Origin of the sequence: Pantoea sp. Cr_R13 (genome assembly GCF_029222565.1) — a bacterium.
GTDB classification, from domain to species: Bacteria; Pseudomonadota; Gammaproteobacteria; order Enterobacterales; family Enterobacteriaceae; genus Pantoea; species Pantoea eucalypti.
The window spans coordinates 689519-747189 of the sequence record NZ_JARHXL010000013.1 but is presented as its reverse complement, the minus strand read 5'-3'; the positions used below and the strand labels follow the sequence as shown (position 1 = coordinate 747189).

The 57671-nt window shown below is 53.5% G+C and carries 55 protein-coding genes and 1 pseudogene (2 of these 56 running past the window's edge); 28 read left to right on the top strand and 28 right to left on the bottom strand.

Annotation, left to right across the window (positions count from 1 at the left end):
• Positions 1–375: the 3' portion of a disulfide bond formation protein DsbB gene (dsbB, locus tag P2R09_RS11200; protein ID WP_033762785.1), read on the top strand. The gene continues 156 nt to the left of window position 1, outside the view; only the last 375 of its 531 coding nucleotides appear in the window; its start codon lies beyond the left edge, outside the window; the stop codon is at positions 373–375.
• 57 nt (positions 376–432) lie between these two features.
• Here dsbB and P2R09_RS11195 read toward each other — a convergent pair whose 3' ends face one another.
• From P2R09_RS11195 to P2R09_RS11185, 3 genes are all read right to left on the bottom strand, one after another.
• Positions 433–879 (bottom strand): YcgN family cysteine cluster protein, encoded by a 447-nt coding sequence (locus P2R09_RS11195; protein ID WP_275769709.1) that lies wholly within the window; start codon positions 877–879, stop codon positions 433–435.
• A 65-nt stretch (positions 880–944) separates the two neighbouring features.
• The gene (locus tag P2R09_RS11190) at positions 945–1604 is read right to left on the bottom strand and encodes a fumarylacetoacetate hydrolase family protein (protein WP_003852721.1); all 660 of its coding nucleotides are present in this window, start codon (positions 1602–1604) and stop codon (positions 945–947) included.
• Positions 1605–1929: 325 nt separating this feature from the next.
• Complete coding sequence (locus P2R09_RS11185; protein ID WP_003852719.1) at positions 1930–2205, bottom strand: YcgL domain-containing protein; 276 nt, start codon at positions 2203–2205, stop codon at positions 1930–1932.
• 155 nt (positions 2206–2360) lie between these two features.
• Here P2R09_RS11185 and minC point away from each other — a divergent pair, with 155 nt between their 5' ends.
• Genes minC through minE form a run of 3 tightly spaced genes read left to right on the top strand, consistent with a single transcriptional unit; the run spans position 2361 to position 4193 of the window.
• Positions 2361–3074, top strand: coding sequence for a septum site-determining protein MinC (gene minC, locus P2R09_RS11180; protein ID WP_275769702.1), 714 nt, complete (start codon positions 2361–2363; stop codon positions 3072–3074).
• Positions 3075–3107: 33 nt separating this feature from the next.
• Entirely contained in the window at positions 3108–3920 is an 813-nt protein-coding gene (gene minD, locus P2R09_RS11175) for a septum site-determining protein MinD (protein WP_003852716.1), read from the top strand.
• 3 nt (positions 3921–3923) lie between these two features.
• Positions 3924–4193, top strand: coding sequence for a cell division topological specificity factor MinE (minE, locus tag P2R09_RS11170; RefSeq protein WP_008925314.1), 270 nt, complete (start codon positions 3924–3926; stop codon positions 4191–4193).
• A gap of 53 nt (positions 4194–4246) precedes the next feature.
• Here the strand turns inward: minE and rnd are convergent, their stop codons facing one another.
• From rnd to P2R09_RS11140, 6 genes are all read right to left on the bottom strand, one after another.
• Positions 4247–5368 carry a ribonuclease D gene (gene rnd / locus P2R09_RS11165; RefSeq protein ID WP_154926329.1) on the bottom strand — a complete coding sequence of 374 codons (1122 nt, stop codon included), beginning with the start codon at positions 5366–5368 and terminating at the stop codon, positions 4247–4249.
• Between the two features lie 97 nt (positions 5369–5465).
• Positions 5466–7142, bottom strand: a complete 1677-nt coding sequence (gene fadD, locus P2R09_RS11160) for a long-chain-fatty-acid--CoA ligase FadD (RefSeq protein WP_275769688.1) — start codon at positions 7140–7142, stop codon at positions 5466–5468.
• A gap of 207 nt (positions 7143–7349) precedes the next feature.
• The gene (locus P2R09_RS11155; RefSeq protein WP_003852709.1) at positions 7350–7946 is read right to left on the bottom strand and encodes a Slp family lipoprotein; all 597 of its coding nucleotides are present in this window, start codon (positions 7944–7946) and stop codon (positions 7350–7352) included.
• Between the two features lie 60 nt (positions 7947–8006).
• On the bottom strand, positions 8007–8705 hold the full coding sequence (gene tsaB, locus P2R09_RS11150; RefSeq protein WP_275769685.1) for a tRNA (adenosine(37)-N6)-threonylcarbamoyltransferase complex dimerization subunit type 1 TsaB: 699 nt from the start codon (positions 8703–8705) through the stop codon (positions 8007–8009).
• A 44-nt stretch (positions 8706–8749) separates the two neighbouring features.
• The gene (locus P2R09_RS11145) at positions 8750–10666 is read right to left on the bottom strand and encodes an ATP-dependent DNA helicase (RefSeq protein ID WP_008925318.1); all 1917 of its coding nucleotides are present in this window, start codon (positions 10664–10666) and stop codon (positions 8750–8752) included.
• A 781-nt stretch (positions 10667–11447) separates the two neighbouring features.
• The gene (locus P2R09_RS11140) at positions 11448–11615 is read right to left on the bottom strand and encodes a hypothetical protein (protein ID WP_003852701.1); all 168 of its coding nucleotides are present in this window, start codon (positions 11613–11615) and stop codon (positions 11448–11450) included.
• 341 nt (positions 11616–11956) lie between these two features.
• Between P2R09_RS11140 and P2R09_RS11135 the strand changes: the two genes are divergently transcribed.
• Together P2R09_RS11135 and P2R09_RS11130 are read left to right on the top strand one after the other, a co-directional pair.
• Positions 11957–12316 (top strand): hypothetical protein, encoded by a 360-nt coding sequence (locus tag P2R09_RS11135; RefSeq protein WP_003852700.1) that lies wholly within the window; start codon positions 11957–11959, stop codon positions 12314–12316.
• 67 nt (positions 12317–12383) lie between these two features.
• Positions 12384–12728: a RidA family protein gene (locus P2R09_RS11130; protein ID WP_275769681.1), complete on the top strand. Its 345-nt coding sequence runs from the start codon at positions 12384–12386 to the stop codon at positions 12726–12728.
• Positions 12729–12740: 12 nt separating this feature from the next.
• Here P2R09_RS11130 and P2R09_RS11125 read toward each other — a convergent pair whose 3' ends face one another.
• Entirely contained in the window at positions 12741–12935 is a 195-nt protein-coding gene (locus P2R09_RS11125) for a YoaH family protein (protein WP_003852697.1), read from the bottom strand.
• 110 nt (positions 12936–13045) lie between these two features.
• Here P2R09_RS11125 and pabB point away from each other — a divergent pair, with 110 nt between their 5' ends.
• The 4 genes from pabB (at position 13046) to P2R09_RS11105 (ending at position 18310) form a co-directional block, all read left to right on the top strand.
• The gene (pabB, locus tag P2R09_RS11120; RefSeq protein ID WP_275769677.1) at positions 13046–14425 is read left to right on the top strand and encodes an aminodeoxychorismate synthase component 1; all 1380 of its coding nucleotides are present in this window, start codon (positions 13046–13048) and stop codon (positions 14423–14425) included.
• Positions 14409–14972: a CoA pyrophosphatase gene (locus P2R09_RS11115; protein ID WP_275769675.1), complete on the top strand. Its 564-nt coding sequence runs from the start codon at positions 14409–14411 to the stop codon at positions 14970–14972. Before pabB ends, P2R09_RS11115 begins: the two co-directional genes overlap by 17 nt.
• 185 nt (positions 14973–15157) lie before the next feature.
• Positions 15158–16522: an L-serine ammonia-lyase gene (locus P2R09_RS11110; protein ID WP_003852693.1), complete on the top strand. Its 1365-nt coding sequence runs from the start codon at positions 15158–15160 to the stop codon at positions 16520–16522.
• A gap of 225 nt (positions 16523–16747) precedes the next feature.
• Entirely contained in the window at positions 16748–18310 is a 1563-nt protein-coding gene (locus tag P2R09_RS11105) for a cyclic diguanylate phosphodiesterase (protein ID WP_275769673.1), read from the top strand.
• Positions 18311–18450: 140 nt separating this feature from the next.
• Here the strand turns inward: P2R09_RS11105 and P2R09_RS11100 are convergent, their stop codons facing one another.
• On the bottom strand, positions 18451–20031 hold the full coding sequence (locus P2R09_RS11100) for a TerC family protein (protein ID WP_275769671.1): 1581 nt from the start codon (positions 20029–20031) through the stop codon (positions 18451–18453).
• A gap of 510 nt (positions 20032–20541) precedes the next feature.
• Here P2R09_RS11100 and manX point away from each other — a divergent pair.
• The 4 genes from manX to P2R09_RS11080 all read left to right on the top strand — a co-directional run bounded on the left by manX (position 20542) and on the right by P2R09_RS11080 (position 23780).
• Complete coding sequence (gene manX, locus P2R09_RS11095) at positions 20542–21504, top strand: PTS mannose transporter subunit IIAB (protein ID WP_275769669.1); 963 nt, start codon at positions 20542–20544, stop codon at positions 21502–21504.
• 63 nt (positions 21505–21567) lie between these two features.
• Complete coding sequence (locus tag P2R09_RS11090) at positions 21568–22368, top strand: PTS mannose/fructose/sorbose transporter subunit IIC (protein ID WP_033743088.1); 801 nt, start codon at positions 21568–21570, stop codon at positions 22366–22368.
• Positions 22369–22383: 15 nt separating this feature from the next.
• The gene (locus P2R09_RS11085) at positions 22384–23229 is read left to right on the top strand and encodes a PTS mannose transporter subunit IID (protein WP_003852687.1); all 846 of its coding nucleotides are present in this window, start codon (positions 22384–22386) and stop codon (positions 23227–23229) included.
• A gap of 92 nt (positions 23230–23321) precedes the next feature.
• Positions 23322–23780: a DUF986 family protein gene (locus P2R09_RS11080; RefSeq protein WP_275769665.1), complete on the top strand. Its 459-nt coding sequence runs from the start codon at positions 23322–23324 to the stop codon at positions 23778–23780.
• On the opposite strand, the gene rlmA is transcribed toward P2R09_RS11080, so the two are convergent.
• The 4 genes from rlmA to P2R09_RS11060 form a co-directional block, all read right to left on the bottom strand.
• Complete coding sequence (gene rlmA / locus P2R09_RS11075; RefSeq protein WP_275769663.1) at positions 23777–24586, bottom strand: 23S rRNA (guanine(745)-N(1))-methyltransferase; 810 nt, start codon at positions 24584–24586, stop codon at positions 23777–23779. The genes P2R09_RS11080 and rlmA overlap by 4 nt on opposite strands.
• 137 nt (positions 24587–24723) lie before the next feature.
• Positions 24724–24933, bottom strand: a complete 210-nt coding sequence (cspE, locus tag P2R09_RS11070) for a transcription antiterminator/RNA stability regulator CspE (RefSeq protein ID WP_003852684.1) — start codon at positions 24931–24933, stop codon at positions 24724–24726.
• Positions 24934–25573: 640 nt separating this feature from the next.
• Positions 25574–26584 carry an MBL fold metallo-hydrolase gene (locus P2R09_RS11065; RefSeq protein WP_275769649.1) on the bottom strand — a complete coding sequence of 337 codons (1011 nt, stop codon included), beginning with the start codon at positions 26582–26584 and terminating at the stop codon, positions 25574–25576.
• Between the two features lie 18 nt (positions 26585–26602).
• On the bottom strand, positions 26603–26875 hold the full coding sequence (locus P2R09_RS11060) for a YebO family protein (protein ID WP_008925326.1): 273 nt from the start codon (positions 26873–26875) through the stop codon (positions 26603–26605).
• Between the two features lie 202 nt (positions 26876–27077).
• Between P2R09_RS11060 and P2R09_RS11055 the strand changes: the two genes are divergently transcribed.
• Positions 27078–27314 carry a YobH family protein gene (locus tag P2R09_RS11055; RefSeq protein ID WP_003852681.1) on the top strand — a complete coding sequence of 79 codons (237 nt, stop codon included), beginning with the start codon at positions 27078–27080 and terminating at the stop codon, positions 27312–27314.
• A gap of 30 nt (positions 27315–27344) precedes the next feature.
• Here the strand turns inward: P2R09_RS11055 and kdgR are convergent, their stop codons facing one another.
• Positions 27345–28136, bottom strand: a complete 792-nt coding sequence (gene kdgR / locus P2R09_RS11050; protein WP_275769645.1) for a DNA-binding transcriptional regulator KdgR — start codon at positions 28134–28136, stop codon at positions 27345–27347.
• 187 nt (positions 28137–28323) lie between these two features.
• Here kdgR and P2R09_RS11045 point away from each other — a divergent pair, with 187 nt between their 5' ends.
• Positions 28324–29694 carry an MFS transporter gene (locus P2R09_RS11045; protein ID WP_275769642.1) on the top strand — a complete coding sequence of 457 codons (1371 nt, stop codon included), beginning with the start codon at positions 28324–28326 and terminating at the stop codon, positions 29692–29694.
• Positions 29695–30031: 337 nt separating this feature from the next.
• Here the strand turns inward: P2R09_RS11045 and htpX are convergent, their stop codons facing one another.
• From htpX to P2R09_RS11025, 4 genes are all read right to left on the bottom strand, one after another.
• A complete protein-coding gene (gene htpX, locus P2R09_RS11040; RefSeq protein WP_003852678.1) occupies positions 30032–30913 on the bottom strand; it encodes a protease HtpX in 882 nt (293 codons plus the stop codon).
• Positions 30914–31157: 244 nt separating this feature from the next.
• The gene (gene prc, locus P2R09_RS11035) at positions 31158–33197 is read right to left on the bottom strand and encodes a carboxy terminal-processing peptidase (RefSeq protein WP_275769629.1); all 2040 of its coding nucleotides are present in this window, start codon (positions 33195–33197) and stop codon (positions 31158–31160) included.
• Positions 33198–33216: 19 nt separating this feature from the next.
• Positions 33217–33921 (bottom strand): RNA chaperone ProQ, encoded by a 705-nt coding sequence (gene proQ / locus P2R09_RS11030; RefSeq protein WP_003852676.1) that lies wholly within the window; start codon positions 33919–33921, stop codon positions 33217–33219.
• A 96-nt stretch (positions 33922–34017) separates the two neighbouring features.
• Positions 34018–34518, bottom strand: a complete 501-nt coding sequence (locus tag P2R09_RS11025; RefSeq protein ID WP_003852675.1) for a GAF domain-containing protein — start codon at positions 34516–34518, stop codon at positions 34018–34020.
• A gap of 213 nt (positions 34519–34731) precedes the next feature.
• Between P2R09_RS11025 and yebS the strand changes: the two genes are divergently transcribed.
• From yebS to rsmF, 3 genes are all read left to right on the top strand, one after another.
• The gene (gene yebS, locus P2R09_RS11020; protein WP_275769625.1) at positions 34732–35976 is read left to right on the top strand and encodes a membrane integrity lipid transport subunit YebS; all 1245 of its coding nucleotides are present in this window, start codon (positions 34732–34734) and stop codon (positions 35974–35976) included.
• On the top strand, positions 35945–38578 hold the full coding sequence (locus P2R09_RS11015) for a PqiB family protein (RefSeq protein ID WP_275769623.1): 2634 nt from the start codon (positions 35945–35947) through the stop codon (positions 38576–38578). Before yebS ends, P2R09_RS11015 begins: the two co-directional genes overlap by 32 nt.
• A gap of 238 nt (positions 38579–38816) precedes the next feature.
• Positions 38817–40244, top strand: coding sequence for a 16S rRNA (cytosine(1407)-C(5))-methyltransferase RsmF (gene rsmF / locus P2R09_RS11010; protein ID WP_275769621.1), 1428 nt, complete (start codon positions 38817–38819; stop codon positions 40242–40244).
• Between the two features lies 1 nt (position 40245).
• Here the strand turns inward: rsmF and P2R09_RS11005 are convergent, their stop codons facing one another.
• The 4 genes from P2R09_RS11005 to P2R09_RS10990 all read right to left on the bottom strand — a co-directional run bounded on the left by P2R09_RS11005 (position 40246) and on the right by P2R09_RS10990 (position 45053).
• Positions 40246–40893 (bottom strand): metallophosphoesterase, encoded by a 648-nt coding sequence (locus tag P2R09_RS11005; protein ID WP_275769620.1) that lies wholly within the window; start codon positions 40891–40893, stop codon positions 40246–40248.
• A 280-nt stretch (positions 40894–41173) separates the two neighbouring features.
• Entirely contained in the window at positions 41174–41386 is a 213-nt protein-coding gene (locus P2R09_RS11000) for a DUF1272 domain-containing protein (protein WP_275769618.1), read from the bottom strand.
• Between the two features lie 145 nt (positions 41387–41531).
• Positions 41532–42881, bottom strand: a complete 1350-nt coding sequence (locus tag P2R09_RS10995; protein ID WP_275770678.1) for an MFS transporter — start codon at positions 42879–42881, stop codon at positions 41532–41534.
• 141 nt (positions 42882–43022) lie between these two features.
• Positions 43023–45053 (bottom strand): choline transporter, encoded by a 2031-nt coding sequence (locus P2R09_RS10990; RefSeq protein WP_078804474.1) that lies wholly within the window; start codon positions 45051–45053, stop codon positions 43023–43025.
• A 255-nt stretch (positions 45054–45308) separates the two neighbouring features.
• On the opposite strand from P2R09_RS10990, the gene betI reads away from it, so the two are divergent.
• The 7 genes from betI (at position 45309) to P2R09_RS10955 (ending at position 51955) form a co-directional block, all read left to right on the top strand.
• The gene (betI, locus tag P2R09_RS10985) at positions 45309–45902 is read left to right on the top strand and encodes a transcriptional regulator BetI (RefSeq protein WP_275769615.1); all 594 of its coding nucleotides are present in this window, start codon (positions 45309–45311) and stop codon (positions 45900–45902) included.
• A gap of 14 nt (positions 45903–45916) precedes the next feature.
• Complete coding sequence (gene betB, locus P2R09_RS10980; protein WP_003852666.1) at positions 45917–47389, top strand: betaine-aldehyde dehydrogenase; 1473 nt, start codon at positions 45917–45919, stop codon at positions 47387–47389.
• 23 nt (positions 47390–47412) lie between these two features.
• Positions 47413–49095, top strand: a complete 1683-nt coding sequence (betA, locus tag P2R09_RS10975) for a choline dehydrogenase (protein ID WP_275769613.1) — start codon at positions 47413–47415, stop codon at positions 49093–49095.
• 435 nt (positions 49096–49530) lie between these two features.
• A complete protein-coding gene (gene mdtJ / locus P2R09_RS10970) occupies positions 49531–49881 on the top strand; it encodes a multidrug/spermidine efflux SMR transporter subunit MdtJ (RefSeq protein WP_275769610.1) in 351 nt (116 codons plus the stop codon).
• Positions 49868–50197, top strand: a complete 330-nt coding sequence (gene mdtI, locus P2R09_RS10965) for a multidrug/spermidine efflux SMR transporter subunit MdtI (protein WP_275769608.1) — start codon at positions 49868–49870, stop codon at positions 50195–50197. The genes mdtJ and mdtI overlap by 14 nt, the downstream gene beginning before the upstream one ends.
• Before the next feature lie 199 nt (positions 50198–50396).
• Positions 50397–51539, top strand: a complete 1143-nt coding sequence (locus tag P2R09_RS10960; protein ID WP_275769605.1) for an acyltransferase — start codon at positions 50397–50399, stop codon at positions 51537–51539.
• A gap of 230 nt (positions 51540–51769) precedes the next feature.
• On the top strand, positions 51770–51955 hold the full coding sequence (locus tag P2R09_RS10955; RefSeq protein ID WP_275769602.1) for a hypothetical protein: 186 nt from the start codon (positions 51770–51772) through the stop codon (positions 51953–51955).
• A 426-nt stretch (positions 51956–52381) separates the two neighbouring features.
• On the opposite strand, the gene adhP is transcribed toward P2R09_RS10955, so the two are convergent.
• Positions 52382–53404 (bottom strand): alcohol dehydrogenase AdhP, encoded by a 1023-nt coding sequence (gene adhP / locus P2R09_RS10950; RefSeq protein WP_275769600.1) that lies wholly within the window; start codon positions 53402–53404, stop codon positions 52382–52384.
• A 1479-nt stretch (positions 53405–54883) separates the two neighbouring features.
• Here adhP and P2R09_RS10945 point away from each other — a divergent pair.
• Together P2R09_RS10945 and P2R09_RS10940 are read left to right on the top strand one after the other, a co-directional pair.
• Positions 54884–55231: pseudogene (locus P2R09_RS10945) on the top strand (phage baseplate assembly protein V); the annotation flags it as partial.
• Complete coding sequence (locus P2R09_RS10940; protein ID WP_003852658.1) at positions 55214–55609, top strand: tail fiber assembly protein; 396 nt, start codon at positions 55214–55216, stop codon at positions 55607–55609. The pseudogene P2R09_RS10945 and the gene P2R09_RS10940, both read left to right, overlap by 18 nt.
• A gap of 53 nt (positions 55610–55662) precedes the next feature.
• Here P2R09_RS10940 and P2R09_RS10935 read toward each other — a convergent pair whose 3' ends face one another.
• The 3 genes from P2R09_RS10935 to P2R09_RS10925 form a co-directional block, all read right to left on the bottom strand.
• A complete protein-coding gene (locus tag P2R09_RS10935; RefSeq protein WP_275769598.1) occupies positions 55663–56103 on the bottom strand; it encodes a hypothetical protein in 441 nt (146 codons plus the stop codon).
• 17 nt (positions 56104–56120) lie between these two features.
• On the bottom strand, positions 56121–56795 hold the full coding sequence (locus P2R09_RS10930) for a hypothetical protein (protein WP_225613739.1): 675 nt from the start codon (positions 56793–56795) through the stop codon (positions 56121–56123).
• A 615-nt stretch (positions 56796–57410) separates the two neighbouring features.
• A protein-coding gene (locus tag P2R09_RS10925; RefSeq protein ID WP_275769594.1) for an HNH endonuclease crosses the window boundary here: on the bottom strand, positions 57411–57671 show its 3' portion. 951 nt of this gene lie beyond the right edge of the window; only the last 261 of its 1212 coding nucleotides appear in the window; its start codon lies beyond the right edge, outside the window; its stop codon occupies positions 57411–57413.

Below are 57671 nucleotides of genomic sequence, written 5' to 3'. Positions count from 1 at the left end.
GGTGTGCTGGGTGCGGGTCTGGTGGGCGCAATTGCGCCTAAATCGCCGTTGCGTCTGGGCGCGCTGGCCTTGTGGATCTACAGTGCCTGGGAAGGACTGCGTCTCTCCTATGAACATACGATGATTCAGTTGCACCCTAACCCATTCACCACCTGTGATTTCGCCGCACGCTTCCCCAGCGGATTACCGCTGGATAAGTGGATGCCATCCGTTTTTCAGGCTACCGGTGATTGCGCTGATCGCAGCTGGACGTTCCTGACGCTCAGCATGCCACAGTGGATGATTGTGGTATTCGCCGGTTATCTGCTGGTTGCGGCGCTGGTACTGATTGCCCAGCCGCTAAAACCAAAACGTCGCGATCTCTTTAGTCGCTGAGATCAGGAAAGGCTGCCAGTGGCAGCCTTTTTTTACATCACGACCCACGCGACGCGTTTAGCCGTTGCGATCGGGGCGATCAATAATGTGATCTTCCCAATCCCGCACTTCACTCTCGCGCACGGCAATATACCTTACAGAAATACGCTTCGCGTGCATGGCGGTTTTAGAACCGGCTCGCAGCGGATGCCAGACGGGGAGATCTTTACCTTCACCCAGCAACCGGTATGCACAGGTACGCGGTAACCAGTTAAACGTGGTCAGATTTTCGCGCGTTAACTTGATGCAATCCTCTTCAAGTTCGAAGCGGCGCTCATAGTTGCGGCACTGGCAGGTTTTAATATTGAGCTGATTACAGGCGACATTGGTGAAGTAGATCTCATCGGTGTCTGCGTCCTGTAACTTGTTCAGGCAACACTGTCCACAACCATCACACAAGGATTCCCATTCCTCATCGCTCATTTGTGCCAGGCGTTTTTGTTGCCAGAAAGGGGTGTCTGTCATGATGATTTGTCCGGGTTGTGCCTAAACCGCACCTTATAAAGCCTATGCTGCGGTGATGCAAGTTTTTAGAGTACGCGCGTGCTGATGCCATGACCCGCCAGGGAGACTTCCAGCTGATCACCCGAGCGCATCGGGCCCACCCCTTCTGGCGTACCGGTCAGAATCACGTCACCGGCGCGCAGGGTAAAGTAGTGGCTCATGTGGGCAATCAGCGGCAGGATTTTATGAATCATATCTTCGGTGTTACCGTGCTGCCGCACTTCACCATTCACCACCAGTTTCAGTTCGACATTCTGCGGGTCGCCACTGAAATCTGACACCGGGATAAAACCGGAAACCGGACAGGCGTTATCGAAACCTTTGGATTTTTCCCAGGGCTGGCCTGCTTTTTTCAGCCCGGACTGCAGATCACGCAATGTCAGGTCCAGCGCCACGCCATAACCTGCAATCGCTTTAGCCACATGTGCCTCCGTCGCCTGCTTCAGCGTCCCGCCAATCAGCACGGCCAGTTCGACCTCGTGATGAACTTCGCCAAATGCGTCGGGAATAGAGAGCGGCTGGCGTAAATCACACAGCGCTGTTTCCGGCTTGATAAAGATCACCGGCTCAGTCGGGGTTGCGCTGCCCATTTCTTTAATGTGTTTTGCGTAATTACTGCCCACGCAAACCACTTTACTGACCGGAAAATCTAACAGAGCGCCTTGCCAGTTACGATGCTGATACATGCTCATCCCCTGTTCAGGTTAGGTGTGATGCCAGCGCTGCTGGCGGGTTGATGTTTGCTTTTGTGTTGATCGAAATGCCAACCTCATGGCGTGATAATAAGATCCTTTTAACGGTCCGGGGGATGGAATTTGTCAAAAAGCGTAAATGGCGGCGCTGGGGTGCTGAATAATCGTACAAATCAGGCAAAAAAAATGAGCAGGAAATTTAGGAACGGGTGAAAACGGGTGAAACAGATAAGCTGCGCCGTTAATTTTACGCAGCGTCGAGCAATATTATCCTGCCAGGATCACGCCGACAGGATTTATATTTACAGAAGAATCTGAGTTAAACTTTTTTATCAGCCTCTAAATGAATTTTTAGCAGACTTTCAATCGGCGGAGGAAGTTGCAAATAATAGCCCTGCTCACTCAATCCCTGCTTAACTTTATTGATATCTGCATTTGCCAGCCTGTCGCGGCCCGCCAGCTTTAGCACCATCGCCAACTGCGGCTTGCCAAACCCTTTCAGCAATTCTTCAGGAACGCGCGAGAAATCGTCCTTTTTTTCTACATAGAGATAAGTCTGGTCACGTAACGGGCTTCTGTAGATCACACAAAACATATTTTTTACTCGAATTAACCGGCGTTGAGGCTTGTCTGAATATAGCTGTAACTATAACATGCTTGCAGAACTTCGAATATTCACCGTTAGCGCTTCAGTGATGATTTTATCATCGCCTTGCTAACGGTAGTGAAAACAGGACTGAGTCGGGACAGATGTCGCAAACGCCAATCGAATTCAAAGGTAGCAGTTTCACCCTATCTGTCGTCCATTTGCACCACCATGACCCTGCGGTGATTCGTAAGGCACTTCAGGACAAGATTGATCAGGCTCCGGATTTCCTGAAAAACGCACCGGTTGTACTTAACGTCGCCACATTAAGTGCCGATGTCAACTGGAAACAGTTGCAGCAGGCGATTCTCGCCACCGGTTTACGTATTGTCGGCGTAAGCGGCTGCAAAAATGACGCACTGAAACGCATGATCTCCCGGGCAGGCCTGCCGGTTCTGGCAGAAGGCAAAGAGTCCAGACCGCGTGCAGAAGCGCCACCACCCGTGCCAGTTCCTGAACCGTTGCCGGTGGTCACCGAAACGGTGGCAACGAAAACGCGCATCGTGAACACGCCGGTGCGTTCAGGCCAGCAGATTTATGCGCGTGACGCTGATTTGATTATCACCAGCAGCGTCAGCGCCGGCGCCGAACTGGTCGCCGATGGCAACATTCATATTTACGGCATTATGCGCGGTCGCGCACTGGCGGGTGCCAGTGGTGACCGCAATTGCCAGATTTTTTGTACCAACCTGGCCGCCGAGCTGGTCTCGATTGCCGGAGAGTACTGGATCATGGATCAGATCCCGCAAGAATTTTTTGGTAAAGCCGCGCGTCTTTGCCTGCAGGATGGCGCGCTGACTATCCAGACACTTAATTAGGCCCCTTTTCTTTTGTTAAGGAAATCAACATTTATGGCACGCATTATTGTAGTTACATCCGGTAAAGGGGGCGTTGGTAAGACCACGTCAAGCGCGGCCATCGCCACCGGTTTAGCGCAGAAAGGCAAAAAGACGGTCGTGATCGACTTTGATATCGGTCTGCGTAATCTGGATTTGATCATGGGTTGTGAACGCCGCGTGGTTTATGACTTCGTCAACGTTATCCAGGGCGATGCCACGCTGAACCAGGCGCTGATTCGCGACAAACGCACTGAGCAACTCTACATTCTGCCCGCCTCGCAGACCCGTGATAAAGATGCGCTGACTCGCGAAGGTGTTGAAAAAGTTCTGAACGACCTGGCCGCTATGGAGTTCGATTTCATCGTCTGCGATTCACCGGCAGGGATTGAAACCGGTGCACTGATGGCGCTCTATTTTGCTGATGAAGCCATTATTACTACGAACCCGGAAGTCTCATCTGTGCGTGACTCCGACCGTATCCTCGGTATTATTTCGTCTAAATCGCGTCGTGCGGAAAACAGTCAGGATCCGGTGAAGGAGCATCTGCTGCTGACCCGCTATAACCCTGGCCGGGTTAACCGTGGCGATATGCTGAGCATGGAAGATGTGCTGGAGATTCTGCGCATTCCTCTGGTTGGCGTGATTCCTGAAGATCAATCGGTGTTACGTGCCTCTAACCAGGGTGAACCGGTGATTCTTGACGGCGAATCTGATGCTGGCAAAGCCTATGCCGATACCGTTGAACGGTTGCTCGGTGAAGTACGCCCCTTCCGCTTTATCGAAGAAGAGAAGAAGGGTTTCCTGAAACGCCTGTTCGGGGGATAAACCATGGCATTACTTGATTTCTTTTTATCCCGGAAGAAGAACACTGCCAACATAGCCAAGGAAAGGCTGCAGATTATCGTGGCAGAACGGAGAAGGGGCGACAGTGAGCCCCATTATCTTCCGCAACTTAAGCGCGACATTCTGGAAGTGATTTGCAGATATGTGAAGATCGATCCAGAAATGGTGACAGTGCAGCTCGATCAGAAAGGTGACGATATCTCGATTCTGGAGCTGAACGTAACGTTGCCGGAAACGGATGAAGTGACTAAATGACGCTGACGGTTTCCTGAATTTCCCCTGCGCTCTGGCAGGGGAAATTTTTACCGTTAACAACCCGCCAGAATCTCCTCAATGCCGGGTTTCAGCAGTTCGCCCCGCCATCCGGTCAGTAATTCCGGTTGACGCCCCTGTGGCTTAAGACCCCAGTGCTGGCTTAATACCTGATTAATCTGACGTCGTGACGCCAGTAATTCCTGACTGAACCCACTCTGCTCGCTGACCTGCTGCACCAGGGCTTTCATCGCTTTAAACACCTGCTTGTAATCAGGATGGTCGATCAGATTGCCCAGCGGAGCCGGCAGTTCACTTTCATCCAGCGCCTCTGCTTCGGCCACCAGCGCCACCAGCGTTTTACCGTGGAAACGGATTTCATGACCTGACAGTCCCAGATGATCCAGCTCACCCAGTGAACCTGGCATAAAGCGCGCGACTTTCCACAGGTGCTCTTCGCGCACAACAAAGTTAACCGCCATATCCTTTTCACGCGCCAGTTTCAGACGCCAGGCCGCCAGTCGCTGCAGTGCGGCCAGTTGACGCGGACGCAATTGCCAGGCATTGGTGATATCCCGCCAGGCTTCATCCGGCGAAAGGCTATCCAGACGACGCTGACAAAGATTGTCGCACTCACTGAGCGCCGCCGCCATGTTGCCGGCCTCTTCAGTGTTGATCATCAGCTGGCGCGCAATCGGCAGCAGATAGTGAACGTCTGCCGCCGCATATTCGCACTGACGCTGGGTCAGAGGACGTGCCAGCCAGTCGGTGCGTGATTCACTTTTATCGAGTTCGACCTGCGTGAAATGCGCCACCATTGAGGCAAAGCCCCAGGAGAGCGGCTGGCCGGAGAAGGCCGCCAGAATCTGTGTATCGATCATCGGTGTCGGCAGCACGCCGAAACGGTGCAGGAAGACTTCCAGATCTTCACCTCCGGCATGGAGGAATTTGGTGACACGGGTGTCGGTAAGCAACGCAATAAAGGGTGACCAGTCACGGATATTCAGTGGGTCAATCAGCACCAATTGGTGATCGTCGAACAGCTGGATCAGGCCAAGCTGAGGATAGTAAGTACGGGTACGGACAAATTCGGTATCCAGTGCCACCGCCGCCTGCTGGCGCGCTTTCTGACACACGTCTGCCAGTTGATCATCCTGGTCGATAAGGGAATAGTTCACGTCTGATTTCCACCGCAGCTAACAACGCGCGGCGCTCCATGTTAAAAACAATAAAAACGCCGGACATGCCGGCGTTCAACCTCAATTTTGCCCGGATTCAGCTCGCGCCGGGTTTTACCTCGTCACGCAACTCGCGCCGCAGAATCTTGCCGACGTTGGTTTTGGGCAAATCATCACGAAACTCAATGATCTTCGGCACCTTGTAGCCGGTCAACTGACGGCGGCAGTGATCAAGCACTTCTTCTTTGGTCAGTGACGCGTCTTTTTTCACGATACAGACTTTTACGGCTTCGCCAGAAAGATCGCTCGGCACACCAATTGCCGCCGCTTCACGCACTTTAGGATGCTGCATCAGCACATCTTCGATTTCATTCGGATAGACATTAAAACCGGAGACCAGAATCATATCTTTTTTGCGGTCAACGATGCGGATAAAGCCTTCCTGATCAACGGTAACAATATCACCGCTGTGGAGCCAGCCATTTTTCAGCACTTCCGCTGTCGCTTCCGGATGCTGCCAGTAGCCCAGCATCACCTGGGGACCTCTGATGCAGAGCTCACCCGGCTCACCTGGCGGCACTTCGTTGCCATCGTCATCCAGAATCCGCACGTCTGTCGAGGGCACCGGCAGGCCGATACTGCCGGTATGACAGCTGATGTCATACGGATTGACTGACACCAGCGGCGAACATTCGGTCAGGCCATAGCCTTCCAGAAGATAGTGTCCGGTTAGCTTTTCCCAGCGTTCCGCCACCACTTTCTGCACAGCCATCCCGCCACCAGCCGAAAGACGCAGCGTTGAGAAATCGAGCTTATTGAACTGCTCATCGTTGAGCAGCGCATTGAACAGCGTGTTCACGCCAGTGATAGCGGTAAACGGAAATTTACCCAGCTCCTTAACGAAGCCAGGAATATCACGCGGATTCGTGATCAGCAGATTCTGACCGCCCAGCTCCAGGAAAAGCAGGCCATTCACTGTTAAAGCGAAAATGTGATAAAGCGGCAGCGCAGTGACGACAAACTCTTTACCGTCGCGCAGCACTTTACCGTAAGTCGCGCGGGTCTGCTCCAGGTTCGCCTGCATGTTGCGATGGGTCAGCATTGCCCCTTTGGCTACGCCGGTCGTGCCGCCGGTGTACTGCAGGAAAGCGAGATCGTCATTTGAGACGGTCGGACGCTGATAATTGAGTGTGGCACCCACGTCCAGAACATGACGAAAGGAGATGGCGCCAGGAAGATGATATTTAGGCACCAGCTTCTTCACATACTTGACGATAAAGTTAACCAGCGTCGCCTTTATGGGTGCCAGCTGATCGCCCATCCGCGTCAGAATGACATGACGCACCGCGGTTTCCGCCACCACTTTTTCCAGCGTGTGGGCAAAATTCGAGACGATGACGATGGCGCTGGCACCGCTGTCATTGAGCTGATGCTTGAGTTCACGTGGCGTATAGAGCGGGTTAACGTTGACCACCACCATACCTGCGCGCAGCACACCAATCAGGGCCACCGGATACTGCAATAAGTTAGGCATCATCAGGGCCACGCGGTCACCCGCTTTCAGGCCCAGCTGCTGCTGGAGATAGGCGGCAAACGCGCGGCTCTTCTCCTCCAGCTGACGGTAACTCATCTTCTGACCCATGTTTATAAACGCGGGTTGATCAGCGTAGCGTTTTACAGCCTGCTCAAATAGATCCACCAGCGAGGTGTAACGATCTGCACTTATTTCGGCAGGCACATCTGCCGGGTAGCGTTTCAGCCAAACCTTATTCAAGGATTCACCCCGATAATTATGTTGTATTTCCATCGCTGCCTCAGCCAATCTGTTTTGTTAACAATATTTTAACTGATTGTACCAGTTTGCCTGGTTTGGCATGTTGAGGTTGCGAAGTGCATCACTAAATTTCGTGCAGCGAAAACAGGCAAATAAAAAGCCCGGCAGCGAGCACCGCAACCGGGCTGGATATCACCTTTCTCACCGTTACTCGGTCAGTATGGTTTGCACCTCAGTCGGGCCACTGTTAACCATACCCCAGTAAGGATTTGGGCCCCAGTAGCCGCCGCGATGACGAGTCGGACCATACCAGATCCAGGGATCCATTGGCTGAGGCGGTGCTGTTACCTGTTGCGCGAGACGCCAGCGCTGGTAACCTCGTACATCAATAACGGCAAATTTATAATCTGCCTCACCAATTTTGCCCTGCTCCGTTCCCTTCAGCGTACCCAGCACAGTGACATACTGGTTTCTGACATCCACTGGATCAACAAAGCCGTGGATATCGGCATAAATCCGCCCGACCGACGCCGCCCCCAGACGCGGTCTGGCGCTATCGTCCAGCGGCTGGGCAGCAATCTCAAGCCGGGTTTTGCCGTTCAGATTAGTGACATTCACGACCTTGCCGCCAAAGCGAGATTCCTGCCCGACGAAGATCGAAGGATCGCTCATGACCCGCAACAAATCCTGCTGCGGCTGAGGCGAGCTGCCCTGCAGTGTGTCGGGAATCGAGACACAACCGGTTAACGCCAGCACACAGGTCAGCAGCAGACCTGAAAGCCCTTTACCACACATTGACGACATAGACGTTCTCCCGTTAGGTAAAGACTTAGACTGGACGCATAACAATAAGTTGCGTGCATTTTACCGGCCAGGTAATTTTTTCCAGGCGACTTCATTACGCAGATAAGTAGGCTCCGCCGTCTCCGGCAGCAGCGTGTTCCCCTGCGCCAGTGCACGCATCGCCAGCGGCAGCATATCCTGAGCGGCAGGCAGCATGACCTCACTGGCAATCAGCGTCAGTTCATGTCCCTGCTGCAGGCCAGGATAAGCCTGCCAGCCGGTGCCAGCGGTCATCCATTCTCCAGAGAGCGCCTGCATGCGTGCCAGTGCCGCTTCCGGCGACAACACACTTTCGCTGGCTTCGCCCTGCCAGGCACCGTGCTCATCACGCTGATATTCGGCCCAATAGACTTCGCCCATCCGCGCGTCAATCGCTGTTAATACCCGGGTTGCCCCGTGAAGGCGCCATGCGCCTTCCGCCAGCGTTGCAAGGGTAGAAACCGCGATCATCGGCAGTGCTGCGCCCAGTGCAAGGCCCTGCGCAATGCCAATGCCAATGCGTACGCCAGTAAAACTGCCCGGGCCGCGACCAAAGGCGAGCGCGTCCAGTTCGGTCAGTTCCAGCTGCTGCGCCAGCAGGAGCTCTTCGACCAGCGGTAAAATACGCTGGGTATGATCACGCGGGGCGATCTCGAATCGGGCATCAATCTGTTGCTGATTCAGCAGGGCTGCTGAACAGGCTTCTGTCGCCGTATCCAGCGCTAAAATTCGGGCTGACATGACCACCTCAGAAGAAAGAAAACGGCGCGCATATTAGCATAAAATTATGCGTCTGGTTCGGGTTGCTGACGGATAAAGGCGATGGCACGATCAATGTCCCGGGTGCGCGGCGTAGGTGGCAGGCTGTTGAGAAACAACGCGCCATAAGGACGTGATACCAGCCGCTGATCGCAAATCACCAGCACACCCCGATCATCCGTATCACGGATCAACCGCCCCACCCCCTGCTTCAGCGTGATGACGGCATCCGGTAGCTGCACATCCGTGAAGGGATCGCCGCCACGAATCCGGCAATCTTCCATTCTGGCTTTTAACAGGGGATCTTCCGGCGAGGTGAACGGCAGTTTATCGATAATGACCAGCGACAGCGCATCACCCCGCACATCAACCCCTTCCCAGAAACTGCTGGTCGCCACCAGCAGGGCGTTGCCTTTGTCGATGAACTGTTTCAGTAACTGACCTTTGCTGGTTTCACCCTGTACCAGCACAGGCAGGGTCATTGAGGCGCGAAACTCTGCCGCCAGTTCACGCATCATCAGGTGCGATGTGCAGAGGAAGAAACAGCGGCCTTTGTTGGCATCGATCAGCGGTTTCATCATCGCGGCCAGCTGGCGGGCGCCGCCGGGACGGTTAGGCTCAGGCAGATTGCGCGGCACGCAGAGCAGTGCCTGCTTCGCAAAGTCAAACGGGCTATTCAGAATCAGGCTCTTTGCCGCATTCACACCCAGTCGTTCGGCGAAATGGGCCATTTTCTCATCCACCGCCAGGGTGGCCGAGGTGAAGATCCACGCCGCTTTACGGTTGTCCATCACTTCCCGGAAGCGTTCAGCGACCGAGAGCGGCGTCAGCGCCAGAATAAAATGACGCGACGTACATTCATACCAGTAGCTGTAGCCCGGCTCGTTAATCGCCCGTAACCGTTTTAAGCGGGTACGGTAAAGCGCGGCGCGCTCAAAGGCGGCATCCAGCAGAGCTGAACGCCCCAGCGAGAGTTTGATAACGTCGTAACAGAGCTCCAGCGCATCGTCCAGCAGCGTGAACATGCGCAGTATCTGGTTATCGCTCAGCAGTTCGCGCAAATTACCGCGATAACCCGGATCGCCTAATGACAGGCGGAAGTCCTGTGCGCATTGCGCCAGTCGGTCAGCTGATTTCTGCAGTTGCTGGGCGTCTCGCACTTCCGTGCGGTAGGCGGTAATAATATCTTTGGCCAGATCGAGTAACTGACGGCTGGAGAGCTGCTGACCAAAATACTGGCTGGCGATATCGGGCAACTGATGGGCTTCATCGAAGATCATCACATCAGCCTCGGGAATCAGTTCGCCAAAACCCCCCTCTTTTACCACCAGGTCGGCAAGAAAGAGATGGTGGTTAACGACCACCACATCTGCGTCCATGGCGCGCTTACGTGCCATGACCACAAAACACTCTTTATAGCGCGGACAATCCGTGCCCAGGCAGTTGTCGTTGGTGCTGGTCACCAGCGGCCAGATCGGGCTATCTTCAGTCACACCCGCACAGCTGCTGATATCGCCATCTTTTGTCTGTGATGACCAACTGCGCAGCGTCACCAGATCGGTTAGCGCCTGCACGGTCAGCTCACCGCCGGCCATCGACTGCTGTTCCATGCGTTCCAGGCAGAGATAGTTAGATCGCCCTTTCAGCAAGGCCGTTTTCCCTTTGAACTTCAGTGCCTTAATCATGGTGGGCAGATCGCGGCCATAAAGCTGATCCTGCAGCGCTTTTGAGCCGGTGGAGACAATGACTTTTTTTCCGGCCCGCAAGGCGGGTGCCAGGTAAGCATAGGTTTTGCCGGTGCCGGTGCCGGCTTCAACCACCAGTTCACCCTGCTGTTTTACGGCTTCAGATACCGCCTGCGCCATCTCACGTTGTGCTTCACGCGGTTTAAAACCCGCGATCGCCAACGCCAGTGCGCCATCCACTGCAAAATCGTCTGCCACATACCCTCTCTAAGAACGGCAAAAACACTGTAATTATGTCAGTATTGGATCAACAAATCAAAATCGTTAAATATCAATAGGTTGTGATTTTAGCCGTTTCAGGTGCGGCGGTACGTGACCCGAAAGTACGATAACAAAACCTGAAATTTTACCGCTTAATTAAATACCCTCCTGAATAAGCTAATTAATAACAGGGACATTATTCCATTCGCTTTTTAATCTGTAAGGCGATAAACCGCCGTGCATCCGCGCAGGAATCAATAAGGGTTTTCATCGATATGAATGTCAGTAAGACTAATGACTGAAGGATTTTATGCGGGCAGTTTATCTGAATAACCCGAGCGGTCAGAAGGTCATCACCAAGGCGTTGTTTAGCCAGATTCCAGCAACCCGGGTAAAGCTGAAAAGGCGCGGAGAGAAGTGAGTCAATGAGACCGGTGTAGAAACCGCAAAACTGCGCGACTGGCGGTTTTGCGGTGTGAGTCAGAATTCAGAAGAAATAGAGGTCGTCAGACAACCGTTTCAAACGCCTAAACATCCTTTTCTAAGGGATCGTTTTCCTCATCCTCTTCTTCATCTTCCGGATAGATCTCAGCATCATCTGGCAGCGGTTCATCGTAATCAGGACGTTCAGACATAATTACCTCCGGTGATAAATAGCAAGGCTGCTATTTCAACTGATCATAGTTAACCCTCACTGGAGGCCGCACACTTTCCACCTGAAATGTGAACCAAACGTGAATTCACTGTAATGGACTGAAAACAGCCCAACCGCACCTTGCTAATGATGCAGGTACAGTGCACCCGCCAGCATGATGATGAACAGCACTGCAAAGGTAACAAATCCCTGCTTACTGCCTTTGGATAACCCCACAAATGCCGCGATAACAATAAACAGCAGCGTCAGTGCGCCAGCCATTACCCAAAAAAGATACTGCGTATTCGCCATGCTTTAATCCTCAACCTGTGGCGCAATCTCATGACTGATTTATAACATTTTTAAGCCGCCAGTTCCCCTAATTCCGTGTTTCTTACCCCCTGTCAGCGCTAACAGCAGGCGCGATTAAGGACACCTCATTATCAGCGCAGTTAGCGCCACAGTGTGATGCAGTTATCAAATGCAAATGAACACATCAGGTAATGAAAAGGCAGGATTATAATGATTAAATCAGCTTACTGTTGGGATGTGGCACCCGTAGGCTGATGTGCTGAGACTGGCTTAACATTGCCCTTCAGGTGATGTTTCGCAGATGGCTAAACCCGGCTGCCTGCTTCAGGCGGAGGAACATCATGAATTATGTCCGCATCGGATCTCTGGCTGGCGTACTGCTGCTTTGCGGCTGCCAGGCACCTACCCCTGATCAGGCTCGTCTGCAGCAACCCGTTTTCCAGGGCCAAAGCGCCCGCACCGTCCCTCAGCTCAGCGACTGTATTTATCGCGGCTGGTCCACCACCAGCGTCATTGCACGGGATAACACCACTCATACCCAGCCGAACGGCAGTGAGATCAGCGTCTTTACCTGGGAAGATTCTATTTTTGCGGATGTTTCGCCCCGCCGAAAAGGTGCTGATGTGAAATATTTCACCACCTTCCGGATGTCCCCGGAAGTGATGGCCGACAGACAGGCGATTGTTGAGCGCTGCCTGTAAAGCGTAAGAGGTGACAGCGATATCAGGAGTGTGCCAGGCTAATGCGCAATTAACCAGGGAGAAACCGATGAGTATTACCCGCATTGACCCGGAACATCGTATGTCCGAAGCCGTCATTCATAACGACACAATCTATTACACCAGTGTGCCTGAAAATCTGGATGCCGACGCAGAAGCACAGACCGCCAATGCGCTGGCGGTGATTGACGCCACTCTAACCCGGCTCGGTAGCGATAAAAGTAAAATTCTGGATGCGACGCTGTTCCTGGTAGATAAAGCCGATTTTCCCGCCATGAATCGCGCCTGGGATGCCTGGGTTTCGCCGGGCAATGCGCCGGTGCGCTGTACGGTTCAGGCCGGTCTGCTAAATCCAAAGTACAAGATCGAAATTAAAATTATCGCTGCACGTTAATAAACCCGGGCGTTACTCTTCTTCGTTTTCGTCATCTTCGTCTTCGAATAACGCCCGAATACGTTCGCCCTTGTGATTTTCGCGGATTTCCTGCGCCACCTGGGCGATTGCTTCACCGCTCGATAGCCCGCCTGCCATCAGCGCCTGAATACGTTCGACGGCCTGTTGTTGTTGCTCATGAGAGAGAGCCGGTAATCCAATAAACATTTTTTACTCCTGCGTTGGGTCGGACAGTATCCCACGTGGAACTAACAGGTGCCAGTGAGGAAAAAATATGTCAGTCTGAGCGCCTCTTAGCTTTCTGATTTGTCTGCCCGATGATTGTTGAAACCCTCACGCTTGATTATACCCCCGATGCGCTGACTCAGCGTTTCGCCACCCTTGCCCATCTGCCCTGGGCGATGCTGCTCTCCTCCGCGCAGGCCAGCCACAGTGACAACCGTTTTGATCTTCTGACCGCCGATCCCCGCGCCACCCTGGTGACCCGCGGCGCAATCACGTCGCTCAGCGACCCAACCGGTACGACCGAATCAACCGCCGATCCCCTGTTGCTGGTGCAGCAACAGTGTGATGCGCTGGGCGTCACACCTGCATCCAGCGAGGCGCTGCCGTTTCAGGGCGGTGCACTGGGCCTGTTTGGTTATGACCTGGGCCGCCGGTTTGAGTCCCTGCCGCAGCGGGCTGCAGCCGATCTCACTACGCCTGACATGGCGGCAGGAATCTATGACTGGGCATTGATTGCCGACCATCATCAGCAAACCCTCACGCTCGTGGCGTTGAGTAATGTTGAAGAACGTGCCGCCTGGCTGGCACAGTGGCCTGTACGCGAAACTGTACCCTTTTCGCTGACAAGCCGCTGGCGCTCTAATATGAGCTATGCCGAATACGCCGCGCGCTTTGCCGCCGTTCAGGCTTATATTCAAGCCGGTGACTGTTATCAGGTAAACCTGGCACAGCGTTTTCAGGCGGGTTATCAGGGTGATGAGTGGCAGGCATTCACTCTCCTCAATGCGGCTAACCGCGCACCCTTTAGCGCGTTTCTGCGGCTGCCTGACAGTGCAATTCTCAGCCTGTCGCCAGAACGCTTCCTGTCGCTGAATAGCAAGCAGATTGAAACTCGCCCCATTAAAGGGACCCGGCCACGCTGTGACGACCCGATTGCCGACGCACAACAGGCGGAGTCGTTGCGCCATGCGGAGAAAGATCGGGCTGAGAATCTGATGATTGTTGATTTGCTGCGCAACGATATTGGCCGTGTGGCGCGACCCGGTTCGGTTACGGTGCCAGAGCTGTTTGTGGTTGAACCCTTCCCCGCCGTGCATCATCTGGTGAGCACGGTGCGGGCGCAGCTACCTGACAGCCTACAGGCCACTGATTTACTGCGCGCCTGTTTTCCTGGCGGCTCGATAACCGGTGCACCTAAGATTCGGGCAATGGAGATTATTGATGAGCTGGAACCGCAGCGCCGCAATGCCTGGTGCGGCAGCATCGGCTATATCAGCCTGTGTGGCCGGATGGATACCAGCATCACGATTCGCACGCTGATCGCCGAAGGCCAGCAACTCTACTGCTCTGCCGGTGGCGGATTGGTGGCTGACAGCGATCCGGAAGCGGAGTATCAGGAAACGCTTGATAAAGTCAGCCGGATCTTACCGGCACTTGAGCAGGCAGGAGGTTCAGTTGGCACTGACGATTGATGTTTTTCGCAGCCGTTTTTTATTGCAGCAACCCGCCCGCAGCACCCAGCGTCTTTCAGGACGTCATGCTGCGGTGCTGGTGCCCATTGTGGCCCGTCCTGAGCCGGGTTTATTACTGACGCAGCGTTCAAAGGCCCTGCGCAAGCACGCCGGACAGGTCGCCTTTCCCGGTGGGATGCAGGATGACACCGACGCCTCACTGATCAACACAGCACTACGTGAAGCGCAGGAAGAGGTCGGCATCGATCCGCAGCAGGTCGAAATACTGGGCGCGCTGCCTGCCGTCACCAGCAGCACCGGCTTCCAGGTCACGCCCGTGCTGGGCATTATTCCGGCCGATTTACGACTTACTCTTAACACCGATGAAGTAAGCAGTGCTTTTGAGATGCCGCTGGCCGAAGCTTTGCAGCTAAGCCGCTACAGCGCGCTGGAGGTGCATCGGGCCGGTGTACGCCATCCGGTCTGGCTCTCGCGCTATCAGGATTATCTGGTGTGGGGCATGACCGCCGGTATCATCCGTTCATTGAGCACCCAGATCGCCTTCTGAAACCTTTTTGTCTGTTTTTTCCTCAGGTGCTCACCAGCGACCTGCCGGGCTGCGCTATAATTTTTTCTATCGTTTTAGATAAGTTTATTTCATGCGAAAAAGCGCTCTTTTCTGGTGCATGACTATTACTATGGGCGCCATAAACTGCCCCGGCAGACTGAGAATAATTGTGAGGAGTGTCACCTGTGATTAGTGTTTTCGACATGTTCAAAGTGGGCATCGGCCCATCGAGTTCGCATACTGTCGGCCCGATGAAAGCGGGTAAACAGTTTGTGGATTTGCTGTGCGAACAGGAAAAGCTTCAGGAGGTGACCCGAATCGCCGTAGATGTCTATGGTTCTCTGTCTCTGACCGGCAAAGGCCACCACACTGATATCGCGATTATCATGGGTCTGGCAGGTGAATCGCCCGATACCGTGGATATTGATGCGATACCCGCGTTTATTAAAGATGTCGAACAGCGTGAGCGTCTGCTGCTGGCGAAAGGCGCGCATGAAGTCGATTTTCCGCGCGAAGGCGGTATGGTGTTCCGTAGCGAGAACCTCTCGCTGCATGAAAATGGTCTGCGTCTGCTGGCGTTTGCAGGTGACCTGCTGATTCTGTCGAAGACCTATTACTCCGTTGGCGGCGGTTTCATCGTTGATGAAGAGCACTTTGGGCAGTCGGCACTGGATGAAGTGTCAGTGCCATGGCCGTTTCATTCCGCTAAAGATCTGCTGGCGCACTGCCATGAGACCGGCCTCTCCCTCTCAGGCCTGGTGATGAAAAATGAGCTGGCGCTTCACAGCCGCGATGAGATCTATGCCTATTTCACCGATATCTGGCAGACGATGCAGGCCTGTATCGATCGCGGTCTGAATACCGAAGGTGTGTTGCCCGGACCGCTGCGCGTACCACGTCGTGCTGCCTCACTGCGTCGCCTCCTGACCTCCTCCACTAAGCACTCCAGTGACCCGATGATTGTTATCGACTGGATTAATATGTATGCGCTGGCCGTCAACGAAGAGAACGCCGCAGGCGGTCGTGTCGTCACCGCACCTACAAACGGTGCCTGTGGCATCGTGCCGGCAGTGCTGGCTTATTACGATCACTTTATCGAGCCGGTGACCCCCGATATTTTCCTGCGCTATTTCCTTGCCTCCGGCGCCATTGGCGTACTGTACAAAATGAACGCATCTATTTCCGGTGCGGAAGTGGGTTGCCAGGGTGAAGTGGGTGTGGCCTGTTCCATGGCGGCGGCCGGTCTGGCCGAGTTGCTGGGCGGCAGTCCTGAGCAAGTCTGCGTGGCCGCTGAAATCGGCATGGAGCACAATCTGGGACTAACCTGTGACCCGGTCGCCGGTCAGGTTCAGGTGCCCTGCATTGAGCGCAATGCTATCGCCTCAGTTAAAGCCATTAACGCGGCGCGAATGGCACTTCGTCGCACCAGCGAACCTCGCGTCTCGCTGGATAAGGTTATTGAGACGATGTATGAAACGGGCAAAGATATGAACGCTAAATACCGCGAAACCTCACGCGGCGGTCTGGCAATTAAAGTGCAGTGTGATTGAACGAAACGTTTAAATGTTTAAATAACGTTCAACTGTAATAAAATCCGCATCCTGCGCTATCTCAGCGCAGGTTTTAACGGTAGAGTGTTTTCCGCGCAGCCGTCCGGCTTTCGTCGCTTTCCAGACCCGCTTTTCTGCATTTCGGCCTCAATTTTGATCTGGCCGTGCCGATACTAACCCCGTAATTTTTTGCTTTATTCTGGCTTTTTGGGAAGGTGGATACTGATGTTTATGGCCCAGCAATTTGTTGGACAATTCAGACGCAAGCGTTTGCTCATAGCATTCTCAATCGCCATCGTGGTCATGATATTGACGCTGGCCTTTCGCTATTTTGAAGAAAAGTCACGTATCGAACGTCAGGCAATGGATTTCGCCAATAAAGCGATTATGCGGTTTGACCGGATGTTTTCGCCGCTGGAAGTTTCCGCGAATAATACGCTGGGCCTCGTGGGTGTACCCTGCAACGATGTTCGTTTTCCACTTATCGAAAAAATCTCTTCTCTGCAGACGCTCCGGGCGATTCTGCTGGTGGATAACGATGTGCTTTACTGCTCCAGTGTTTATGGACCTCGCGCGATTCCTTTTAGCCAGACTTATCCTGACCTTGCCTATAACGGCGAGCGTATGACGCTCTCAACCGATGATTACCTGCTCAAAGGCTCACCAATTTTAATGTTGTGGACGCCAAAAAGCCCGGATAACCGCTCAGGCATTTTGCAGGTAATTAACATCGAAATGATGAGCAATTATCTGCTGGAGCCGCAGTTACCCTGGGTTGAACGCGCCGTGTTTAACGTTAACGGACAGAGCCTGGAGTATGGTAATCCGTTGATCGAGTCTACAGTCGCTGCAGACGATGAGGTGAGCTATGAACAAGGCTCGCTGCGCTATCCATTCACGCTTACACTCTATGGCCCCTCTCCTACCCGATCGGCGCTGGCAACGCTTCCCTCACAGCTGCCGCTGGCAGTGCTGCTGAGCCTGCTTATGGGCTATATCATCTGGCTGGCAACCGCAAATCGTATGAGCCTGAGCTGGCAAATCAGTTATGGGATTACCGCCCGCGAGTTTATGGTTTATTGCCAGCCACTGATCAATAGCAAAAGTAGTCAGTGCGACGGTATTGAGATACTGATGCGCTGGCATAATGCCCGTCAGGGCTGGATTGCACCGGATGTTTTTATTCCGCTGGCTGAGCGCCAGAATCTGATCAAGCCGCTGACGCGCTTTGTGCTGAATGAAGTGGTGAGTCAGCTACCGCTCTTGCCCACGGATCCCGCCTTCCATATCGCTATCAACGTGGCTGCCAGTCATTTCCGGGACGGCGCAATTATTGAAGATCTGCAAAAGCTGTGGTGGCCCGCCTCGCCAGTGCCGACACTGATGGTGGAGCTCACCGAGCGGGATGCACTCCCGGTAGTGGATCAATCGGTCATTGCGCAGCTGCACGAGATCGGCGTTCAGCTGGCGATTGATGACTTCGGCACCGGTCATAGTTCACTCTCCTATCTGAAAGACCTGCAGCCCGACGTGCTGAAAATAGACAAAATTTTCACAGCAGCTATCGGCACTGACGCCATCAACGCGACGGTAACGGATATGGTGATTTCGCTGGCCCAGCGCCTGAACATCCGTCTGGTCGCTGAGGGCGTAGAAACGGCTGAACAGGCGGCTTATCTGCGTGAACGCGGTGTGGATTACCTTCAGGGCTACTTTTTTGCCCGTCCGATGCCCCTGCAGGATTTTCCGGCCTGGCTGATATTGCATCAGGCGGATGCCAGCAGATAAGCACCGCGTCAAAGTCCCTGCGCCCTGCCTGATTACGCGACTTCACAGATAAAAAAAAGCCGCGGCATCAAAGCAGCGGCTGACGGAAAAATTCAGCGCCGCCGATGATGCCGGCAGCACTTGCGCATCAACGCGAAGAATTAATCTTCTTCATCCTCGTCATGCGGTTTATCTTTGGTAACACGCACCAAATCGATACGGTAGTCGGTCGCTTCGATAATCTGGAAGTGCAACGGAGTGATGTCAATAACATCGCCCGGCAGTGGCAACTGCCCTTTCTGCTCAATCAGCAGACCGGCCAGCGAGGCGTGGTCCTCTGTCGGGTCGACCAGCTCATGGAAATCGAGCAGTTGCTGCAGCGAATGCAGATCGGTCCCGCCCTTGACTAACCAGCCATCACCGTCCGCCACAATATCTGGCGTTTCATCTTCATCCGGGAATTCACCCGCGATCGCTTCCAGCACGTCCAGTGGCGTGATCAAGCCCTGGACCACACCAAACTCGTTGGTGACGATAACGAAGCTACCTTTCGCACGACGCAGCACGCCAAGCAGGTTAATCGGATCCAGCGTCTCCGGCACCACAATGGTCGGGGTATTGGCCGCAAAGGTTGCCACATCCACGCCATGCTCCAGCGCCACCAGCAGCTCTTTAGCGCGGACTACGCCGACAATTTCGTCCAGCTCACCCCGGCAGACCGGAAACAGACTGTGGGGGGTATCAAGCAGCTGACCGCGAATCTCATCCACCGGACGATTCGCATCAACCCAGGAGATTTCACCGCGCGGCGTCATGATGCTGCGAATTGAACGTGACGCCAGGGTCAGTACGCCATTAATCATGTAACGTTCTTCATCTTTAAACGCTTCCTGCGGCATCGCTTCCGCCAGCGCAGCCTCTTCGCTGCTGCTGGTGTTACTGTTACTGGCCATCTGGGCACGATTGCGGCCTCCCATCAGGCGCAGAATCGCCTCTGCGGTACGTTCACGCATCGGACGATTGGACTGATGGCGGATAAAGTTTCGACGCGCAATCTGGTTAAACATCTCAATCAGAATTGAGAAGCCGATTGCCGCATAGAGATAACCTTTAGGAATATGGAAGCCAAAGCCTTCTGCTACCAGTGACAGACCGATCATTAACAGGAAGCTCAGACAGAGCACCACCACGGTCGGATGCGCGTTAACGAAGTTAGTTAACGGCTTGGATGCCAGCAGCATTACACCCATCGCAATCACCACAGCCGTCATCATCACCGGCAGGTGGTTGACCATACCTACAGCCGTAATCACAGCATCCAGCGAGAAGACCGCATCCAGCACCACAATCTGCGTCACGACTGCCCAGAAACTGGCATATCCCCGATTACCTGATCCGTCGAGCTGCCGGTTCTCCAGTCTCTCGTGCAACTCCATCGTCGCCTTAAATAACAGGAACAGACCACCCGCCAGCAGAATTAAATCACGACCAGCAAAGCTGAAACCGCCTACGCTGAAAAGAGGTGTTGTCAGCGTCACCATCCAGGAAATCAGTGACAGCAGGCCCAGACGCATAACCAGTGCCAGCGACAGGCCAATCAAACGGGCCTTGTCACGCTGCTTTGGCGGCAGTTTGTCGGCCAGAATGGCAATAAACACCAGGTTATCGATGCCGAGTACGATTTCCAGCACGATGAGCGTCAGTAAACCCGCCCAGATTGAGGGGTCGAATAAAAATTCCATTATTTATGACTCCAGAACAGGGAACAGATTGAGCCGGTGCGTATCAGCGCAGTGAAGCGTGACATCCGGATGGTCGGTAAAGCGTTGAAAACGCCGCGAGGCGAAGGGTGACGCGCCAGCAGGCGCAAAGAACAGGTTAAGCGACGTCGGTGACGATCCATAAAGGTGGGCTGAAGCCCGTTACTCCTGAGTATTAAACAGAACGTTAATGTATCAGGTCGGTGATTTGCGTCAAAAAATTTTCTTATTTTTACAATCTGCAGCAGGGATGATCAGGCGCATAAAAAAGGCCACTCTTCTTCTCATGGGGTGAATAGCTGACAGACATCACATAATTTATTTTTTCGAACACTAAAATAAATCGCGACTTTATCGCCATAACGTCATTAGCCCATGTTTTTCCGACGCTATACCCATAATTTGAATTACCAGGTTATGAAATAGAGTCAAAGCACCACCCAACACAGTTCATTCACTCAAATGAGCATCTCGAGTAAACGGAGGTAGCACGTGACCATTGCGATTGTAATTGGTACACACGGCTGGGCAGCGGAACAACTGCTGAAAACAGCAGAAATGCTGTTAGGCGAGCAGGACAATGTCGGCTGGATAGACTTTGTCCCCGGTGAAAATGCAGAAACATTAATTGAAAAATATCAGGCACGACTGGCGGAACTGGATACCCGTCAGGGAGTACTGTTTTTAGTCGATACCTGGGGTGGCAGCCCGTTTAATGCAGCCAGCCGTATCGTGGTCGACAAGCCCCAGTATGAGGTCATCGCCGGGGTTAATATCCCGATGCTGGTTGAAACGCTTATGGCACGCGATGACGACCCCACCTTTGACGATCTGGTCGCTGTCGCGGTCGAGACCGGTCGCGAAGGGGTTAAAGCTCTGAAAGCCAAAGAAGAAGCACCGGCACCGGCTGCGGTGAAACCGGCTGCTGCCGCGCAACCGGCTAAGCCGATGGCGCCCGGTGACCACATGAAAATCGGACTGACGCGTATTGATGACCGCCTGATTCATGGACAGGTCGCGACACGCTGGACGAAAGAGACCAACGTCCAACGCATTATCGTGGTCAGTGATGAAGTGGCCAACGACCACGTGCGTAAAACCCTGCTGACGCAGGTCGCCCCGCCCGGCGTGACAGCCCATGTAGTGGATGTCGATAAGATGGTGCGGGTCTGGAATAACCCGAAGTATGGTCAGGATCGCGTGATGCTGCTGTTTACCAATCCCACCGATGTTCTGCGCGTCGTAGAACAGGGTGTCGATATTAAAACTGTCAACATTGGAGGTATGGCATTCCGTCAGGGAAAAACCCAGGTGAATAATGCAGTCTCGGTTGATGAAAAAGATATTGCCGCCTTCCGCAAACTCAACGAACGCAATATTGAACTGGAAGTGCGTAAAGTTTCCACTGACCAGAAACTGAAAATGATGGATCTGATTGCGAAAGTTAACGCGTAACAGAAGCACTTCTGCGCCTGCGTTTCCGGGCTCGTCGTTATCCTGCTGAGGACAAGAAGTATGATGGAAATAACCTCGCTACAAATTATTTTAATTTTTATTGTCGCCTGTATTGCCGGTATGGGGTCGATTCTGGATGAGTTTCAGTTTCACCGACCGCTGGTGGCCTGTACCCTGATTGGTATCGTGCTGGGGGATATGAAAACCGGCATTATCATCGGTGGTACGCTGGAGATGATTGCACTGGGCTGGATGAACATCGGTGCCGCCGTGGCGCCTGATGCCGCCCTCGCCTCCATTATCTCGACCATCCTGGTTATCGCTGGCGGTCAGAGTGTGGGCGCCGGTATCGCGCTGGCCATTCCGCTGGCGGCGGCCGGACAGGTGCTGACCATTATCGTGCGTACCCTGACTGTGGCCTTCCAGCACGCAGCTGACAAAGCCGCCGAAAAAGGTAACCTCACCGCCATCTCCTGGATCCATGTCTCTGCTCTGCTGTTACAGGCGATGCGTATCGCTATTCCGGCGCTAATTGTGGCGATTTCGGTCGGCACCAGCGCGGTTCACGCTCTGCTCAGTTCTATCCCTGAAGTCGTCACCAACGGTCTGAATATCGCGGGTGGCATGATTGTTGTAGTCGGTTACGCGATGGTCATCAACATGATGCGCGCAGGCTACCTGATGCCGTTCTTCTACCTCGGTTTTGTCACTGCCGCCTTCACCAACTTTAACCTGGTGGCGCTGGGCGTGATTGGCGTGGTCATGGCCGTGCTCTATATTCAGCTCAGCCCGAAATACAACCGTGTAGCAGGCGCGCCCAATGGTGCAGCAACCGCAAACGATCTTGATAACGAACTCGATTAAGGAACAGGTGAGCACATGGTTGATATTACGAAAGTCGAAAAGAAACTGACAGCCGGGGATGTTCGCGCCGTCTTTATGCGCTCGAACCTATTCCAGGGGTCATGGAACTTTGAACGTATGCAGGCGCTGGGATTCTGCTTCTCAATGGTGCCGGTGATCCGCCGTCTCTATCCGGAAAACAACGATGAACGTAAGCAGGCAATAAAGCGTCATCTGGAGTTCTTTAACACCCATCCTTATGTGGCCGCGCCGGTACTGGGCGTCACCATGGCGATGGAAGAGCAGCGTGCCAACGGCGCACCCATCGACGATGCGGCGATTAACGGCTTGAAAGTCGGCCTGATGGGACCGCTGGCCGGTGTCGGCGATCCGATCTTCTGGGGCACGGTACGTCCGGTGTTTGCCGCGCTGGGAGCCGGTATCGCAATGAGCGGCAGTCTGCTGGGGCCGTTGCTGTTCTTTGTGCTGTTTAACCTGGCGCGTCTACTAACCCGCTACTACGGCGTGGCGTACGGCTACCGTAAAGGGATCGACATTGTCAGCGACATGGGCGGCGGTTTTCTGCAGAAGCTCACGGAAGGCGCCTCGATTCTGGGCCTGTTTGTCATGGGGGCACTGGTTAACAAGTGGACGCACGTTAACATCCCGCTTGTCGTCTCGCGCATCACCGACTCCACCGGTAAAACCACCGTCACCACGGTTCAGTCGATCCTTGATCAGCTAATGCCGGGCGTGGTGCCGCTGCTGCTGACCTTTGGCTGTATGTGGCTTTTACGCCGTAAAGTGAACGCGCTGTGGATTATCGTTGGCTTCTTTGCTATCGGTATTTTTGGTTACTGGATCGGTCTGCTCGGTCTGTAATTTTATCCAGCCGGGAGCCTGTGCTCCCGGCTTTTAAGCGTGGTGAGCTGAGCGACAACCGGCTGAGCTCACCCTGTTTGAGGTAGATATTGATGTCTTTAACTGACGCGTTGATTGCGTGTTGTATCGTCGGCCTGATGGGGTTCGCCGTTTACCATGAGGCGATTCTGCCGCGTCGTCATGGGCCAACCCGCTTACGGGTCGTGCTGCGCAGGCAGCATAAGCTTGATAGCCTGATTTTCATCGGCCTGCTGCTTATTCTGCTCTGGAACAACGTCAGTCATCACGGCCCGCAGCTCACCACCTCACTGCTGATGGTGCTGAGTTTTCTGGCGTTCTGGCTCTTCTGGCTGCGAAAACCGGCGTTACTGATGAAGAATCAGGGATTGTTTTACGCCGGTGTCTGGATCGATTACCGGCGAATTCAGGGCATGAATCTCTCTGAAGATGGTATTCTGGTCATTCAGCTTGAACAGCGCCGGTTGCTGATTGCGGTGCAACAACTCGACGATCTGGAGCGCATCTACAACACGCTGGTCGAGGCGCGTTAGTCGCGTTGCCACATAGTCAGAGTAAAGTCGGCATCACAGCTGAACTGCTCGCTCTGCTGCAGGGTGTGCCAGACATCTTCCCGCGCCCGCCAGGCGAACGGCGTCATTTGCAGCAGGGTCGTCGCGGCTGCACTGGTTAATGCCATCGGGTAATGCATCGCCTGTTGGGCAACCTGATGGAATCCTGGATACGCTTTCTGCTCCGGCACATGCAACTGCACTTCGCGGTAGATTAGCGCTTTGAACTGCTGCAGATGATGCGGGCCTGGTGTAACGGTCAGCACCCGTCCTTCCGGCTTCAACACGCGCGCCAGTTCCGCTTCATTGCACGGTGCATAGATTCGTACAACCGCATCAAGGGAATGATCGGCAAAGGGTAAGCGCTGACTGGAGGCGACGCAAAAACGCACCGCAGGATAGCGCTTTGCCGCCAGGCGTATTGCCATTCGGGCCACATCCAGGCCATAAATCTGTGCATCCTCGCCTGCCGCCTCGGCCAGTGCGGCGGTGTAGTAGCCTTCGCCACAGCCTATATCAAGAATTTTGCACGCCGGCTGGGTCAGTGCCGGGTTGAGCAGGCTGACGACCTGATCACGAAGCGGTTGGTAGTAGCCTGCCTCAAGAAACGCCCGCCGTGCCTGCATCATCTCTGCACTGTCACCCGGCTCCCTTGAGCGTTTGTGCTGAACGGGCAGCAAATTGACGTAGCCTTCTTTCGCCTGATCAAACTGATGGCGATTTTCACAGCACCAGCTGCGGTCTGTGAAGGTCAGGGGTGAGTGGCAAAGAGGGCAAATCAGGGACATAAGGTGCTCCGGCATCAGATAACGCGGCGCAGTGTAACCTTATCGTTTACGCATCGGAAGCATAAAGAAAGCCCCGGCTGAGAAGCCAGGGCTTTGAGATTCCGTGTCAGGGTGCGACGCACCGAGGCGGAGTCGAATCAGATAGCAGTTACGTTAACTGCTGCCGGGCCTTTCTGGCCGTCCTGAATTTCGAACTCAACGCTCTGGCCTTCAGCCAGGGTTTTGAAACCATTGCCCTGGATAGCAGAGAAGTGTACGAACACATCTTTGCTGCCGTCAGCAGGGGTGATAAAACCAAAACCTTTAGACTCGTTGAACCACTTAACCTGACCTTTAATCTTTGCCATTTTGCAAATTCCTTTAGATGTTTATTTAGCCCGAAGGCTGTCATACAGAAAAACCAGAGACATTACTGCATGAGGCACTAATTAAGGTTCGGCAAGGAAGCGGTATTCAACGTCAACGTCTTTACTCGTACTTCTTTACTGAAGATGCCATGCATAAACAGAACTGTACCTCGTTTAACTCAGGAATTGTTATCACATATCCTAAAAATAATGGCAAGCCATTTTTAGGGGCTCAGAGAGCCCGCGCACATAATTGCCAAAAGGCTCACATTGCCTGTCAGTTGCGTTTACGCATGTCTGCACGAATATCGCCCCTGCCCTGCCAGCGCGGTGCCACGTTAGGGCTGCCAGTGTGAATTCGATGGATACCATAAGAAATTAATATTTCACAAATATGGCAATTGCAGAATGATTAAGCGAAGCGGTAACGGTTGAAGATATCAGAAATCAGACGTCAATCCTGTACACCGCTGTTTATTTTTGTACAAACAACATTTTTTGCACCAAAACCATGAGTAACACATTAGCCTTGCTCCAAATAAAAGCATCGAAGACGATTTTTCTTATTAATAATTTAACTTTCGATTTGAAAAATTGATATCAGATAAAAAAGCACTGGCTTTTATTTATCCATCAGGGTTTAGGATAATTCCTGGGATGCATTATTCAGCCTTCGGCTTTCACCTATTCGCCAGGGCGTGAAGCCGTCGTTTCGCTCGTTTGCCCGCAGCAGCGCATCTGCCAGTTCTTTTGGTGGCGCATCCAGTGACTCATCGGCCAGTTCGTACACGCCCCAGTGGATCGGCAGCGTTAACGGCCTGTCTGCTGCCTGCCACAGCGCCACCGCCTGATCGGGATTCATATGCTGGCTTGCCATGAACCATTCCGGTGCATAGGCGCCAATCGGCAAAGCGGCCAAATTGAACGGCCCCAGTCTGCCCGGAATGTCCAGCAGGCTGTCGCTATAACCGCTGTCGCCCGAAAACCAGAAACGTACGGAGGCAGACCGCACAACCCAGCCGCACCAGAGCGAACGGTTTCGATCGCGTAGTGTTCTCATGCTCCAGTGACGTGCCGGAACCGCATCAAAACAGAGGCCCTTTACCGCAACCTGCTGCCACCAGTCGAGCTGATGCACCTGTTTCACGCCCCGCGCCCTGCACCATTTAGCCAGACCCAGCGGCACAATAAAGGTTGCCTGAGGGAACCGCCGGACAATGGCTTTAACGGTGGTCCAATCAAGATGATCGTAATGGTTATGAGAAATCAGCACCACATCCAGACGCGGCAGATCAGCGATACTAAGCGGCGCAGGCGTTTTTCGCTGCGGTCCGGCAAATGAGAACGGCGAGGCGCGTAAGCCGAGCGCGGGGTCGATCAGGATATATTGCCCATTCAGCCGCAACAGCACGGCAGCATGTCCCAGCCACCAGATGCGATCGTCACTGCCGCGGATGTCGGCTGGCTGCCACCATTGATCGGTGAACGCCGCATAGCCCTGCTGTGGAGGATGCGGCAGTCCCTGAGCCTTACGCTCTCTGCGCCAGCGCTGCAGATCGCTTGGCTGGCGCTGCTCCGGTTCTGGATTACAGAACCCCTCGGGCGTATGGTGCGCTTTACTGCTGTCATACCACGGATTTTTCCAGGCCATCCTGCCTCTCTGCTGTGATTAACGTTCCGGAATTAACCGGATAAAGTCCCGTTTCTCCGCATCTTCATCGGTTTTTTTGACCTCGGAGACGGGCTGCATCTCAATCAGACGGCGCAGCAACTGATTCTGTTTCTTCTGCTCTTCCAGCAACGACGCCAGTAAGTGTATTTGCTCTCCGGCGCGTACGCTGGCCCGGTTAACAAAGAACCAGGCAATAAACGCCACAATTAAAATAATGACCATCAGGCCATAACTGACCAGCGGTCCGGGATTTGCGGCTAACTCATTCATAACTGCCTCATAAAACAAAGTGAAAACGCCAACCCCCTATTCTACCTTTAGCCATCACAAAAGATAATGGGGATCACGTCAATGCAGATTTTGCCGTTTCAGTTATCTCTGATCGATCCCGCCTGAAAACCGAGGCATGCTGATATCATCATAACCGGCAGCACCAGGTTGTGCGCTGAGTTATCTTTCACAAGGAGACATAATGAAACTGTTGATTCGCACGATAGGCTTGCTAGCGGTGATCTGGCTGGCGATGCTGTTTACCGGCTATGGCGTACTAACCGGCAGCACTAAAAATGCAGCCGGACTTGGCCTGCAATGCAGTTATCTGACCGCTCGCGGCGTAATCAGCGCGCAGTATCTGCACACTGACAGTGGCGTAGTGGGCGTAACGGATTGCCCGTTGCTGAAGAAAAGTGGAGAAGTGATCGATAACTAGTAGAATGGCGGGCCGGATGGCCCGCTGTTTTCAGAACGGGTAGTCGTGATAGCCCATCTCTGATGAAAGCGTGCGCGCCGCACGATGCAGCATGGCCACGTAATCCTGACGGGCATCTTCTGAAAAACGAATGGTGGGAAAAGAGATACTGAGTCCCGCAATCACCACGCCAAATCGGTCGAATACCGGCACGGCGAGGCAGCGCAATCCCTCTTCCTGTTCTTCATTATCCTCACCATAACCCTGCGCTCTGACCTGATCCAGCGTCGTAATCAACGCCTCCGCGCTTAACAGCGTATTGGCCGTGCTACGTTTAAACTCCACATCCCGTAGAATCTCCTCAACTTCGCTTCGGTCGCGCCAGGCCAGCAGCACTTTACCGATCGCAGTGGTATGCAGCGGATTACGACGACCAATGCGTGAATACATACGCAAGTTATAGAGCGAGTCGATTTTGTGGATGTAGACAATACTGTCCTCTTCCAGCGCGCCCAGATGAATCGTCTCTTTGGTCAGACGCGACAGCTCACGCATCTGCACATCCGCGCTGCGGATTAAATCAACGTTCTGTAATGCTTTGGCACCCAGCTCAAACAGCTTCAGCGTCAGTGAGTACTTCTCGCTCTCGCCTTCCTGCGTGACATAGCCCAGCGACTTCATGGTCTGCAGAAAACGGTAGACGGTGCTTTTTGACATCATGACGCGCTGCGCGAGCTCAGTAATACCGTGATCGCGCTCTTCGCCCAGCGCCTGCAAAATGCCAAACACTTTAAGAACAGAAGAGACCGAATCAGGCTGTTTATCATTTTCAGCAATGGACATCGCGCACCTTATTAAACCTGTTTCAAAAAAAATGGAACGGATAGTCAGTATAGAGTGAGGCGCAGCATGGCAGCAATGCTTTAACCCATACGTCATATTTTAAGACAGTTTTTTATCCGTTCGATCGCTGCATTTCAGCGTTAATTTCATTAGCATGATGATATTCACCCTCTTTAGTAATTAACTTATGACTCTTTCTCCTCCGCAGGATGGATTACCAAGCCGTCAGCGCTATATGGCTATTGCCACAATCGCTATCGGGCTGACCATGGCGGTGCTGGATGGCGCGATTGCAAACGTCGCCCTGCCGACCATTTCGCGTGAACTTAATGCCAGCCCGGCGCAGTCAATCTGGATTGTGAATGCCTATCAGATTGCGATTATCGTCTCGCTGCTGTCGCTCTCGTTTCTGGGCGATATGCTGGGCTATCGGCGCGTCTACCAGGCCGGCCTGGCACTGTTTATTGCGACCTCGCTGTTCTGCGCCTTCTCGACCACCCTAACTATGCTGACCTTTGCCCGCGTGTTGCAGGGGTTAGGCGGCGCCGCACTGATGAGTGTGAACACGGCGTTGATACGCATTATTTATCCCCAGCGCTATCTGGGACGCGGCATGGCAATTAACTCGCTGGTAGTGGCGGTGTCCACAGCAGCAGGCCCAACGGTGGCGGCCGCGATTCTGTCGGTAGCGAGCTGGAAATGGCTGTTTCTGATTAACGTCCCGCTGGGTGCTATTGCACTGGGGCTGGCGCTGCGCACACTGCCCGATAATCCGCAGAAAGCCACCGCACAGAAATTTGATGTGCCCAGCGCGATCATGAATGCCCTGTTCTTTGGTCTGATTATCTCCGCATTGAGCGGTTTTGCGCAGGGTCAGAGTCATCTGCTGGTGCTGTCGGAGGTCGTTATTCTGTTGGTGACAGGCTGGTTCTTTATTCGTCGTCAGTTAAACATGGCGGTGCCGCTGCTGCCGGTTGATCTGTTGCGTATCCCCATTTTCAGCCTGTCGATGGGCACGTCGGTCTGTTCCTTCTGCGCGCAGATGCTGGCGATGGTCTCACTGCCCTTCTTCCTGCAAAACGTCCTGCAGCGTGATGAGGTGGCAACCGGTTTACTGCTGACGCCATGGCCGCTGGCGACCATGGTGTTTGCGCCAATAGCCGGCCGGCTGATTGAGCGGGTGCATGCCGGACTGCTGGGAGGAATCGGGCTGGCGATGTTCGCCCTGGGGCTGTTCCTGCTCGCCTGGCTGCCGGCAAACCCTGGCGATGGTGATATTATCTGGCGCATGATGCTGTGCGGTGCCGGTTTTGGGCTGTTCCAGTCACCTAACAACCACACAATTGTCACCTCTGCTCCACGTAACCGCAGCGGCGCTGCCAGCGGCATGCTGGGTACCGCGCGCCTGCTGGGTCAGAGTATGGGTGCTGCGCTGGTTGCGCTGATGTTTAATCTGTTTGATGAGCGTGGCACGCACGTTTCGCTGCTGCTGGCGGGCAGCTTTGCCGCCGTGGCGGCACTGGTGAGCGTGTCGCGCATGACGCAGACCCGCGCCTGATGGCAGCAAAAAAAGCGAACGCCTTACAGCATGTGACCCGATTCGCTGTAAGGCCGGGTCTGCACAGGGAACCCTGACAGATCAGAAAGACGACTGTCATCCATGACGGTCTTCCCGCACGATTACGCACCTCATCCATGATGTGCGCCCATAAACGTGCCGACGCTTTGCGTTGTTTAAAAACGCTCCCGGCGTTTTTGTACAGGCGTCGGGACGCTTTGCTCCTCTCTGGATTCCCTGCTTTTTGAGCTCAGATATTGCTGTCAGATTCCATCTGCTGCTGATATCTAAAACAGAAAAGGCGACCCGCGGGTCGCCTTGTTTGCTCTGCTTAGTGCTACTTCAGATACTGACCGCTGCGCAATGCTTCAATACGCTTATCTAACGGCGGATGCGACATAAACAGCTCACTGAATGATTTGCCTTTGCCGTTGATGCAGAACGCCATCATGCTGCTCGGCTCCTGCGGTTCATAGCTGGTTTTCAGACGCTGTAACGCCGCAATCATCTTCTCACGACCGACCAGCTTCGCTGAACCGGCATCGGCATGGAACTCACGGTGACGGGAGAACCACATGGTAATGATGCTGGCGAGAATACCAAACACCAGTTCCAGCACCATCGACACCGCAAAGTAGACCAGCGGATTGCCGTTGCTGCTCTCCTCACCATCACGGTTGCCGGACATAAAGCCTGCCGCGATCTGCGCCAGAATGCGTGAAACGAAAATCACAAAGGTGTTCACCACGCCCTGGATTAGCGTCATGGTGATCATGTCACCATTAGCGATGTGCGACACTTCGTGTGCCAGTACCGCTTCCGCTTCATCACGGCTCATGTTTTGCAGCAGACCGGTTGAGACAGCAACCAGTGAGGCGTTACGTCGTGCGCCGGTCGCAAAGGCGTTGATGTCAGGTGCGTGATAGATCGCGACCTGTGGCATCGCAATGCCCGCCTGCTGGGCCTGACGGCCAATAGTATCCACCAGCCAGCGCTCGGTTTCGTTGCGTGGCTGTTCAATCACTTCACCGCCAACCGATCGCAGCGCCATCCACTTCGACATCAGCAGTGAAACAAACGCACCGCCGAAGCCAAACAGGCCTGCCATGATCATCAGGCCCTGAACACTGCTTGACTGGATCCCTGTCAGGCTGAGAATCAGCCCGAATACCAACATCACAGCCAGGTTGGTCATCAGGAAAAGAGCAATACGCATCATTTTTGTTAATCTTCCTCAGTAGTTCACGCGCCTATACGCGGATCCATATCCTATGGGCATTGGGCTGCTTTTCAAGCAACCTTAACGTTTAAGTGCCTAAAAAGACATAACTTTACATTCTGACACGCCTGATGAGCAACCCAGCCTGCAGGCGGCTTCTCGTGCGCTAATCATTTGTTAATGGAAACTTTTACGGACGCAAAAAAAAGCACCGCTAAGCGGTGCTTTTTCTGGCAACAGCGGCTTATTTCGCCGCGGATGCGTCTGGCTGGGATTTCTCCAGCTGGGCAAGATCATTTGCGATCTTCACCGTCTCGTCGAGATACGGATCCGGCTCTTTATAATCTTTCGGCAGCTCATCCAGGTTTTTCAGCGGTTTTTTGCCTTCTGCCTGATAGCGCGCGTTGATGCGCTCCAGGCGTGAGGCATCATCTTCGTGGTTCTCTTTCTCGCGCTGAGCAAGGTTAAGTGACACGATGTTGCGCTTATCTTTCAGGGCATTGTAACGGGCAATATCCTTCATGATGTACTGGAACTCGCGATCCTGTGCGATGCGATCTGCATGCTGCTTCGTCAGCTGCGCAACCAGCGGTTTAACATCACCGGTTTTGGTATAGGTTGCCGCTTTAATGCTGTCCCACGGCAGTGCGTTATCCTCAAATTTCTCACCGGTTTCAGCCGCTTCTACGCCGGTTGGCATCAGCAGATCCGGCGTGACGCCTTTGCGCTGTGTACTGCCGCCGTTAATGCGATAGAACTTCTGAATGGTATAAGAAACGGAGCCTAACGCTGGCCACTCCGGACGCAGCATCTGATCATAGATGCGGTTCAGAGAGCGATACTGCTGAACGGTGCCTTTACCAAAGGTTGGCTCGCCAACAATCACTGCGCGACCATAATCCTGCATTGCGGCAGCGAAGATCTCAGAGGCTGAAGCACTGAAGCGATCGACCAGCACCACCAGCGGACCTTTATAGTAAACAACGCCGTCGTTATCGCTGTCTTCGCGCACCCGACCATTGTTGTCGCGAACCTGCACCACCGGACCACTCGGAATAAACAGGCCGGAAAGGGATACCGCTTCGGTCAGCGCGCCGCCGCCGTTGGTACGCAGGTCGATTACCACGCTGTCGACGTTCTGTTTCTGCAGTTTCTGCAGCTGGACCTTCACGTCGTCGGTCAGACCGACATAGAAGCCAGGAATATCGAGCACGCCGACTTTCTGCTTGCCGACATTTTTAATGGTCAACTTCACCGCGCGGTCTTCCAGACGGATTTTCTCACGCGTCAGCGTGACAGTACGGGTTTTTGTGCCCTTACCGGCTGGCAGAACTTCCAGGCGCACTTTGCTGCCTTTAGGCCCTTTGATTTTTGCAACAACATCATCAAGACGCCAGCCGATAACATCTTCCATTGGCTTGCCTGGCTGTCCGACACCTACAATGCGATCGCCAACAGTAATGGCTTTGCTTTTCGCTGCCGGGCCGCCTGCCACCATTGAGTTAATCACGGTGTAGTCGTCATCCATCTGCAGAACCGCACCGATGCCTTCCAGGGAGAGGCTCATCTCCGTGTTGAACTGCTCGGTGTTACGCGGCGACAGATAGCTGGTGTGGGGATCGATTTCGCGGGCGAAAGCGTTCATCACCAGCTGGAAAACATCTTCACCGTTGCTCTGGGCCAGACGGCGGATAGCGAAGTTGTAACGCTTAGTCAGAACGTCGCGAATCTCATTGTCGTCTTTACCGGCCAGCTTCAGGCTCAGCTGGTCATATTTAACCTTGGCATCCCAGAGCGCGTTTAGTTCAGCCTCATTTTTCGGCCATGGCGCTTTGGCGCGGTCAATGTCGATAGCGTCATTGCCGCTGAAATTCATCGGACGCGCCAGCACCGTCAGCGCATATTGATAGCGCTCAAAACGGCGTTTCTGCGCCAGATTATAAATATCGTAAAAAAGATCCAGCTTGCCACTGCGGAGCTCATCGCCCACGGTGGTTTTTTTGCTGGCAAACTGCGCCACATCCGATGCCAGCAGCACATTGTGGCTGTAGTCGAGCATGTTCAGATAGCGATCAAAAATTTTCGCTGAAAAGTTCTGATCCAGATCGAACTGGCGATAGTGGGAACGGGTAAAGCGCGACGTGACGCGCTCACTGACAGTGGGATCCTGCGGATCTTCATGAAGCTGGGGAATCTGGTCGGCGCGCGTAATGTTCTCTGCGCCGAAGGATGGGCCTGCTAAAAGCAGGCCCGCAATAAGTCCAACTTTAAAAAGGGTGTTCATGCCGGGGTTAGCCTCCGTTTCAGAACTGCAAGTGTTCTGCGCGCACAATCATTGCCATGCCGGAAGCGAGCTGGACCCGAACGCCGTCTTTTGATACTTCAAGAACGGTAGCGTCCATCGCACTTTTGCCTGCTTTAACTTTAATACTCTGGCCGGGTTGCAAAGTTGAGGTATCAGTGATGGGTCGGGCTTCCTGCTCCGGACGTGGGGCTGGCTTGCGATGCTGTGAAGCGGTCGCACGCGGTGCTGCAGTGGTCTGCGGACGCGGTTTACGCGCAGCGTCACCTTCTGCAGGCTTACGAGCCGCGGGCTTGCGTGGACGACGCGGTGCTGCGCCCTCTTCGCTTTCGCCGGCTTCACGACGTGCAGCGCGCTGCTGGTCACGCTGCGCCTGGACGCGGGCTTTCGCTTCTTCCAGCTGCTTGCGTGCATGCTCAACGTGTTGCTCATCCAGCACGCCACAGGCGTTGCCGTCGAGATCGACACGGATAGCACCGGCTTTAATGCCGTACAGATAACGCCAGCTTGACGTATAAAGACGCAGCGCGGAACGCAGCTGTGTTTTGCTCAGACCCATTTCGCCCTGAACACGCTCGACCAGATCCTGAAAGATACCGATTTTGAGCGGACGCGCTTCACCTTCAGCGCTAAAGCAGTGCGGAAAGCGCTCCGCCAGAAAAGTGATGACTTCTTTACTGCTATTCAACTTAGGTTGATTTTCCATGAAATTTCCTGATTACAACGGGTTTGCCGACCAGCGCAGGCATGAACAGGCGACATTATAATGACAACATCGCTAAATGCCATGTGATCCAGTCGATTAGCTGCGCGTCAGCTGCAGATATTTTTCTAAGTCGCTGTTCGCAAGCACTTCACAAAGCCCATCAGTCAGTGTGACCAGCCCCGATTCGTCTTCGCTGTCAAAGCGATTGTACGTCACGCTGTCGATGTCCAGCACGCCAACCACCGTGCCATTCACTTTCAGAGGAATCACAATCTCAGCATTGCTGGCAGCGTCACAGGCAATGTGGCCCGGGAAGGCATGCACATCGTCAACGCGTTGCACTTTTTCTTCTGCCAGCGCCGTGCCACACACACCTTTACCGACCGGAATGCGCACACAGGCAATTTTGCCCTGGAAAGGACCCAGCACCAGCGTATCGGCTTCCGTCAGCAGGTAGAAACCTGCCCAGTTCACGCCATCGAGACGTTCATACAGCAGCGCGCTGAAGTTTCCCATCGCGGCGAGGAACGCCGTTTCTCCCGCCAGTAAGGCGCGCATATCGCGATTCAAATCGGCGTAAAAGGCAGTTTTGTTCATTATCCAACCGTTACCAATGACATCTGTACATGAGATACAGACCGTTCGTTAAAAATAAGTTTTAAATATCCAGAGCCACAAGGTGAATCATAGCGTTAGTTGCTATACCCTTAGCATTCTGTGGATCGAAGCGTGATGCCCGAGACAGGCACACAGACAATGTCTTAATGACCGATATCTGTTACTTCTGAAGAGCGAAGATTGCATCACCCTATGAAAATTCACGCTATCAGCCAGACATTGCCTCACGCACGTTATCAGCGTTGCCCGCAATGCGATACCCTTTTTTCCTTACCGGATGTGAAATCGCATCAGTCGGCTTATTGCCCGCGCTGTAATGCCGAGATTCTCAGTGGTCGGGACTGGTCAATGACTCGCCTTATGGCGATGGCCGCTACCATGATGGTATTGATGCCCTTTGCATTCTCATTGCCGCTGGTGGATATCCGGCTGCTTGGCATGCGCATCAATGCCAGCGTGCTGGAAGGCGTGATCCAGATGACTCAGCAGGGTGATGTGCTGACCGCCTCAATGGTGGCGTTCTGCACCATCGGCGCACCGGTGACGCTGGTGGCCGGCATCTGTTATCTCGGCATTGGTCATCGGCTTGGTATGAACCTGCGCCCGGTACTGCTGATGCTGGAGAAGCTGAAAGAGTGGGTCATGCTCGATATCTATCTGATCGGCATCGCCGTGGCGTCGATTAAAGTGCAGGACTATGCGTCGCTGGAGATCGGTTACGGGCTGGCAGCTTACATTGCCCTGACGGTACTGAGCGTGCTCACGATGATCCACCTGAATATTGAGCAGCTGTGGGAGCATTTCTACCCGCAACGTCCCGGCAATATGGCCCGCAACGAAATGCAGGTCTGCCTGAACTGTCACAACACGGGCGTAGCCGATGAACGGGGCCGCTGCCCGCGCTGCCATACGCCGCTCGACTTCCGGCGCCGTCACAGTCTTCAGAAATCCTGGGCCGCACTGATCGCCTCGATTGTGCTGCTGATTCCTGCGAACCTGATGCCCATTTCCGTGGTTTACCTGAATGGTTCACGGCGTGAAGACACGATCTTTTCCGGTATCCTGGGGCTGGCTGAAGGCAACATTCCGGTGGCAGCAATTGTTTTTATCGCCAGTATCTTAGTGCCCTTTATCAAGGTGCTGGTGATGCTGACGCTGTTACTCAGTATTCATTTTCGCTGTGAACAGGGGCTGAGAACCCGCATCCGGTTGCTACGCTTTGTCACCTGGGTTGGCCGCTGGTCAATGCTCGATCTGTTTGTCATTTCGTTAACCATGTCGCTGGTCAACCGTGATCAGCTGCTGGCTTTTACCATGGGACCGGCGGCGCTGTTTTTTGGCGCGGCCGTCATCCTGACCATTATGTCTGTTGAGTGGCTGGACAGCCGCCTGCTCTGGGATGCACATGCAACAGGAAACGCCGACTACACCGACTAACGCCACGCTGCGCAATAAGCGTAAAATTTCGCCCTTCTGGCTGCTGCCGATCATTGCGATGCTCATCGCAGGCTGGCTGCTCTGGGCCAACTATCAGGAGCGCGGCACCACCATCACCATCAATTTCCAGACGGCGGATGGTATCGTGCCGGGCCGCACACCGATCCGGTATCAGGGTGTGGAAGTGGGCACCGTGCAGGGCATTAATCTCAGCGACGATTATCGCCGCATTCAGATTAAAGCCAGTATCAAAAGCGACATGCGCGACGCGCTGCGTGAAGACACGCAGTTCTGGCTGGTGACGCCTAAAGCCTCACTGGCAGGTGTGTCGGGGCTGGATGCGCTGGTTGGCGGTAACTATATCGGGATGATGCCAGGCAAAGGCAAACCCAGCGAGGCATTTACCGCGCTGGATACTCAGCCTAAATATCGCGTGAATACCGGCGAACTGATGATTCATCTGCATGCGCCGGATCTTGGCTCGCTCAATACCGGCTCGCTGGTCTATTACCGCAAAATTCCGGTTGGCCGTGTCTATGACTACAGCATTGATAATAAAGCTGATGGCGTGGCAATTGATGTACTGATTGACCGTCGCTTTATCAATCTGGTTAAGACCAACAGCCGCTTCTGGAATGTGTCGGGCGTCAATGCTGACGTCAGCCTGAGCGGCGCTAAAGTCCAGCTGGAGAGCCTGGCAGCGCTGGTGAATGGTGCAATTGCGTTTGACTCCCCTCAGGGTTCGGAAACGGCCAAAGCGGAGCAGAATTACCGGCTCTATCCCGATCTGGCACACAGTCAGCGTGGCGTTCAGATCACACTGGACCTGCCTGACGGAAAAAATCTCAAGGCAGACAGCACCCCGCTGATGTATCAGGGCCTGGAGGTCGGCACACTGACCAAACTGAACCTGCTGGATGGCGGCAAAGTCACCGGCGAGCTGACCATCGATCCTTCCGTGGTGGGTCTGATGCGCAGCGGCACCCGCATTGAGATGCACAGTCCAAAAATCAGCCTGACGGATACCAGCCTCAGCTCTCTGCTGACCGGCAACACGCTGGAACTGGTGCCTGGCGAAGGCGAGCCGCAACAGCACTTCACCGTACTGGCGTCCAATGAGACTCTGCTGCAGAAACCTAATGTGCTGACGGTTAAACTCAGTGCACCGGAGAGTTATGGTATCGACCAGGGCCAGCCGCTGATGCTCCACGGTATGCAGATTGGCCAGGTGATATCACGTTCGCTGGATGAAAATGGCGTTAACTTCGTGGTGGCGGTTAATCCTGAAAATCGCGATCTGGTGCATGGCGACAGCAAATTTGTCGTTAACAGTCGGCTTGATGTGAAGTTTGGTCTTGATGGCATGCAGGTGTTAGGCGCCAGTGCCCGCGAGTGGGTGGATGGCGGTATCAGGCTGGATCCGGGCAAAAAAGGCGAGCCGAAAAGCACCTACCCGCTCTACGCTGATGCTGAAAAAGCGGAAGAAGGCATCACGGGTGATGGCCCTTCTACGACGCTGATGCTGACCGCCAACAGCCTGCCCGACGTGCAGGCCGGTTCTGTCGTGCTGTATCGCAAGTATCAGGTGGGTGAAATTGTCAAAGTTACACCGCGCGCGGATGCCTTTGATATTGCGGTCCATATCCAGCCGGAATATCGCAAGCTACTGACCAGCGAGAGCGTGTTCTGGGCTGAGGGCGGCGCACGTGTGAGCCTTAACGGCAGCGGCCTGACGGTGCAGGCATCGCCGCTTAACCGTGCGCTGAAAGGCGCAATCAGCTTCGACAATATGAGTGGTGCGCAGTCGGCCAAAGGGGCAAAACGCGTGCTCTATCCGTCTGAGACGGCGGCACGCGCGGTGGGCAGTCAGATTACGCTGCACACCTACGACGCCAGTAAGCTCTCGGCCGGTATGCCGATTCGTTATCTGGGAATTAATGTCGGCCAGGTGGAGTCACTGTCGCTGAGCAAAGATAACAACCAGGTCGTAGCGAAAGCGGTGCTCTATCCGGAGTATGTGAATGATTTCGCCCGTCTCGGCAGCCGTTTCTCCGTGGTTTCACCGGAGATTTCCGCCACCGGAGTGAATCATCTGGAAACCCTGTTGCAGCCTTACGTTAACGTGGATCCGGGCAAAGGCGGTGCGGTGCGCACCTTCGAGCTGCAGGAGAGCACGATCACCGATTCACGTTACCTGAATGGCCTGAACATTTATGTTGATGCCACGGAGGCAGGCTCGCTGTCGCTGGGTACGCCGGTGCTGTTCCGCGGTGTCGAAGTGGGTACGGTGACCGGCACCTCGCTGGGTACGATGGCAGATCGCGTGCAGATCGCCCTGCGCATCAGTAAGAAGTACCAGCATCTGGTGCGTAATAACTCGGTGTTCTGGCAGGCGTCCGGTTACAACCTCGACTTCGGTCTGGTGGGCGGCGTGGTGAAAACCGGGACCTTCCAGCAGTTTATTCGTGGTGGCATTCAGTTTGCGACGCCTCCGACGGTGCCGCTGGCGCCGCAGGCGAATCCGGATAAACACTTCCTGTTGCAGGATGAAGCGCCGAAAGAGTGGCGTAACTGGGGAACGGCAATTCCGTCTCCGCGTTAATTGAGTCTGAACGGGCCGCTTCTTTCAGACGGCTCGAAACGTAAAGCGATGGGAGTATACGCCTGTAGCTAAGGGATGGGCCGCGCTGAGCATGCCAGGGATGGCGTCTTTTGCGTCTTTGCGAAAGGCGTATGCTCCCTGAGCCTTCACGTTATTCAAACCCTCAAACGGGCAGCCAGGCTGCCCGTTTCCTTTCCGCATGATACACTGCCGCCTTTGCCTTAACTGGAATGTGCCCGTGTCCGAAGCTTCTTCGTTTTTCCCCGCCGATTTTCTCTCGTTAATGCGTCAGAGCCTGCCCGATGAGGCGAGCTTCGCGCAATTTATTGCGTACAGTCAGCAACCCCTGCGCCGCAGTATTCGCGTCAATACCCTGAAGATCAGCGTGGCCGATTTCCTGAGCCAGACTGCAGGTTATGGCTGGCAGCTGACGCCCGTGCCGTGGTGCGAAGAGGGATTCTGGATCAGCCGGGAAGATGAGAGCCTGCCGCTGGGCAGCGTCGCTGAGCATCTCAGCGGCCTGTTCTACATTCAGGAAGCCAGCTCCATGCTGCCGGTAACCGCCCTGTTTGACGCTCAGCCAGAGGTCAGCGCGGTGATGGATATGGCGGCGGCGCCGGGTTCTAAAACCACCCAGATCGCTGCGCGGATGGACAATCAGGGCGTTATCCTGGCAAACGAATTCTCCTCCAGCCGGGTAAAAGTGCTGCACGCCAACATCAGCCGCTGCGGCGTCAGCAACAGTGCCTTAACGCACTTTGACGCGCGGGTATTCGGCCCAGCGTTGCCGGAACAGTTCGACGCCATCCTGCTCGACGCGCCCTGCTCCGGCGAAGGGGTGATTCGCAAAGATGCTGACGCGCTGAAAAACTGGTCGCTGGCCAGCACAGAAGCGATCGCCGATACTCAGCGCGATCTGCTCGACAGCGCCTTTCACGCACTCAAAGCAGGCGGCACGCTGGTCTACTCGACCTGTACCCTGAACCAGATTGAGAATCAGCAGGTGATTGATTGGCTGTTGCAGCGCTACCCGGATGCAGTTGAGGTCGTGCCGCTGGATGGGCTGTTTAGCGGTGCCGAAAAGGCCGCGACGCCAGAAGGTTATCTGCATGTCTTCCCGCAAATGTTCGACAGCGAAGGTTTCTTCGTGGCCCGTCTGCGTAAAACCGCATCGGTTGAGCCCCTGCCAGTGCCAGGTTATAAAGTCGGTAAGCTGCCCTTCTCTCACCTTAGCCGCAAACTGGAAAGTGAGATCGCGCAGGCCGCCGCGGCCGTCTCTATAAGATGGGATGACTCACTGGAGCTGTGGCAGCGTGATAAAGAGATCTGGCTTTTCCCTAAAGCCGTCACCCCGCTGCTTGGCAAAGTGCGGTTTTCACGCATTGGCCTGAAGCTGGCAGAAACGTTTGCCAAAGGTTATCGCTGGCAACATGAAGCGGTGATTGCACTGGCGCAGCCCGATACGACGCAGACCTTTGAGCTGACGGCGGCAGAGGCGGAAGAGTGGTATCGCGGCCGGGATATCTATCCGGAAACCGCCCCCGCAAACAACGAGATGATTATTACTTATCAGCACCAGCCGCTGGGGCTGGCAAAGAAAGTCGGTACCCGCATCAAGAACAGCTACCCACGTGAACTGGTTCGCGACGGACGCCTGTTCCGGTAACTCACTTGAGTCGCAGCAGGGTCAGATGATTGCCAAACACTGCACCGGTATCGATGTAGTGCAGATTGGCAATCGTCAGCGATTGTTTTAGTGGCGTGTGCCCAAAGTAAAAGGCGTCCGCGCCACGGATGCCTGCCTGTTCACCTGAATCAATACCCTCCAGCCGCTGACGGCTCCAGACCACCTGTTGCCAGTCGAGTGGCTTATTGAGCGCGTATTCCTGAGCAGGATAATCCGCATGAGCAATGACAATAATGCGCTCGCCGAGTTGCAGATGAAGGATCAGCGGCAGCTCACGGCAGCGGCGCAGCGCGTGACGTGCCGCGATCAGCGCCGCGCCACGCAGACGAAAAAACCAGTCTCCCCCGTTCATCTGCCAGAGCGCCCGCTCCTGCCCCTGCAATGCCGACAGCGCCATCTCCTCATGATTTCCCCGTACGCAGCGAAACCAGGGTTCCTGCAGCAGCGCCAGACAACCCAGACTATCCGGCCCGCGATCGATAATGTCGCCAACCGAAATCAGTAAGTCCTGCTGCGGATCAAACTTATGCTGCTCCAGCAATAGATCCAGTTCGCGACGGCAACCATGCAGATCGCCAACGACCCAGATCCCCCGCCACTCCGCGCCATTCAGGACGTGGTAATACATCGCTGCCCCCCGCCTCTCTGCTAAAAATATCCCCAAAGTATAGTCAGAGCTCAACCTGAACCGGCATGGGAAAAGGGAAAGCAGAGTGCAAAGGAAGCAGGCAGAGCGTGCAAGGCCATCGGGGGAAGAAAAAATTTATGGCGGGTGAAAAGTGCGTCCCTTCCGGCGCTTATCTCCGGCACTCAGTTAAGGTGGTAGCTCTGTCAGGGACGACACTGATGATAACGACATTAGAGACGACAGGCTATCCAGTCCGAATCATATTCGTTGTCAATTGGGATCAACTGCGCAATTTAGCCGGGTATTTTTGCAACTTATCTGCCGGACGCACCGGACGGCGCACCAGTTCACCGCCGCAATTGGGACAGACATGCGCAAGCTGTTCATCACAGTCAGCGCAGAAGGTGCATTCAAACGAACAGATGCGTGCCGCCAGAGAGGATGGCGACAGATCAACGTCGCAGCGTTCACAGTTTGGGCGAAGTTCCAGCATAGTGTGACTCCTGAAGAAGTGTATCCGTCAGCATCGCGTTTACTGGTCCGGATGTCGAGCCAGTAAACGGACAGGTATGTACCACATCCGGACATCATGCCAGTAACGAACCGACAACGGCGAGCAAGGCAATGCCGTGCAGACGCTATTTATGTTGCTGATGCTCTGGGGCATCCCCCGTCAAAGGTTCTTCGTCACCTGCTCCCTCGTCACTCTCACTTTCATCGTCCGGCTCCTGACCGCCCATTGACGCCTGAATGACCTCCTCTTCCAGCGTCGGGATCAACGCCGCACCCAGTGGCGACGTAGCCAGACTGTCAGGCATCACCACGTGCGGTAGCGGCACTTCAGTCGTCGGAAGCGGGCCTGGCGCACGAACATAACTCAGCCCGCCGATCACCAACGCGCAGAGCATAAAGAAGAGATAGAGCATATTGCTGCCGAGCGGCTCCATCAGCGCGCCCACCACCAGCGGCCCGATACTGGCACCAATACCAAATGCCATCAGCAGACAGGCGGTTAACGAGACACGACGCTCAGGGGCAACCTGATCGTTGGCCAGCGCCACCTGCAACGGATAGAGCGCAAACTGCATCATGCTGGCAGCAAAGGCGATGCCGATCATCCAGTGGAAGGTCAGGTGCGGCAACACCACCAGCGGCACGCAGGCCACGGCAAACAGGATGGCAATGATAAACAGCAGTCGCTGACGATCGAAGCGGTCAGAAAGCCAGCTCAGCGGAAATTGCGATACCAGACCGGCAAAAATCGTCAGACTCATAAAATAGCCGGTCTGGCTGGTAGTAAATCCCTTACTGCTGCCGTAGACCGGTGCCAGGCCGTAGAACGCGCCAATGGCAATACCGGTCACCATTGTGGTGCCGAGAAGTTTAGGGATGGCGCGGATAAAGTAGCCCAGTTCCATCGGCGCAGGTGTCATCGGCCTGACGTGAGTGCGGGTCGTCAGCGCAATTGGCACCAGGCAGAGTGCGAAACAGAGTGCCACGATCAGCAGGGTGCTGACGCCAAAGCCCGATTGCAGGCTCAGTATCACCTGTCCGCCACTGAGTCCAAGATAGGTGGCGACCATGTATAAGCCGAAAATCATGCCGCGCTGGGATGATTCCGCCTGATCGTTAAGCCAGCTCTCCAGCACCATGTACTGACACATCATGCAGAGCCCGATAATCAGACGCAGAAAGACCCACAACGGAATAAAGTCGGTGAGCCCGTGACCAACCACAGACGCGGTAATGATCCCGGCACAGGCAACGTAGGCGCGTATATGGCCGACGCGGGCAATCAGGTTGTGCCCCACTTTGCCGCCGATCACCAGTCCGATGTAGTTGGCCGCAATGATTGAGCCGATCAGCGCGCCGTTGACATGCTCGCTGGCCAGCCGTAATGAGACATAGGTGGTCAGCAAACCGGAACCGAGCAGCATCAGCAACGTGGTCGTGTAAAGCGGCAGAAACGTACTGAATATTTTTCCCATCATGACTCCCTGTCTGTGCTTTTCTGGCATCAGGCCAGAAAGCCCTAAAGATAGTCGATTTCGTCAGGTGAAGACGGTTAGTTCAGGACGACGGTAGCGAAAAAAAAGCCCGCCAGCAATTGCTCACTGACGGGCCCTGACTCAGACGCTCGGGAAGCTGATGTTGCTGCCCGGTGCTTCACGGTTGAGATGGATGAAGTTCAGGTGTCGCTCATACTGATCCAGTATGTCGATAATTACCTGCTCTTTGCTGTAATCCATCAAGTCGTTGCCCTGGCTGCCCTCCATCAGGAAAGTTTCCAGTCGGTAGTAGGTCGACTTACCGCTGCGGGCGCGATAGGTAAAGCCCGGAATCGAATATTGCTGCGGCCAGACCTGATAGATAAAGTCCTGCTCTTCGCCCAGATGAACGCGCAGGTCCAGATAGCCAATCGGGTTAGCCTCATCTGCCTCAACGCTTTCCAGCGTCACGCGGCCATCACGCAACTCCAGCTCCTTCGCTACCTCCTGCATCGCCGGATAAATGGTCTTTTCCATCATCTGCTGGGTATAACGCGACCCAGGATAGTTCATCAGACGAGACAGGCGTTTCTTCCAGGTCAGACGATCGGTGGCATGTGCCAGATAAGGCGCAGTGTCGCGCGTGGCGCTGGCCCGACGGTGGTCTTCAATCTTCAGAGATTTAAACAGCCCGGCCATCACAAAGAAGATAACAAAGCTGAACGGCAGCCCCATGATCACCGTGGTGTTCTGCAAGGCAGTGATACCGTTGGTCATCAGCATGCTCAGGGTCAGTACCCCAATCGCCACAGACCAGAAGATGCGCAGCCAGTTCGGCGCATCGCTGTTGATGTCTTTCAGACGCGAGGTGAAATTACCCAGTACCAGCGAACCGGAATCCGCCGAGGTCACATAGAACAGCATACCGGTGATTGTGGCGATCGATGCGCTGAGTTTAAACGCCGGATATTGCGCCAGCAGGCTATAGAAGCCGCGTTCCGCATGGTTCATCACTTCCTGCGCAAACTCGGTATTACCGTGAATGATCTGATAGAGCGCGGCATTACCGAACACAGAGAGCCACAGCAGCGTAAAGGTGAAAGGAATAATCAGCGTGCCCAGTACGAACTCACGGATGGTACGACCGCGTGAGATACGTGCCAGGAACAGGCCGACAAATGGCGACCAGGCCACCCACCACGCCCAGAAGAAGAGCGTCCAGCTGTTCATCCATTGCGTCGGGCGATCAAAGGCAAACGTATTGAGCGTCATACCCATGAAGCGGTTGATGTAATCGCCAACGTTCAGCACCAGTGCATTCAGCAGGAACTCGGTGTTACCGAAGAAGAGCACAAACAGAATCAGTCCCAGCGCCATGATCACGTTGAGTTCGGAGAGAAAACGAATCCCTTTATCGACGCCCGAGGTGACAGAGATGGTGGCGATCACGACGGAAAGCACAATCAGCGCGGCCTGCGCTGTCAGGCCTTCCGGGATATCAAACAGCACTTTCAGACCGTAGTTAAGCTGCACGACCCCGATACCGAGCGTTGTAGCGATACCAAAGATGGTGCCGACCACGGCCGCGATATCTACTGTGTGGCCAATCGGGCCATAGATGCGTTTACCGAAGATGGGATAGAGCGCCGAACGGATGGTCAGCGGCAGGTTATAGCGGTAGCTGAAGTAGCCCAGCGCGATGCCCATCAGAGCATACATCGACCAGCCTGTCAGTCCATAGTGGAACAGCGTCCAGACCATCGCCTGGCGGGCTGCTTCCAGAGTCTGCCCTGCACCTTCCGGCGGCTGCATATACTGCGTCACCGGTTCGGCGACCGAGAAGAACATCAGGTCGATCCCGATGCCGGCAGCAAACAGCATGGCGGACCAGCTGAGCACACTGAACTCGGGTTTGGAGTGCTCAGGCCCGAGCTTGATCGAGCCAAAGCGTGAGCAGGCCATGTAGAGCACAAACACGATATAGAGCGTGGCAGCCAGCATGTAGTACCAGCCAAAGGTGGCGGAGACCCAGTTTACCGCCTTTAGGATCCAGCTCGCGGCCAGTTCACTGTAGAGAATCGTCACAAGTGAAAACGTCAGAATCAATCCGGCAGAGGTATAAAATACAACGGGATTGAGTCTGTCTTTTTCACCGGCAGGTGGATTATTCATCGATTACCTCTGGTTTATTTCCTGAAAATACGCAATGGATAAGTCTTGCCGTCCACGGTTTTCCGGCCGTGCGGCCCTGTTTCGTTCTGTCATTTCCTTTTAATCGCTCAGACAAACCAGCCTATTTTAGCACTCATTGCCGTTTCGCTTTCGCTACATTTCGAGAACAGCATCCTAACAAAGTTTCTTTTTATATTGAACGTGCAATCAAAAAAAGTTTAAATAGGGGCTCGATTTGAGGGTGGAGCGGTAGCTATGCCAAAGGTAGGGATGCAGCCGATACGACGTCGGCAACTGATTGATGCGACCCTGAGCACGATTAATGAAGTGGGGATTAATGATGCCACTATCGTCCAGATCGCCCGTCGGGCGGGTGTGTCCACCGGCATCATCAGTCACTATTTCAAAGATAAGAACGGCTTGCTGGAAGCCACAATGCGTGATGTCACGCGCCAGCTCCGTGAGGCAGTACTGTCGCGGTTACAACCGCTTCGCGATGCACCGGCAGAAGAGCGCCTGCATGCCATCGTTGATGGGAATTTTGATGAAACCCAGGTGCACACGGCAGTGATGAAAGCCTGGCTCGACTTCTGGTCGAGCAGCATGCATCAGCCCCAGCTCAACCGCCTGGAGCGGGTCAGCAGCCGGCGACTCTACTCTACACTGGTGGTCGAGTTCCGGCGTGAACTGCCACTGGAAAAGGCACGACTGGCCGCACATGGTCTGGCCGCCCTGATAGATGGTCTCTGGCTCCGCGCCGCGCTGAGTGGAAAGCCTTTCAGCCCGGTCATCGCCCGTACACTGACCACCCAATTCATCCGTCAGCAACTGGCTGGCGAGCACGAATAACGGAAGGAGAAAACATGTCCCGATTTACCGAGCAGAAACTCTACATTGATGGCGCTTATGTTGCCGCAGCATCTGGCGAAACGTTCCAGACGATTAACCCGGTCAACGGCGAAGTGCTGGCAGAGGTTCATGCCGCCGGCCAGGAAGATGTCAATCGCGCCGTTGCTGCCGCCAGAAAAGGCCAGAAAGTCTGGGCCGCGATGACCGCCATGGAGCGTTCGCGCATCCTGCGTCGCGCTGTTGATATTCTGCGTGAGCGGAATGATGCGCTGGCTGAGCTGGAAATGCTCGACACCGGTAAGCCTTACAGCGAAACCTCAGCGGTCGATATCGTCACCGGTGCAGACGTGCTGGAGTATTACGCAGGGCTCGTTCCGGCGCTGGAAGGTCAGCAGATCCCCCTGCGTGAAACCTCTTTCGTCTATACACGCCGCGAACCGCTGGGCGTAGTCGCCGGTATCGGAGCCTGGAACTACCCGATTCAGATCGCCCTGTGGAAATCAGCCCCAGCTCTGGCTGCGGGTAACGCAATGATTTTCAAACCCAGCGAAGTGACGCCGCTTACTGCCCTGAAGCTGGCTGAAATCTACACCGAAGCAGGTGTGCCGGATGGCGTGTTTAACGTGCTGCCGGGCATCGGTTCGGTCACCGGCCAGTTGCTCACTGAGCATCCTGGTATCGACAAAGTCTCCTTCACCGGCGGCGTTGTCAGCGGCAAAAAAGTGATGGCGAATGCAGCGGGTTCAACGCTCAAAGAAGTCACCATGGAACTGGGTGGTAAATCCCCGCTGATTATCTTTGATGATGCCGATCTCGATCTGGCCGCTGACATCGCCATGATGGCGAACTTCTACAGCTCCGGACAGGTCTGCACCAACGGCACCCGCGTCTTTATTCCTGCAAAATTGAAAGCGGCATTCGAAGCCAAAATCAGCGAACGCGTTGCCCGTATACAGGCTGGCGATCTGCGTGACCCCGCCACGAATTTTGGCCCGCTGGTCAGCTTCAGCCATCGCGATAACGTGATGCGCTACATCGAATCGGGCATTGCTGAAGGCGCACGCCTGCTGTGCGGCGGCAAACGTCTGACCGGTGGTGATTTCGACCAGGGTGCCTGGGTTGCACCGACTGTGTTTACCGACTGCCGTGATGAGATGAAGATCGTCCGTGAAGAGATCTTCGGACCGGTCATGTCGATCCTGAGCTATGAAACCGAAGAAGAAGTGATTCGCCGCGCCAACGACACCGAATTTGGTCTGGCCGCCGGACTGGTGACGCAGGACCTTAATAAAGCGCACCGCGTGATTCATCAGATCGAAGCAGGAATCTGCTGGATTAATACCTGGGGCGAATCAGCCGCAGAGATGCCAGTGGGTGGCTATAAGCACTCCGGCATTGGCCGTGAAAATGGCCTGATGACACTGCAGAGCTACACCCAGGTGAAGTCCGTGCAGGTTGAGCTGACGCGTTTTCAGTCAGTCTTTTAATAACTTAACCTGAGGAACGACGAATGGAATATGATTACATTATTATTGGCGCCGGATCCGCAGGAAACGTTCTGGCCACCCGCCTGACCGAAGAGAGCAACGTCAGCGTCCTGTTGCTGGAAGCGGGCGGCCCGGATTATCGTTTTGATTTTCGCACTCAGATGCCTGCTGCCCTCGCCTTCCCGCTGCAGGGAAAACGCTATAACTGGGCGTATGAGACTGAGCCAGAGCCGTACATGAACAATCGCCGTATGGAATGTGGTCGCGGAAAAGGCCTGGGCGGTTCATCACTGATTAACGGCATGTGTTACATCCGTGGTAACGCGATGGACCTCGATAACTGGGCCAGTGAACCAGGGCTGGAGAACTGGAGCTATCTGGACTGCCTGCCTTATTACCGTAAAGCGGAAACCCGTGATATCGGCCCGAACGATTTCCACGGTGGAGATGGCCCGGTGTGCGTCGCCACGCCTAAAGCCGGCAATAACGTGCTGTTTGAAGCCATGATTGAGGCAGGCGTGCAGGCGGGTTATCCGCGCACTGATGACCTCAACGGCTATCAGCAGGAAGGTTTTGGTCCGATGGATCGTACCGTAACACCAAACGGTCGCCGTTCCAGCACCGCACGTGGCTATCTCGACATGGCCAAAGGCCGTGCAAACCTGAAGATCATTACTCATGCCACCACCGATCGCATTGTGTTCGATGGCAAACGCGCAGTCGGCGTGGAATATCTGCAGGGCGACAGCAACACCATTAACAAAGTGACCGCTCGCCGTGAAGTGCTGCTGTGTGCCGGCGCTATCGCCTCGCCGCAGATCCTGCAGCGTTCTGGCGTGGGCTCACCCGAGCTGCTGAAGCAGTTCGATATTCCACTGGTTCACGATCTGCCGGGCGTGGGTGAAAACCTGCAGGACCATCTGGAGATGTATCTTCAGTATGAGTGTAAAGAGCCGGTTTCAATCTATCCGGCCCTTAAGTGGTGGAATCAGCCGAAAATCGGTGCAGAGTGGATGTTTAATGGTACCGGTATCGGCGCCAGTAACCAGTTTGAAGCGGGTGGTTTTATCCGCAGCCGCGAAGAGTTTAGCTGGCCGAACATTCAGTATCACTTCCTGCCGGTAGCGATTAATTACAACGGTTCTAACGCCGTTGATGCGCATGGCTTCCAGTGTCACGTCGGCTCAATGCGTTCGCCAAGCCGCGGTCATGTGCGACTCAAGTCGCGCGACCCGCGCCGTCATCCGGCCATTTTGTTTAACTACATGTCGCATGAGCAGGACTGGCATGAGTTCCGCGATGCTATCCGCATCACGCGCCAGATCATCAATCAGCCGGCGCTGGATAAGTATCGTGGCCGTGAAATCAGTCCAGGCCTGGATTGCCAGACGGATGAACAGCTGGACGAATTCGTCCGTAATCACGGCGAAACCGCTTATCACCCGTGCGGTACCTGTAAGATGGGTAACGATCCAATGTCTGTCGTTGATGGCGAAGGTCGCGTGCATGGGCTGGAAGGATTACGCGTGGTGGATGCGTCGATTATGCCGCTGATCATCACCGGCAACCTGAATGCGACCACCATCATGGTTGGCGAGAAGATTGCCGATAAGATTCGGGGACGCGACCCACTGCCTCGCAGCACCGCTTCATACTATGTTGCTGGTGACGCCCCGGTTCGTACAGCCCCCCAGCGCGCTGAATAGTTAGTTACAGTGTCACTTATAAGGTGCCGGGCAGACTGTTGTCCGGCACTTTTTTTGCCTGATGTATCGCATTTGTTATTACCCGCCATCATTTTCTAAACTCGCCCCGGTAAACCCCCTGAACCTTAACCGCAATCAAACAAAGCAGTATCTGCTGTTGATTTGATGATTTGCAGAATGCTATAAACCCAGCATCTATTTTACCGGAGACACTATCCGTCCACTGATGAGAAGCAACAATGTGGATGCGTTGTAAATTTTATGAGCAGAATGTTCATGTCCTACCTCTTCCCCGCTTTCCCCTCTTGCTGGAATGCCGCCGATCAGCACTGGCGTAACGCCCTGTAGTTTCCTCACCACATCGATACTGTTTTGAGTCTGCCTGCACACTGTGCGTTATGGCAGGTCGTCATTTTTCGTTGCTGGAGAGTTCCCATGCGCGCCTGGGTTTTATTGTCACTCGCGATTATCACTGAAATTATTGGTACCCTTTTTATGAAATGGTCCAGCCTCAACGGCAGCCACTCAGGCTACCTGATGATGCTGGGCATGATTGCCTGTTCTTATATCCTGCTGAGCTTCGCCATTAAACGTATTGCTCTGGGCGTGGCTTACGCCCTGTGGGAAGGCGCTGGCATCCTGCTGATTACATTATTCAGCGTACAGCTCTTTGATGAAGCGTTGTCTGCGATGAAAGTCTGCGGACTGATGACGCTGGTCGCTGGAATTGTGTTGATCAAAACCGGCACGCACTCATCAGCGGAGGTTAATTATGGTCATCGCTGATTTCGTCCACTCAGCCTGGCTGGCGCTGGCTATCGTGCTGGAGATTGCCGCCAATATATTCCTTAAATATTCTGATGGGTTTAAGAGACCGTTGCACGGTCTGCTTTCACTCTGCTGTGTCCTGCTTGCGTTCAGCGCACTGGCTCAGGCGGTAAAAGGTATCGATCTGTCGATTGCCTATGCGGTCTGGGGTGGTTTTGGAATTATCGCGACTGTCGCGGCCGGCTGGGTATTATTCGATCAACGGCTGAATCGTAAAGGCTGGGCAGGCCTGACCCTGCTGCTGGCCGGCATGATCCTGTTAAAGCTGGCATAACAGGCATTTTGATTCAGTTATTTTTGTTATGGGTGTGCCTTTGTACACCCTTAACTTTCCGTGCTTTCTTCTCCAGTTTGAGTTGATTTCCCCTTCCAGACCGCGTCGGAATCTTCTCACTTTTGTAAAGGCCCGTTTACATATCTCTTGTCTTAAGGCTTAGTGAGCGCCAAAAGTCGGATAAAAACGAGGAAGAGTTATGTCTGCAACACGAGGTTGGTCCACGGAGCTGGAGGGGTTACGCGGCATCGCCTCTCTCTGGGTACTGGTTGGCCATATCAGCTTACTGATACATTGCCACATCACACTGATTTCATCGCCTGGCATCGGGGTCGATCTGTTTATTCTGTTATCGGGTTATCTGATGGCGAAAAACTATGTTGAACGTCAGCAGAAAGAGCCGTGGCAGAGCATGGAGACCATTAAAAAGTTCTGGATCCGTCGCTTCTTCCGTATCGCCCCGCTCTACTATCTGCTGTTAATCATCGCGCTGATTTATGGCCCATGGTTTGGCGAGATGCGTGACACTATCGCGCATTTTTATTCCGGCACCGCCACTGAATCGTCGCGTTATACCGATCAGTCGCTGGCAAACATCCTCACTCACTTCAGCTTCCTGTTCGGCCTGCTGCCCGAATATGGTTTCAATACCGTGCTGCCTGACTGGAGCATCGGGCTGGAGATGCAGTTCTATGTGCTGTTTCCGTTCATTATGCTGGTGACGCTGCGCTTTGGTTATGCGGCCTCACTGATTGGCATCATGGCGCTCTGCTGCGCCGGACGGTATGTGCTGGCAGATTATTATGAGGCGTTTGAAATGCCTTCCATGATTCTGATAAAGCTAAATATGTTCCTGGCGGGCATGCTGCTGGCGGAAGCAATTCGCCGTAAATCTCTGCTCTATGTCGCCTTCGCGCTGCTCGGCCCGGTCGTGAGCGTGGCAATGGGAATGGGCGCGATCAAGCTGCAGGTGATGATGGAAGCGCTGATGATTGTCGGGATGGCAGCGATTCTGTGGCAATACCCACAGGGTAGCCTGATGGCAACGCTGATTGCTCTGCCACGTAAGCTGCTGAACAACCGTCTCAGTACCTGGCTGGGTGACGTCTCGTTCTCGGTCTATCTGCTGCACCTGCTGATTGTGATCCCGATGATTGCCCTGCTGCTCACTCACACCGACATTGAGTTTAAGAGCGACATGATGCGCTTCCTGATCGTCTGTGTCTCAACCATCCCGCTAACCTATGCGCTGGCCTCTTTACTCTATAAGTATGTTGAGAAGCCCGGCATTCAGATGGGTAAACGCGTGCTGAAGCCGAAGCTGGCCGATCAGACCAGTTGAGTTTTTAACACCGGCCATTCTTTTTTAAAAAGCCCCAGACGGGGCTTTTTTATTGCCGCTTACACAATCTATCTGCTCTGAACAGCTGTTTATCACATGCCGTCGCCAGCACGCCTGCTGAGGTGAACTAGACTTTGCTGGTCGAACTCCACACCACCCGCTAGATGTCTGGCAGAAAAACATACCATTGCCAAAACGCGGCATCAGGCTTTAAAACGAGGATAAGCATTATGGAAAAGAAGAAGTGGTTTGTTTCTTACGTGATCAAGCCAAAAGGTGAAAATCATGTCACGACTCACGCCTTTATTGAGGGCGACGATGTCGAGGAGGCGCTGGAAACCTTTATGTTCGAAACCAAAAAAAGTCTGTCGCTGGAAACCGAAGAGCTGATACTGCTGTCAGTGAATCTGGTTTAACGTCAATTCAACCTCGCCATCGCGGGGTTGTTTGCCCTGTGAGAGGGTCATTTTATTAATGCTTTCCCTGGTGCGGCACTCAGTTACTTAGTGGGATAAGGCCAGGCGTGATCCACGCCTGTTGATGACAGTAACCCTGTGAAAATCAGATATACCAGTATCAGAACAAAGAGCACAATCGCTGTTATTTCAATAGATTTAAGTAAGTGATGCTTGACCATAAATAACCCTCCTGCACGTGTGTGTAATAACCTTTCACCCCATAAATTATAATGTTACCGGTAAAGTTCAAGTCAAAATCACATCATGAAACATAAAGACTGGCTTATTAATGGTTAGAAGGATTGTGCTCTGAAAGGCTCAGAGAGATCTTAACGATATTAAAAAGCCCGCAGGATGCGGGCCTTTGCAGGAGTCAGATGAATTTTAATCAGCAGAGTGACCGGTAAAGTCGATTACCATCCTGCCACGGATTTTGCCCTGCACCATCTCATCAAAGATGTCATTGACCTCACCAATCTTCCTTTTGGTCACTTTAGGCACGACTTTCCCTTCTGCCGCAAACTGGAAGGCTTCTGCCAAATCGTTTCGCGTTCCGACCAGTGATCCCACCACCTGGATGCCATCGAGTACCAGACGGGGAATATTAAGGCTCATCGCTTCCGGCGGCAGTCCGACAGCCACGACACGCCCTCCTGCTCTCACCGCATCCACCGCCGAATTAAAGGCCGCTTTAGCTACCGCCGTGACCACAGCAGCATGTGCTCCGCCGGTTTTCTCCTGAATAATGCGCGCTGCATCTTCGCTGGCCGAATTGACCACCAGATCGGCTCCCATCTCCTTTGCCAGTGCCAGCTGACCATCGCTGACATCAACCGCGATCACTTTGGCGTTGAAGACATTTTTTGCATATTGCAGCGCGAGATTTCCCAGCCCGCCAAGACCAAAAATGGCCAGCCATTGTCCCGGTTTAACTTCTGACACCTTAACCGCTTTATAGGTGGTGACACCGGCACAGGTGACGCTACTGGCAGCGTAAGGATCAAGTCCATCAGGGACTTTGACCGAGTAATCTGCAACGACAATGCACTCTTCCGCCATGCCGCCATCGGCTGTGAAACCAGCATTGATTACCGATCTGCAGAGGGTTTCGTTACCGGAGTTACAGTATTCGCAGTGACCGCAGCCTTTGAAAAACCAGGCTACGCTGGCCCGATCACCAGGCTTGAGTGACGTCACATCCGGTGCGACTTCCTCAACGATACCGATCCCTTCATGACCCAGCGTCACGCCCGTTTTATCACCGAAATCACCGTTCTTCACGTGCAAATCGGTATGGCATACACCACAGCATTCCATCCTGAGCCGGGCTTCACCGGTTTTGAGAGGACGCAGTGTCTTCTCAACGACTTCAACCTTGTGTTCACTATTAGCAATTGCCGCTTTCATAAACGTTACTCCTTTTGATTGAAGCACCAGAATATGCCAAATGGGAATGATGGCAAGATTACAGATTAGCTTTGGGTGCGGGACAGAAAGAGTTGTTGCAGCCTTTGTGAGTGACGTCAGTTTTGAGGTACGTTGCTAAAGGGATTTTGCGTGTTAAAGCTTTGGAAATCATGAGTGACTTATTGAATGCGTGAAGCACGTTTATCGCGAAGAACCTTTTCAGACGGCGATTACCGGTTAAAAGGGGCGATAGCGCCCCTGTTCATCTAAATGCTTCGTATCAATTACTCAGCGGAGTCGCTCGGTTGCCAGCGGTGAATGCCACTGTCAGTTGCCGGTCCCCTGTGTTCAGTAGAATCATCCGAGGCTGGCGGTGGCCCCAGATGCTGGGCTGCACTATACGTCGCTGGCGGTGGCCCCAGATGCTGAGAAGCGTTATTTTCTGATGCGGCTGGTCCGGCATGGTGGCTCCAGCCATTATCATTTTGCTGGTCCTGATAAGACGCATGGTGATGATGCCATTCAGATGATGGGCCGCGATGGTATCCTCCCTCTGCCATCACACAACCAGACATGGATGCACTCGCTAACGCTACGAGCGCACAAGGAATAACTTTTTTTAAGAACATAATAAACCCTGGTTAAAAATCACCGGGGCAGGTTACGACGTGGTTTTTATACGTTAAATAAACGTGGAGGACCGTTCGGGGAAGATGTTTAGATATATTGATTGAGATCAATTTTGAGGAGAAGCGTCCGGAAAGCCTCTGTTCTGCTGGCAGTAAAATGGGGGGTATCATGAGTATTAAGGGGACCCAAAGTAAGAATAACAGAGCAGTTATTAAGATGATTTACATATCAGAAAATAAGAAGTAGCACGAGCCTGATTCAATCATATCTCAGACAGGACTTAACCAGAGAAACCAGATTATATAATCGCTAAATGGCAGCCAACCTCACTAAGGAGATCATTTTTTTCGTCACACTTCACACTTTAACGCTATCGATTAAATCAGGATCACGAAGATCTCTTAACAAACCTAACACCATCGATTGTATTTAATATACACATAAGAAACAACCATCACCCATATTATGCTAATAATCGCCGCATGTTCAGAAATAAATCGAATGAAAATATAAACTCCTGCAACAATCAAAACAGCAGGAATTAAATAGATAAATGATTGCATGAGCCATAAAAATACACGCTTCACTTATTCAACCTCTCATTTATAGCATCTGATTTTTATTCGTTGTAAACACTGCATCTACGTGAAATAGTGTCATGATCATTTTAATATCCAATAAGCATATAGAATGTCAGAAGAAACATCCAATCAGACTGGACGAGATGTTATAACGCGCATGGCGTAGCCATTTTCCTGCCGCAACGGGCTGGCTATGCGTAACTGATGTTAGCTTTAGCTTGTGGGGAAAATAAAATCTAAATCATGAATGAACAACCCGAAGACATTCAGCGCCCGCGCGGGTAAAACCCGCTCCTGGAATGCGCCGTCAGTGGGTAAGCAGGTGCTTGAACTGTGCCTCGGTGGTGAACTTGATACCGGCTTTGTGATGCCGGGAATTTTCTCTTATGACAATCCGGCTCCGTCTGCCTGGGCCGATGCGCTGGTCATTTCCTGACGATGCGGTGATCGAATACGAGCCGGAAACCGGCGCACTGACCGCAACCGGCATACAGACGGCAACCATCAAAGCGACGGTAAAATCCTGTTCGACTCGCCAGAAGTGGAATGCGCAACGCTGCTCAAAACTGCGCAGCTGGAAGTCAAAAAGGGCGGCACGATGAAAGCCAACATTAGCGTGCCGGACCATCTCGGTGAAACGGCTTACCCGATTTCAGGCGGCGCGCCGGTGAAAATCACGGTACTGGGCGACAATCCGGCGGACACCATAACGCATTCTCCGGCAACCGCGTTTGATAAGTGGGACGGTGAAAAGTGGCTAACCGACAGCGATGCGCAGCAGCAGCTACTGCTTGACGCAGCGGCCAGCGAAAAGTCAGCGGGCGTGAGTGAGGTCAACGGAATTACTCAGGCATGGCAGACGCAGCTGCTGCCCGGCATCATTACTGATGCGGATAAACCCACACTGACCACCTGGATGAAGTACGTGCAGGCGGTACAGGCTGCAGATATCACAAATGCGCCAGCTATCATCTGGCCGAAAACGCCTGAATAGAAAATTCGTTTTACGCCCGTAGCTTTCTATTAAAATTTTCAATGGCAGAATGTTTAATTCTGCCATTGAATCATTTCATCAAGCCGCTTCAGAATGTCAGGAAAATAGCTTTCATTAAGGCTGAAGTCACCTTTAACCTGAACGCTGTCGGCGTGTGGTTCAGGGCGGATATCAAACTCCACTATAACACCTTCTTTACCCGTAACTTTTCTGATAACCATATTGAGCTGGCCACGTTCGCTGCGAAAATTAAAAGGTTTTAATTCACGCTGCGTGATAAGTGCCTGGTAATGTGCGAAAAACTCATCCTTTAAAACCTTTAGCTCGCCGATGGTAAATTCAGTTTGAAACTGCATTTTAAGGCCGCTAACAGAGAACTCAATCCAGGACTGGATCCAGTCCCATAGATGATCAACCGGGTCGGCCTCATCGTCTGAGATTCTTTCAAAGGGAGAAATTACAAATGTGAAATCTTCATTGCGCAAATCAAACATACAAGTTGTCCAGTCTGTCAATCCATGTATTTAAAATGCGATATCGTCCAGTCTGACTCACGCACGACGACTTCAAGTGTGTATTCTTTATACTCATATTCCATTGTTTGCTTATTAAAGCGTAGTTTAAACAATCTGGTCTCATATCTGAACATACCTTCACCTTTGCGGGGATCTGCCATCCGCCTGCCATAGCGAATCGCTCTTTCCTGAATTTGCAGAGGGACATAGCGACTCGGTTCATACATATGTTTTGCAGCAGTCTCGGTCATTTTAAGGTTACGTGCATGCAGCCCGAGTTTAAGTCTGCTGCGCAGAAAGGATATAGTGGAGTGACTGAGCTTCGCATAAACAGCGGCACGTGCCCCTGATTCAAACAGCACCCGCCCTGTACGAAGGATACGAAAAATACCCAAGCCAAACAGGGCAATATCAGTGGGATCGATCAGGGGTGTTTCAAGCGGCGCTTCTTCCAGCCTGACAAAATGTCCCTGCACATCATAAATCTGCCATAAGCCCGGAGCCTGTACCACCGTGTAACCGATACACATTCCGCTGGCTTCATCTGTTACGGGCTTTGCATTTCGGGGCAAATGGCTGGGCCGAATCTCAAAAAAAACGCCCTGAGGCAGTCTCGACTCAAATGTGTAGTAACGTCCGAATTCCTGTTTTGCTGCTGTTCCTGAAATCATTCTCAATCCCTCGTTCATGACAATGGCTGTTTTATAGTGCCACAAGAAGATAAAACAATCATTTTCTGATAGATGCCCATGATCCTGTTAACAGACGGCAACTGCGTGTGCCCCTTTCCCTGATGTCAGACCATGAGCACTCCCTCAAAACAGCATGCATCAAATGTCTGATTATCTTTATGGTGTCCGCATCGTCTGAATAAACGATGCCAGGCGCACAATTTCTACCACAATCGTAAAATGTTCTAAATCGTTCAGGATATTGATGCTGAAAATGCAACATAAGCGTACTTATTGCGACAGGGTATAAGCAGGCTGCGTAGTTATTTACTAAAGGATAGAAACGGCAGGTTTAGTAAACTCAATCCACTGGCGTTGATGGCGAAGAAAAATAGCGACAAAGTGGCGGCACAGAGTCCAGCAGAGTAGAACAGGAAGTAACAGGAGCGGGCTTAACTGATTGATTTCACGTTAAGTCATTGATACGAAGTGCCAACCAAAAAAAGACCGAATACTATTAATAACTATTTAAATCATAAAGTTATAGTGGCAAGTGGCGATGTTATGGCGGCATCGCCAGCGCTGATCATAAATACAGTAATTGCTAAAATGCAGTTACTGATAGGAATATGTTTTTCTGTGCCAATAAAGATACTTAGCATTGCTGGGATTAATTAAGAATTTCCTTTCAGGATCAATGCCTAACTTTTCTAAAATGTCAGTTCCCCGTAATTTATCCGAAATGAGCATTTGGCCATTATCTTTGAAGCTTATAAAGCCTCTATCAAAAAGAACATCAACACTGGCGGATAGAAGTAAGCCATTTCCAGGATCTAATCTTTCCTGATTCGTTGAGTCTCTCCAAGGCTTAATATG

Excerpts from the sequence above, each read along its gene's own strand:
- P2R09_RS10930 (WP_225613739.1), bottom strand. The coding sequence starts at position 56,795 with ATGATTTCAGGAACAGCAGCAAAACAGGAATTCGGACGTTACTACACA.
- P2R09_RS11025 (WP_003852675.1), bottom strand. The coding sequence starts at position 34,518 with ATGAACAAAACTGCCTTTTACGCCGATTTGAATCGCGATATGCGCGCC.
- P2R09_RS11100 (WP_275769671.1), bottom strand. The coding sequence starts at position 20,031 with ATGGAATTTTTATTCGACCCCTCAATCTGGGCGGGTTTACTGACGCTC.
- P2R09_RS11130 (WP_275769681.1), top strand. The coding sequence starts at position 12,384 with ATGAGTATTACCCGCATTGACCCGGAACATCGTATGTCCGAAGCCGTC.
- P2R09_RS11065 (WP_275769649.1), bottom strand. The coding sequence starts at position 26,584 with ATGGCCTGGAAAAATCCGTGGTATGACAGCAGTAAAGCGCACCATACG.
- adhP (WP_275769600.1), bottom strand. The coding sequence starts at position 53,404 with ATGAAAGCGGCAATTGCTAATAGTGAACACAAGGTTGAAGTCGTTGAG.
- P2R09_RS11045 (WP_275769642.1), top strand. The coding sequence starts at position 28,324 with ATGACTCTTTCTCCTCCGCAGGATGGATTACCAAGCCGTCAGCGCTAT.
- P2R09_RS11090 (WP_033743088.1), top strand. The coding sequence starts at position 21,568 with ATGGAAATAACCTCGCTACAAATTATTTTAATTTTTATTGTCGCCTGT.
- mdtI (WP_275769608.1), top strand. The coding sequence starts at position 49,868 with ATGGTCATCGCTGATTTCGTCCACTCAGCCTGGCTGGCGCTGGCTATC.
- P2R09_RS11080 (WP_275769665.1), top strand. The coding sequence starts at position 23,322 with ATGTCTTTAACTGACGCGTTGATTGCGTGTTGTATCGTCGGCCTGATG.
- P2R09_RS10960 (WP_275769605.1), top strand. The coding sequence starts at position 50,397 with ATGTCTGCAACACGAGGTTGGTCCACGGAGCTGGAGGGGTTACGCGGC.
- prc (WP_275769629.1), bottom strand. The coding sequence starts at position 33,197 with ATGAACACCCTTTTTAAAGTTGGACTTATTGCGGGCCTGCTTTTAGCA.
- P2R09_RS11140 (WP_003852701.1), bottom strand. The coding sequence starts at position 11,615 with ATGGCGAATACGCAGTATCTTTTTTGGGTAATGGCTGGCGCACTGACG.
- minE (WP_008925314.1), top strand. The coding sequence starts at position 3,924 with ATGGCATTACTTGATTTCTTTTTATCCCGGAAGAAGAACACTGCCAAC.
- kdgR (WP_275769645.1), bottom strand. The coding sequence starts at position 28,136 with ATGTCCATTGCTGAAAATGATAAACAGCCTGATTCGGTCTCTTCTGTT.
- yebS (WP_275769625.1), top strand. The coding sequence starts at position 34,732 with ATGAAAATTCACGCTATCAGCCAGACATTGCCTCACGCACGTTATCAG.
- P2R09_RS11135 (WP_003852700.1), top strand. The coding sequence starts at position 11,957 with ATGAATTATGTCCGCATCGGATCTCTGGCTGGCGTACTGCTGCTTTGC.
- P2R09_RS10955 (WP_275769602.1), top strand. The coding sequence starts at position 51,770 with ATGGAAAAGAAGAAGTGGTTTGTTTCTTACGTGATCAAGCCAAAAGGT.
- proQ (WP_003852676.1), bottom strand. The coding sequence starts at position 33,921 with ATGGAAAATCAACCTAAGTTGAATAGCAGTAAAGAAGTCATCACTTTT.
- P2R09_RS11185 (WP_003852719.1), bottom strand. The coding sequence starts at position 2,205 with ATGTTTTGTGTGATCTACAGAAGCCCGTTACGTGACCAGACTTATCTC.
- P2R09_RS11155 (WP_003852709.1), bottom strand. The coding sequence starts at position 7,946 with ATGTCGTCAATGTGTGGTAAAGGGCTTTCAGGTCTGCTGCTGACCTGT.
- cspE (WP_003852684.1), bottom strand. The coding sequence starts at position 24,933 with ATGGCAAAGATTAAAGGTCAGGTTAAGTGGTTCAACGAGTCTAAAGGT.
- rlmA (WP_275769663.1), bottom strand. The coding sequence starts at position 24,586 with ATGTCCCTGATTTGCCCTCTTTGCCACTCACCCCTGACCTTCACAGAC.
- P2R09_RS11055 (WP_003852681.1), top strand. The coding sequence starts at position 27,078 with ATGAAACTGTTGATTCGCACGATAGGCTTGCTAGCGGTGATCTGGCTG.
- htpX (WP_003852678.1), bottom strand. The coding sequence starts at position 30,913 with ATGATGCGTATTGCTCTTTTCCTGATGACCAACCTGGCTGTGATGTTG.
- minD (WP_003852716.1), top strand. The coding sequence starts at position 3,108 with ATGGCACGCATTATTGTAGTTACATCCGGTAAAGGGGGCGTTGGTAAG.
- P2R09_RS10935 (WP_275769598.1), bottom strand. The coding sequence starts at position 56,103 with ATGTTTGATTTGCGCAATGAAGATTTCACATTTGTAATTTCTCCCTTT.
- pabB (WP_275769677.1), top strand. The coding sequence starts at position 13,046 with ATGATTGTTGAAACCCTCACGCTTGATTATACCCCCGATGCGCTGACT.
- P2R09_RS11085 (WP_003852687.1), top strand. The coding sequence starts at position 22,384 with ATGGTTGATATTACGAAAGTCGAAAAGAAACTGACAGCCGGGGATGTT.
- P2R09_RS11005 (WP_275769620.1), bottom strand. The coding sequence starts at position 40,893 with ATGTATTACCACGTCCTGAATGGCGCGGAGTGGCGGGGGATCTGGGTC.
- P2R09_RS10995 (WP_275770678.1), bottom strand. The coding sequence starts at position 42,881 with ATGGGAAAAATATTCAGTACGTTTCTGCCGCTTTACACGACCACGTTG.
- P2R09_RS10940 (WP_003852658.1), top strand. The coding sequence starts at position 55,214 with ATGAAAGCCAACATTAGCGTGCCGGACCATCTCGGTGAAACGGCTTAC.
- betB (WP_003852666.1), top strand. The coding sequence starts at position 45,917 with ATGTCCCGATTTACCGAGCAGAAACTCTACATTGATGGCGCTTATGTT.
- P2R09_RS11195 (WP_275769709.1), bottom strand. The coding sequence starts at position 879 with ATGACAGACACCCCTTTCTGGCAACAAAAACGCCTGGCACAAATGAGC.
- tsaB (WP_275769685.1), bottom strand. The coding sequence starts at position 8,705 with ATGTCAGCCCGAATTTTAGCGCTGGATACGGCGACAGAAGCCTGTTCA.
- betA (WP_275769613.1), top strand. The coding sequence starts at position 47,413 with ATGGAATATGATTACATTATTATTGGCGCCGGATCCGCAGGAAACGTT.
- minC (WP_275769702.1), top strand. The coding sequence starts at position 2,361 with ATGTCGCAAACGCCAATCGAATTCAAAGGTAGCAGTTTCACCCTATCT.
- P2R09_RS11000 (WP_275769618.1), bottom strand. The coding sequence starts at position 41,386 with ATGCTGGAACTTCGCCCAAACTGTGAACGCTGCGACGTTGATCTGTCG.
- betI (WP_275769615.1), top strand. The coding sequence starts at position 45,309 with ATGCCAAAGGTAGGGATGCAGCCGATACGACGTCGGCAACTGATTGAT.
- mdtJ (WP_275769610.1), top strand. The coding sequence starts at position 49,531 with ATGCGCGCCTGGGTTTTATTGTCACTCGCGATTATCACTGAAATTATT.
- P2R09_RS11125 (WP_003852697.1), bottom strand. The coding sequence starts at position 12,935 with ATGTTTATTGGATTACCGGCTCTCTCTCATGAGCAACAACAACAGGCC.
- P2R09_RS11060 (WP_008925326.1), bottom strand. The coding sequence starts at position 26,875 with ATGAATGAGTTAGCCGCAAATCCCGGACCGCTGGTCAGTTATGGCCTG.
- P2R09_RS11015 (WP_275769623.1), top strand. The coding sequence starts at position 35,945 with ATGCAACAGGAAACGCCGACTACACCGACTAACGCCACGCTGCGCAAT.
- P2R09_RS11190 (WP_003852721.1), bottom strand. The coding sequence starts at position 1,604 with ATGTATCAGCATCGTAACTGGCAAGGCGCTCTGTTAGATTTTCCGGTC.
- P2R09_RS11105 (WP_275769673.1), top strand. The coding sequence starts at position 16,748 with ATGTTTATGGCCCAGCAATTTGTTGGACAATTCAGACGCAAGCGTTTG.
- P2R09_RS10990 (WP_078804474.1), bottom strand. The coding sequence starts at position 45,053 with ATGAATAATCCACCTGCCGGTGAAAAAGACAGACTCAATCCCGTTGTA.